General features: G+C 66.0%; 48 protein-coding genes and 1 pseudogene. 23 read left to right on the top strand and 26 right to left on the bottom strand.

Annotation, left to right across the window (positions count from 1 at the left end):
• Positions 1–20 precede the first annotated feature (20 nt).
• The 5 genes from MHZ91_RS14520 (at position 21) to MHZ91_RS14500 (ending at position 9,800) form a co-directional block, all read left to right on the top strand.
• Complete coding sequence (locus MHZ91_RS14520) at positions 21–3,527, top strand: indolepyruvate ferredoxin oxidoreductase family protein (protein WP_239214267.1); 3,507 nt, start codon at positions 21–23, stop codon at positions 3,525–3,527.
• A 304-nt stretch (positions 3,528–3,831) separates the two neighbouring features.
• The gene (locus MHZ91_RS14515; RefSeq protein WP_175139128.1) at positions 3,832–6,762 is read left to right on the top strand and encodes a ribonucleoside-diphosphate reductase subunit alpha; all 2,931 of its coding nucleotides are present in this window, start codon (positions 3,832–3,834) and stop codon (positions 6,760–6,762) included.
• A gap of 20 nt (positions 6,763–6,782) precedes the next feature.
• Entirely contained in the window at positions 6,783–7,982 is a 1,200-nt protein-coding gene (locus tag MHZ91_RS14510) for a ribonucleotide-diphosphate reductase subunit beta (RefSeq protein ID WP_056564436.1), read from the top strand.
• Positions 7,983–8,332: 350 nt separating this feature from the next.
• Positions 8,333–9,049: a histone H1-like DNA-binding protein gene (locus tag MHZ91_RS14505; RefSeq protein ID WP_239214264.1), complete on the top strand. Its 717-nt coding sequence runs from the start codon at positions 8,333–8,335 to the stop codon at positions 9,047–9,049.
• A 190-nt stretch (positions 9,050–9,239) separates the two neighbouring features.
• On the top strand, positions 9,240–9,800 hold the full coding sequence (locus MHZ91_RS14500) for a YggT family protein (RefSeq protein ID WP_056566878.1): 561 nt from the start codon (positions 9,240–9,242) through the stop codon (positions 9,798–9,800).
• A 76-nt stretch (positions 9,801–9,876) separates the two neighbouring features.
• Here MHZ91_RS14500 and MHZ91_RS14495 read toward each other — a convergent pair whose 3' ends face one another.
• The 13 genes from MHZ91_RS14495 to MHZ91_RS14435 form a co-directional block, all read right to left on the bottom strand.
• Positions 9,877–11,325, bottom strand: coding sequence for a D-alanine--poly(phosphoribitol) ligase (locus tag MHZ91_RS14495; protein WP_239214261.1), 1,449 nt, complete (start codon positions 11,323–11,325; stop codon positions 9,877–9,879).
• A gap of 16 nt (positions 11,326–11,341) precedes the next feature.
• A complete protein-coding gene (locus MHZ91_RS14490) occupies positions 11,342–12,469 on the bottom strand; it encodes an MBOAT family O-acyltransferase (RefSeq protein ID WP_175126234.1) in 1,128 nt (375 codons plus the stop codon).
• 7 nt (positions 12,470–12,476) lie between these two features.
• The gene (locus MHZ91_RS14485) at positions 12,477–12,650 is read right to left on the bottom strand and encodes a hypothetical protein (protein ID WP_175126235.1); all 174 of its coding nucleotides are present in this window, start codon (positions 12,648–12,650) and stop codon (positions 12,477–12,479) included.
• On the bottom strand, positions 12,647–13,834 hold the full coding sequence (locus MHZ91_RS14480; RefSeq protein WP_175126236.1) for a D-alanyl-lipoteichoic acid biosynthesis protein DltD: 1,188 nt from the start codon (positions 13,832–13,834) through the stop codon (positions 12,647–12,649). Before MHZ91_RS14480 ends, MHZ91_RS14485 begins: the two co-directional genes overlap by 4 nt.
• Positions 13,812–14,051 carry an acyl carrier protein gene (locus MHZ91_RS14475; RefSeq protein ID WP_008159625.1) on the bottom strand — a complete coding sequence of 80 codons (240 nt, stop codon included), beginning with the start codon at positions 14,049–14,051 and terminating at the stop codon, positions 13,812–13,814. Before MHZ91_RS14475 ends, MHZ91_RS14480 begins: the two co-directional genes overlap by 23 nt.
• A 328-nt stretch (positions 14,052–14,379) precedes the next feature.
• The gene (locus tag MHZ91_RS14470; protein WP_175126237.1) at positions 14,380–14,883 is read right to left on the bottom strand and encodes a glycine zipper 2TM domain-containing protein; all 504 of its coding nucleotides are present in this window, start codon (positions 14,881–14,883) and stop codon (positions 14,380–14,382) included.
• 205 nt (positions 14,884–15,088) lie between these two features.
• Positions 15,089–16,030, bottom strand: coding sequence for a carbohydrate kinase family protein (locus tag MHZ91_RS14465; protein WP_175126238.1), 942 nt, complete (start codon positions 16,028–16,030; stop codon positions 15,089–15,091).
• A 12-nt stretch (positions 16,031–16,042) separates the two neighbouring features.
• On the bottom strand, positions 16,043–17,557 hold the full coding sequence (locus tag MHZ91_RS14460; protein WP_239214259.1) for a DUF3426 domain-containing protein: 1,515 nt from the start codon (positions 17,555–17,557) through the stop codon (positions 16,043–16,045).
• A gap of 24 nt (positions 17,558–17,581) precedes the next feature.
• Complete coding sequence (gene prmA, locus MHZ91_RS14455; RefSeq protein ID WP_175186482.1) at positions 17,582–18,511, bottom strand: 50S ribosomal protein L11 methyltransferase; 930 nt, start codon at positions 18,509–18,511, stop codon at positions 17,582–17,584.
• Positions 18,512–18,621: 110 nt separating this feature from the next.
• Positions 18,622–19,968, bottom strand: a complete 1,347-nt coding sequence (gene accC / locus MHZ91_RS14450) for an acetyl-CoA carboxylase biotin carboxylase subunit (protein ID WP_175126241.1) — start codon at positions 19,966–19,968, stop codon at positions 18,622–18,624.
• A 9-nt stretch (positions 19,969–19,977) separates the two neighbouring features.
• Complete coding sequence (accB, locus tag MHZ91_RS14445; protein ID WP_191578217.1) at positions 19,978–20,433, bottom strand: acetyl-CoA carboxylase biotin carboxyl carrier protein; 456 nt, start codon at positions 20,431–20,433, stop codon at positions 19,978–19,980.
• An 88-nt stretch (positions 20,434–20,521) separates the two neighbouring features.
• On the bottom strand, positions 20,522–20,956 hold the full coding sequence (gene aroQ, locus MHZ91_RS14440) for a type II 3-dehydroquinate dehydratase (RefSeq protein WP_239214257.1): 435 nt from the start codon (positions 20,954–20,956) through the stop codon (positions 20,522–20,524).
• Between the two features lie 89 nt (positions 20,957–21,045).
• Complete coding sequence (locus MHZ91_RS14435; protein WP_175186480.1) at positions 21,046–21,579, bottom strand: TlpA disulfide reductase family protein; 534 nt, start codon at positions 21,577–21,579, stop codon at positions 21,046–21,048.
• 97 nt (positions 21,580–21,676) lie between these two features.
• Here MHZ91_RS14435 and mpl point away from each other — a divergent pair, with 97 nt between their 5' ends.
• The 13 genes from mpl to MHZ91_RS14370 all read left to right on the top strand — a co-directional run bounded on the left by mpl (position 21,677) and on the right by MHZ91_RS14370 (position 39,219).
• A complete protein-coding gene (gene mpl / locus MHZ91_RS14430) occupies positions 21,677–23,047 on the top strand; it encodes a UDP-N-acetylmuramate:L-alanyl-gamma-D-glutamyl-meso-diaminopimelate ligase (protein ID WP_239214255.1) in 1,371 nt (456 codons plus the stop codon).
• Positions 23,048–23,179: 132 nt separating this feature from the next.
• On the top strand, positions 23,180–23,779 hold the full coding sequence (locus MHZ91_RS14425) for a YqiA/YcfP family alpha/beta fold hydrolase (RefSeq protein WP_175186478.1): 600 nt from the start codon (positions 23,180–23,182) through the stop codon (positions 23,777–23,779).
• 75 nt (positions 23,780–23,854) lie between these two features.
• Positions 23,855–25,756 carry a ribonuclease catalytic domain-containing protein gene (locus tag MHZ91_RS14420; protein ID WP_218342191.1) on the top strand — a complete coding sequence of 634 codons (1,902 nt, stop codon included), beginning with the start codon at positions 23,855–23,857 and terminating at the stop codon, positions 25,754–25,756.
• Positions 25,757–27,013: 1,257 nt separating this feature from the next.
• Positions 27,014–27,685: a response regulator transcription factor gene (locus MHZ91_RS14415; RefSeq protein ID WP_239214253.1), complete on the top strand. Its 672-nt coding sequence runs from the start codon at positions 27,014–27,016 to the stop codon at positions 27,683–27,685.
• On the top strand, positions 27,672–30,242 hold the full coding sequence (locus tag MHZ91_RS14410) for an extracellular solute-binding protein (RefSeq protein ID WP_239214250.1): 2,571 nt from the start codon (positions 27,672–27,674) through the stop codon (positions 30,240–30,242). The genes MHZ91_RS14415 and MHZ91_RS14410 overlap by 14 nt, the downstream gene beginning before the upstream one ends.
• Positions 30,243–30,442: 200 nt before the next feature.
• Positions 30,443–31,540 (top strand): ABC transporter substrate-binding protein, encoded by a 1,098-nt coding sequence (locus MHZ91_RS14405; RefSeq protein WP_217467873.1) that lies wholly within the window; start codon positions 30,443–30,445, stop codon positions 31,538–31,540.
• A gap of 136 nt (positions 31,541–31,676) precedes the next feature.
• A complete protein-coding gene (locus MHZ91_RS14400) occupies positions 31,677–33,455 on the top strand; it encodes an iron ABC transporter permease (protein WP_175126245.1) in 1,779 nt (592 codons plus the stop codon).
• Positions 33,448–34,536 (top strand): ABC transporter ATP-binding protein, encoded by a 1,089-nt coding sequence (locus MHZ91_RS14395; protein ID WP_175126246.1) that lies wholly within the window; start codon positions 33,448–33,450, stop codon positions 34,534–34,536. Before MHZ91_RS14400 ends, MHZ91_RS14395 begins: the two co-directional genes overlap by 8 nt.
• An 81-nt stretch (positions 34,537–34,617) precedes the next feature.
• Positions 34,618–35,517 carry a TonB family protein gene (locus MHZ91_RS14390; RefSeq protein WP_175126253.1) on the top strand — a complete coding sequence of 300 codons (900 nt, stop codon included), beginning with the start codon at positions 34,618–34,620 and terminating at the stop codon, positions 35,515–35,517.
• Positions 35,514–36,377, top strand: a complete 864-nt coding sequence (aroE, locus tag MHZ91_RS14385; protein ID WP_239214248.1) for a shikimate dehydrogenase — start codon at positions 35,514–35,516, stop codon at positions 36,375–36,377. Before MHZ91_RS14390 ends, aroE begins: the two co-directional genes overlap by 4 nt.
• Before the next feature lie 5 nt (positions 36,378–36,382).
• Entirely contained in the window at positions 36,383–37,117 is a 735-nt protein-coding gene (mtgA, locus tag MHZ91_RS14380; protein WP_218342198.1) for a monofunctional biosynthetic peptidoglycan transglycosylase, read from the top strand.
• Between the two features lie 93 nt (positions 37,118–37,210).
• The gene (lptG, locus tag MHZ91_RS14375; RefSeq protein WP_175126249.1) at positions 37,211–38,389 is read left to right on the top strand and encodes an LPS export ABC transporter permease LptG; all 1,179 of its coding nucleotides are present in this window, start codon (positions 37,211–37,213) and stop codon (positions 38,387–38,389) included.
• Positions 38,386–39,219, top strand: coding sequence for a symmetrical bis(5'-nucleosyl)-tetraphosphatase (locus MHZ91_RS14370; RefSeq protein ID WP_175126250.1), 834 nt, complete (start codon positions 38,386–38,388; stop codon positions 39,217–39,219). The genes lptG and MHZ91_RS14370 overlap by 4 nt, the downstream gene beginning before the upstream one ends.
• Positions 39,220–40,260: 1,041 nt before the next feature.
• Here the strand turns inward: MHZ91_RS14370 and MHZ91_RS14365 are convergent.
• The 6 genes from MHZ91_RS14365 to MHZ91_RS14340 all read right to left on the bottom strand — a co-directional run bounded on the left by MHZ91_RS14365 (position 40,261) and on the right by MHZ91_RS14340 (position 44,518).
• Complete coding sequence (locus MHZ91_RS14365; protein ID WP_175125917.1) at positions 40,261–41,001, bottom strand: 1-acyl-sn-glycerol-3-phosphate acyltransferase; 741 nt, start codon at positions 40,999–41,001, stop codon at positions 40,261–40,263.
• On the bottom strand, positions 40,998–42,287 hold the full coding sequence (locus MHZ91_RS14360; protein WP_239214246.1) for a dihydroorotase: 1,290 nt from the start codon (positions 42,285–42,287) through the stop codon (positions 40,998–41,000). Before MHZ91_RS14360 ends, MHZ91_RS14365 begins: the two co-directional genes overlap by 4 nt.
• A complete protein-coding gene (locus MHZ91_RS14355) occupies positions 42,284–43,204 on the bottom strand; it encodes an aspartate carbamoyltransferase (RefSeq protein WP_239214244.1) in 921 nt (306 codons plus the stop codon). Before MHZ91_RS14355 ends, MHZ91_RS14360 begins: the two co-directional genes overlap by 4 nt.
• A gap of 21 nt (positions 43,205–43,225) precedes the next feature.
• Entirely contained in the window at positions 43,226–43,627 is a 402-nt protein-coding gene (gene ruvX, locus MHZ91_RS14350) for a Holliday junction resolvase RuvX (protein WP_175125920.1), read from the bottom strand.
• Entirely contained in the window at positions 43,620–44,207 is a 588-nt protein-coding gene (locus MHZ91_RS14345) for a YqgE/AlgH family protein (RefSeq protein ID WP_175125921.1), read from the bottom strand. Before MHZ91_RS14345 ends, ruvX begins: the two co-directional genes overlap by 8 nt.
• Before the next feature lie 146 nt (positions 44,208–44,353).
• Positions 44,354–44,518: a rubredoxin gene (locus MHZ91_RS14340; RefSeq protein ID WP_003814980.1), complete on the bottom strand. Its 165-nt coding sequence runs from the start codon at positions 44,516–44,518 to the stop codon at positions 44,354–44,356.
• A 139-nt stretch (positions 44,519–44,657) separates the two neighbouring features.
• Here MHZ91_RS14340 and MHZ91_RS14335 point away from each other — a divergent pair, with 139 nt between their 5' ends.
• Genes MHZ91_RS14335 through hemL form a run of 3 tightly spaced genes read left to right on the top strand, consistent with a single transcriptional unit; the run spans position 44,658 to position 47,427 of the window.
• A complete protein-coding gene (locus MHZ91_RS14335; RefSeq protein WP_349677776.1) occupies positions 44,658–45,482 on the top strand; it encodes a hydroxymethylpyrimidine/phosphomethylpyrimidine kinase in 825 nt (274 codons plus the stop codon).
• Positions 45,479–46,144, top strand: a complete 666-nt coding sequence (thiE, locus tag MHZ91_RS14330; RefSeq protein ID WP_175125923.1) for a thiamine phosphate synthase — start codon at positions 45,479–45,481, stop codon at positions 46,142–46,144. The genes MHZ91_RS14335 and thiE overlap by 4 nt, the downstream gene beginning before the upstream one ends.
• Positions 46,145–46,149: 5 nt before the next feature.
• A complete protein-coding gene (hemL, locus tag MHZ91_RS14325; RefSeq protein ID WP_191578232.1) occupies positions 46,150–47,427 on the top strand; it encodes a glutamate-1-semialdehyde 2,1-aminomutase in 1,278 nt (425 codons plus the stop codon).
• Positions 47,428–47,462: 35 nt separating this feature from the next.
• Here the strand turns inward: hemL and MHZ91_RS14320 are convergent, their stop codons facing one another.
• The gene (locus tag MHZ91_RS14320) at positions 47,463–48,206 is read right to left on the bottom strand and encodes a lytic transglycosylase domain-containing protein (RefSeq protein WP_239214242.1); all 744 of its coding nucleotides are present in this window, start codon (positions 48,204–48,206) and stop codon (positions 47,463–47,465) included.
• Positions 48,207–48,477: 271 nt separating this feature from the next.
• On the opposite strand from MHZ91_RS14320, the gene MHZ91_RS14315 reads away from it, so the two are divergent.
• Positions 48,478–50,268: a DUF342 domain-containing protein gene (locus MHZ91_RS14315; protein WP_370647814.1), complete on the top strand. Its 1,791-nt coding sequence runs from the start codon at positions 48,478–48,480 to the stop codon at positions 50,266–50,268.
• Positions 50,269–50,398: 130 nt separating this feature from the next.
• On the opposite strand, the gene MHZ91_RS14310 is transcribed toward MHZ91_RS14315, so the two are convergent.
• From MHZ91_RS14310 to MHZ91_RS14285, 6 genes are read right to left on the bottom strand one after another with little or no spacing between them, the layout of a single operon-like run.
• Positions 50,399–51,217: an SDR family oxidoreductase gene (locus MHZ91_RS14310; RefSeq protein WP_175139626.1), complete on the bottom strand. Its 819-nt coding sequence runs from the start codon at positions 51,215–51,217 to the stop codon at positions 50,399–50,401.
• Positions 51,218–51,229: 12 nt separating this feature from the next.
• A complete protein-coding gene (locus MHZ91_RS14305) occupies positions 51,230–51,838 on the bottom strand; it encodes a cysteine hydrolase family protein (RefSeq protein WP_175139627.1) in 609 nt (202 codons plus the stop codon).
• On the bottom strand, positions 51,838–52,371 hold the full coding sequence (locus MHZ91_RS14300) for an aromatic-ring-hydroxylating dioxygenase subunit beta (RefSeq protein ID WP_218342206.1): 534 nt from the start codon (positions 52,369–52,371) through the stop codon (positions 51,838–51,840). Before MHZ91_RS14300 ends, MHZ91_RS14305 begins: the two co-directional genes overlap by 1 nt.
• Entirely contained in the window at positions 52,362–53,711 is a 1,350-nt protein-coding gene (locus tag MHZ91_RS14295; RefSeq protein ID WP_239214240.1) for an aromatic ring-hydroxylating dioxygenase subunit alpha, read from the bottom strand. Before MHZ91_RS14295 ends, MHZ91_RS14300 begins: the two co-directional genes overlap by 10 nt.
• 9 nt (positions 53,712–53,720) lie before the next feature.
• Positions 53,721–54,965, bottom strand: coding sequence for a dienelactone hydrolase family protein (locus MHZ91_RS14290; protein WP_239214239.1), 1,245 nt, complete (start codon positions 54,963–54,965; stop codon positions 53,721–53,723).
• A 32-nt stretch (positions 54,966–54,997) separates the two neighbouring features.
• Positions 54,998–56,188: an ABC transporter substrate-binding protein gene (locus tag MHZ91_RS14285; protein ID WP_175125931.1), complete on the bottom strand. Its 1,191-nt coding sequence runs from the start codon at positions 56,186–56,188 to the stop codon at positions 54,998–55,000.
• A gap of 289 nt (positions 56,189–56,477) precedes the next feature.
• Between MHZ91_RS14285 and MHZ91_RS14280 the strand changes: the two are divergent.
• A pseudogene (locus MHZ91_RS14280) lies at positions 56,478–56,936 on the top strand (AraC family transcriptional regulator); the annotation flags it as partial.

Here is a 56,936-nt window from a genome sequence, read left to right as displayed (position 1 = left end):
AAATACGAGGAGCATTGACTATGGACGGTACCCCCGCCGCCGCACCCGAGCTGGACCTTGAGTATCAGCTCGCCGACAACCTGACGCGCGAGTCCGGCCGCATCTTCCTGACCGGCACGCAGGCCCTGGTGCGCATGATGCTCACGCAGCGCCGGGTGGACCGCGAGCGCGGCTTGAACACGGCCGGTTTCGTGTCGGGGTACCGCGGATCGCCGCTGGGCGGCGTGGACATGGCCATGTGGAAGGCGCAGAAGGCGCTGGACGCCAACCAGATCACCTTCTTGCCGGGCATCAACGAAGACATGGCCGCCACCGCGGTGATGGGGACGCAGCAGGCCGGCGTGCGCGACGACCGCAATGTCGATGGCGTGTTTGCCATGTGGTACGGCAAGGGCCCGGGCGTGGATCGCGCCGGCGACGCGCTGCATCATGGCAATGCCGCGGGCGCCTCGCGCAACGGCGGCGTGCTGGTGGTGGTGGGCGACGACCACACCGCTGTGTCCTCCTCGATCCCGCACGCCAGCGAGGCCTCGCTGATCGGCTGGCAGATGCCCATCGTGCATCCGACGTCCATTGACGAATACGAGACCTTCGCGCTGTGGGGCTGGGCGCTGTCGCGTTATGCCGGCACCTGGGTCGCCTTCAAGGCGGTGTCCGAGACCATCGAAAGCGGCCACTCCTTCACCCCTGCCCCGATTCAGACCTACGACATGCCCGCGGATCCGGACATGCCGTCCGGATCGCTTGAGTATTCGGCGCGCGACTTTCTGTCCCTGGCGGTCGAGACGCGCATGAACCAGCGCATGAAGGCGGTCGCCGCCTTCGCGCGCCGCCACAGCCTGGACAAGCTGACCTGTCCGGCGCCCAAGGCAACGGTGGGCATCGTCACCGTGGGCAAGGCGCACCTGGACACCATGGAAGCGCTGGCGCGACTGGGCGTGGATACGGTGACGGCGAACGCGCCCGTACGCATCTACAAGCCGGGTCTCACCTGGCCGATGGACGAGGGCCGTCTGCTCGAATTCGCGCGCGGCCTGTCGCACATCCTGGTCGTCGAAGAAAAAGGCGCGGTGGTCGAAAGCCAGATCAAGGACATGCTGTTCAACCTGCCCGAGCGCCCCACGGTCGTGGGCAAGAAGGGTCTGGACGGCGAGCCGATGGTGACGTCGGCCGGCCAATTGCGCCCGTCGCTGCTGGCCGCGCCGCTGGCCGGCTGGCTGTCGCGCGCCGCAGGACTTCCGGTGAACCGCGACCTGTCGGCATTCGAATGCCAGGCCCCGCTGTCCAACGACGCGGACGGGATGCGCCGCCGCCCTTACTTCTGCTCGGGCTGTCCGCACAGCACGTCGACCAAGGTGCCCGAGGGCAGCCAGGCGCTGTCCGGCGTGGGCTGCCACTACATGGCTGCATGGATGGACCGCGACACGGGTGGCCTGACGCAGATGGGCGGCGAAGGCGTCGACTGGATCGGCCTGTCCCGCTACACGAAGATGCCGCACATCTTCCAGAACATGGGCGAAGGCACGTACTACCACTCGGGTTACCTGGCCATCCGCCAGGCCGTCGCGGCGCGCGCCAACATCACCTACAAGATCCTGTTCAACGATGCCGTGGCGATGACGGGCGGGCAGCCGGTCGACGGCCCGATCTCGGTCCCGCAGATCTGCCAGCAGTTGCGGGGCGAGAACGTGGCGCGCATCGTGGTCACCACGGACGAGCCGGAAAAGTACCAGGGCGTGGACCTGGGCCCCGGCATCAAGGTCCACCACCGCCGCGAGCTGGACGCGCTGCAGCGCGAGCTGCGCGAAATCCCCGGCGTGACTGTGCTGATCCATGACCAGACCTGCGCTGCCGAAAAGCGCCGCCGCCGCAAGAAGAACCAGTTCCCGGATCCGGCGCGCCGCATGCTGATCAACAGCGCGGTGTGCGAAGGCTGCGGCGACTGCGGCGTGAAGTCGAACTGCCTGTCGGTCGTTCCGCTGGAAACGCCTTATGGCCGCAAGCGTGCGATCGATCAATCCAGCTGCAACAAGGACTATTCCTGCGCGGAGGGCTTCTGCCCCAGCTTCGTGTCCGTGATGGGCGGCAAGCCCAGAAAGAGCGCGGCGCCGAAGGCCGACCAGGAACGCCTGCAAGGCCTGATCGCCGGCCTGCCGCTGCCCGACATCCACGCGCTGGAGCATCCCTATCGCCTGCTGGTCGCCGGCATGGGCGGCACGGGCGTCATCACCATAGGCGCCATCGTGTCGATGGCCGCGCACCTGGAAGGACTGTCCGCGGCGGTGCTGGACCTGACCGGGCTGGCGCAGAAAGGCGGCACCGTCGTCAGTCACATCCGTCTTGCACCCGCCGGCGCAACCGCCGGCCCCGTGCGCCTGGACTGGCAGCAGGCCGACGCGGCCATCCTGTGCGATCCGGTCGCCGCCGTCGCGCCCGATTCGCTGGGCGCCCTGCGCCGCGGCCACACCAAGGTCACGGTGAACACCTACGTGGCGCCGGTCTCCGACTTCACGCGCAATCCCGACGCCGCGATGCGCCCCGAAGCGCTGCTCGCCAAGATCCGTCACGCGGCCGGCGACACGCACACCGCGGCGATCGACGCGCACGAAGCGGCCCTCGCGCTCTTCGGCGACAGCATCCTGTCGAACATGTTCATGCTGGGCTATGCCTGGCAACGCGGCGGCGTGCCGCTGTCGCAGGCCGCCATCTACCGCGCGATCGAACTGAACGGCGTGGCGGTCGCGGCCAATCGCGCCGCCTTCGACAACGGCCGGCTCGCAGCGCATCAACCTGACGCGCTGCAAGGCGCCTTGCGTCCCCGGGCCCAGGTCGTGCAGCTTCACGTGCCCGAAACGTTCGAACGTGCCGTGGCGCGCCGGGTCGAAGACCTGACGGCTTATCAGGACGCCGCGTATGCCCGCACCTATCAGCAGGTCGTCGACGCCGTCGCGGCACGCGAGCGGGAGCTGGCGCCGGACGCCAAGTCGCCGCGCCTGGCGATGGCGGTGGCGCGCGGCCTGTACAAGCTCATGGCCTACAAAGACGAATACGAAGTGGCGCGCCTTTATACCGGCGACGCGTTCAAGGCGCAGCTGGAGGGTCAGTTCGAAGGCGACTACAGCCTGCGCTTTCACATGGCCCCGCCGATCTTCGCGCGCAAGGATCCGCGCACCGGCGTGCCGCGCAAGATGACGCTGGGTCCGCGCACGATGTCGGCACTGAAATTGCTGACGCGTCTGAAGGGCCTGCGCGGCACGTGGTTCGATCCGTTCGGCCACACGGCCGAGCGCAAGATGGAACGGGCGCTGGTGAAGGAGTACCGCCAGACCATAGACCAGCTCGTTGCAGGGTTGACCTCGGACAACCTCGCGCAAGCGGCTACAATCGCCGCCCTGGCAGAAAACATTCGCGGTTTCGGCCACGTGAAGGCCGCGAATGTCGACAAGTATCGGACCGATCTGGCCCGACTCATGCAGAGCTATACAGCACCGGCCTCACACGCCGTCCCCTTGCGGAAAACCGCATAAACAGCCGGTCTGAGTGGTCACTGACCTGGGCGCGCCTTACGGGGCGCGCCTAGTGCATTTGGTTACAATCTTTTGTGGGATTCGTCTTATCTTCTTCTTGTCCCTGTAAACGTCGATCACTAGAATTAGTGGCCAACGAGGGGTGCTACACTACATCTTGTGGTCGCCCAAGCGCGGATTCCCGCCGGCCACGCCTTACGGACTAGCCCGTCCGGACGTTGCGACCCCCATTACAAGATCCAATTTTGACCCGACATGACGCCGTCATGCCGTTATCTACGCGCTTTTACGCACAGGAGCTTCCATGCAGACTACGATCGCCTCTGTGACCCGGCCTTCGGCCGTGCCGCCCTCCCAAACCGACTCCCCCGCCGACGCCAATAGCGGCAAATGGGCCAGCTACAACATCATCCGCCGCAATGGCTCGGTGGTTGGCTTTGAGCCCAGCAAGATTGCCATCGCCATGACCAAGGCCTTCCTGGCCGTCAATGGTGGCCAAGGCGCCGCATCCGCCCGTGTGCGCGAACTCGTCGAAACGCTGACCGGCCAAGCCGTCAACGCGCTGGTTCGCAACCGCCCCAACGGCGGCACCTTCCATATTGAAGACATCCAGGACCAGGTCGAACTGGCGCTGATGCGCTCTGGCGAGCATGACGTCGCGCGCGCCTATGTCCTGTACCGCGAAAAGCGCACGCAGGAACGCGCCGCCGCTGCTGCCGCCGAAGGCCAGCAGAAGGCCGCCGCCGCGCCGCAGGAACACGTGCTGAACGTCACCGACGGCGGCGTGCGCCGTCCGCTGGACGTCGCCGAACTGCGCGCGACCATCGTCGCCGCCGGCGAAGGCCTGTCTGAATTCATCGACGCCGAAGCCATCCTGAAGGAAACGGTCAAGAACCTGTACGACGGCATTCCCGTCGACGAAGTCTTCAAGTCCGCCATCCTGTCCGCGCGCGCGCTGGTCGAAAAGGATCCGGCCTACAGCCAGGTCACCGCCCGTCTGCTGCTGCACACGATCCGCAAGGAAGTGCTGGGCGAGGAAGTCTCGCAAGACGGCATGGGCGCGCGTTACGCCGAATACTTCCCCACGTTCATTGCCCGCGGCATCGAAGGCGGCCTGCTGTCGCCCGAACTGGCCAACTATGACCTGACCAAGCTGGGCAAGGCGCTGAACGCCAAGCGCGACCTGCAGTTCGGCTACCTCGGCCTGCAGACCCTGTACGACCGCTACTTCCTGCACATCCGCGGCACCCGCATCGAACTGCCGCAGGTCTTCTTCATGCGCGTCGCCATGGGCCTGGCGCTGCGCGAGACCGACCGCGAAACGCGCGCCATCGAGTTCTACGAGATCCTGTCCTCGTTCGACTTCATGAGCTCCACGCCCACGCTGTTCAACTCGGGCACGCTGCACTCGCAGCTGTCGTCGTGCTACCTGACCACCGTCTCGGACGACCTGGAAGGCATCTACGACGCCATCAAGGAAAACGCGCTGCTGGCCAAGTACGCCGGCGGCCTGGGCAACGACTGGACCCCGGTCCGCGCGCTGCGCAGCCACATCAAGGGCACCAACGGCGAAAGCCAGGGCGTCGTGCCGTTCCTGAAGGTCGTCAACGACACGGCCGTCGCCGTGAACCAGGGTGGCAAGCGCAAGGGTGCGGTCTGCACGTACCTCGAGTCGTGGCACCTGGACATCGAAGAATTCCTGGAACTGCGCAAGAACACCGGCGACGAACGCCGCCGCACGCACGACATGAACACGGCGAACTGGATTCCCGACCTGTTCATGAAGCGCGTCATGGAAGGCGGTGAGTGGACGCTGTTCTCGCCGTCCGACTGCCCCGACCTGCACGACAAGTATGGCCGCGCGTTCGAAGAAGCCTACGTGGGCTACGAAGCCCGCGTCGCCAGCGGCGAACTGAAGCTGTTCAAGAAGATGCCGGCGCTGACGCTGTGGCGCAAGATGCTGTCGATGCTGTTCGAAACCGGCCACCCGTGGATCACGTTCAAGGATCCGTGCAACATCCGTTCGCCGCAGCAGCACGTGGGCGTCGTCCACAGCTCGAACCTGTGCACCGAGATCACGCTGAACACCAACGAATCCGAAATCGCGGTTTGCAATCTGGGTTCCGTGAACCTGGTCGCACACATGAAGCCGGCTGCCGGCGGCGGTTTCGAACTGGACCACGACAAGATCAAGCGCACGGTCAGCATCGCCATGCGCATGCTCGACAACGTGATCGACATCAACTACTACGCCGTCGACAAGGCCCGCAATTCCAACGCGCGCCATCGTCCGGTGGGCATGGGCATCATGGGCTTCCAGGATTGCCTGCAGATGATGCGCGTGCCGTACGCATCGCAAGCCGCTGTTGAATTCGCGGACCGTTCGATGGAAGCGGTGTGCTATCACGCGTACTTCGCGTCGAGCCTGCTCGCTGAAGAACGCGGCCGCTATCAATCGTATGAAGGCTCGCTGTGGTCGCGTGGCATCTTGCCGCAAGACACGTTGAAGATGCTGCGTGATGAACGTGGTGGTCACGTTGAGGTTGATGAATCGAGCACGCTCGATTGGGATACGTTGCGCACGCGCATCAAAGAACACGGCATGCGCAACTCCAATTGCATCGCAATCGCCCCAACCGCCACTATTTCCAATATCATTGGCGTATCTGCGTGCATCGAACCCACTTTCCAGAACTTGTACGTCAAATCGAATCTCTCCGGCGAGTTCACGGTCGTTAACGATTACCTCGTGCGTGACCTGAAGAAACTCGGTCTCTGGGACGAAGTCATGGTCGCCGACCTCAAGTACTTCGACGGCAGCCTGTCCCGCATCGATCGCGTTCCTTCCGAACTCCGCGAACTCTACGCCACCGCGTTCGAAGTCGAACCGAGCTGGCTGGTTGAATGCGCGTCGCGCCGTCAGAAGTGGATCGATCAAGCCCAGTCGCTGAACATCTACATGGCCGGCGCATCGGGCAAGAAACTGGACGACACCTACAAGCTGGCATGGACGCGTGGCCTGAAGACCACGTACTACCTGCGCACCCTTGGCGCCACCAGCGCCGAGAAGTCCACCGGACGCGGCGGCGAACTGAACGCCGTCAGCGCAGGCAATCCGTCCACTGCTTCCGCCGTTGCCGCAGCACCTGTTTTGCCGGAACCCGAAGTTCTCGGGGCGGTTTGCACCATGCGGCCGGGCGACCCCGGCTTCGAAGAGTGCGAAGCCTGCCAATAACCGCCTCCGGAGAATGAATCATGATTAATTGGGACGACGACACCACCGCCACGCAACCTGCACAACCTGCCGCGCCCGCGGCGGGCGGTCAGGCTGCCCCGGAAGTCCGGGCGGCGACGGGTGTTTTCGGCGACACCGCCATGCCCACGCCGGCCGCGCCTGAACACGCTGCCGGCCTGGCCGCCAGCGGCTCGGCCACCTCGCAGCGCGTGAAGGTTGCCGACAAGCGCATCATCAATGGCCAGACCGACGTCAACCAGCTTGTGCCTTTCAAGTACAAGTGGGCGTGGGAAAAGTACCTGGCCACTTGCGCCAACCATTGGATGCCGCAAGAGATCAACATGTCGCGCGACATCGCCCTCTGGAAGAACCCGAACGGGCTCACCGAGGACGAGCGCCGCATCGTCAAGCGCAACCTCGGCTTCTTCGTGACCGCCGACTCGCTGGCCGCCAACAACATCGTGCTGGGCACCTACCGCCACATCACGGCTCCCGAATGCCGCCAGTTCCTGCTGCGCCAGGCCTTCGAAGAAGCCATCCACACGCACGCCTATCAATACATCGTCGAAAGCCTGGATCTGGACGAAGCCGAGATCTTCAACGCTTATAACGAAGTGCCGTCCATCCGGGCAAAAGACGAGTTCCTGATCCCGTTCATCGACGCGATCGCTGATCCCAACTTCAAGACGGGCACGCCCGAAGCCGACCAGACGCTGCTGAAGTCGCTGATCGTTTTCGCTTGCCTCATGGAAGGCCTGTTCTTCTACGTTGGCTTCACGCAGATCCTGGCGCTTGGCCGCCAGAACAAGATGACCGGCGCTGCCGAGCAGTACATGTACATCCTTCGCGATGAATCCATGCACTGCAACTTCGGCATCGATCTGATCAACACCGTCAAACTGGAAAATCCGCATCTCTGGACGCCGGAATTCCGCGAAGAAATTCGAGAACTCTTCCGCAAAGCGGTCGAACTCGAATACGCTTACGCCGAAGACACGATGCCGCGCGGCGTGTTGGGCTTGAACGCACCCATGTTCAAATCCTACCTGCGCTTCATCGCCAACCGTCGTTGCCAGCAGATCGGTATCGAACCTCTGTACCCCCAGGAAGAAAATCCCTTCCCGTGGATGGCGGAAATGATCGACCTTAAAAAGGAACGCAACTTTTTTGAAACTCGCGTGATCGAATACCAAACCGGTGGCACGCTGAGCTGGGAGTAACGCAGTACGCCATCGAGCCCGGCGCGGGCACGCCCTCTTCTCGTTGATGGGCGTCGCGTTCGCGACAGGCTTGATGGCAATCTCCTTGGTCAGGGTGTCTTCGAACACGTAGAACAAGCGGTCGGCGGCCTGTGGACAGGCTGCCTGCCGGCGCCATTTGAAATGGCTCGCGCCAAAGGAGCGGGGGCCATATCAAATGGCTGTGCCGAATTCATTAGCGCAAACCGTAGTAGCTGTTGCTCGCACAGAACAGCGGCATGCGCCGATGAATAGCCCGGGCACGGTCCGCCAATTGGCGGGTCGGGGCACGGGTTTAAGTTCTGGGACCCCTGAACCTAAGGAGCATGACCATGGCAACAGCCAAGAAAGCCGTCAAGAATGCAGCGGTGAAAAAACCCGCCGCCAAGAAGGCAGCAGCAAAGAAGGCCGCTCCGGCCAAGAAAGCTGCCGTCAAGAAAGTCGCAGTGAAGAAAGTCGCAGCCGCCAAGAAGCCGGCCGTGAAGAAGGTTGCCGCCAAGAAGGCGCCGGCCGCCAAGAAGGCCGTTGCCAAGAAGGCAGTCGCCAAGAAGGCCGTAGCAAAGAAGGCTCCGGCCGCCAAGAAGGCCGTTGCCAAGAAGGCAGTTGCCAAGAAAGCCGTCGCAAAGAAGGCCGTAGCCAAGAAGGCTGTCGCCAAGAAGGCGGTTGCCAAGAAAGCTGTAGCCAAGAAGGCCCCGGCCGCCAAGAAGGCTGTTGCCAAGAAGGCTGTCGCCAAGAAGGCCCCGGCCGCCAAGAAAGCCGTAGCCAAGAAGGCTGCTGCCAAGAAGGCCCCGGCCGCCAAGAAAGCGGTTGCCAAGAAGGCCGTAGCCAAGAAGGCCCCGGCTGCCAAGAAGGCTCCCGCTGCCAAGAAGGCTCCCGCTTCCAAGCCGGCTGTCGCCGCAAAGAAGCCCGCCGCCGCCAAGAAGCCCGCTGCGAAGAAAGCCGCTCCGAAGAAGCCCGCCACGCCGCCCACCACGGCTGCTGCCCCGGGCGCGAAGACCGCGCTGAACCCCGCCGCGTCGTGGCCGTTCCCGACGGGTGGCCGTCCCTAATCCGGACGCGCCGAAGCGTTAGCTTCATCAGAGCCGCCTGGTATTTACCGGGCGGCTTTTTTGTCGTCCCCGCGTCAATGCCATGCAAATGGCTGCCCCTTTGCACTAGGCCTGAAGCACTAGGACCGTACGCAATTTTTACGTCTGGCCGTGCGACAATTGACTCCTCTTTTTTGGGGTGATCGCGTCCATGCTCGGTGAAATCTTCCGCTTCCTTCTCGAAATCGTGTTCACGCTGTTTGGCGCGGCACTGATTGCCCGCGCCTGGATGCACGCGATACGGCTGCATCCCTTCAACCCGCTGGCGCGCGCGATCTACGGCGCCACCAACTGGCTCGTGATGCCGCTGCGCAAGATCATTCCCGCCGGCAACAAGATCGACTGGACCAGCCTCGTGTGCGCATGGCTGTCGGCGCTGGTCTATCTGGTGCTGCTGTGGCTGGTGGCCATCGGCGCGCTGATTCCCGCCGCACTGCTGCCCGCCGCCATGGGTTCGGCGCTCATCATGACCGCGAAATGGGCGCTGAATCTGGTGGTCTGGTTGACGCTGATCCAAGCCGTGCTGTCGTGGGTCAACCCGATGGCGCCCATGATGCCGCTGCTGCAGTCGCTGACCGCGCCGTTGCTCGATCCCATCCGCCGCATCCTGCCGCGCACCTCGATCGACTTCTCGCCGCTGATCCTGCTGGTGGCCGCGCAGATCCTCTTGATGGTCCTGGCTCGCCTGAGCTACGGCATGATGGGCGTGTAATCGCCCGCTGCACCATTGCTTTGCACAGCGCCCCCATCAGCGGGGCGCTGGTCCAGCCGGCCGGCGGCGTCTTGCGCTAGACCGGAATGGCGCTGTAGATCTCGATCAGCTTCTTGCGATCGATCTTGTGGTTGTTCGACATCGGCAGCGCCGGGCAGGCAACCAGCTCTGACGGCACCATGTACGGCGGCAGGCGCTCGGCCAGCCGCTCCTTCCAGCCGGACAAGGTCTCCGGCGCAAGCAGCGACGCCTCCTGCCCCGCACCGTCCAGCCCAGTCACGAAGCCGATCAACCGCACCGCGGTGCCGTCGGGACGGCGCAGCACCGCGCAGGCGCTTCCTTCCACCCCCGGCAGGCCGTGCAAAGCCTCGTCGATCTCGGCCAGCTCGATACGATAGCCGTTCAGCTTGATCTGATCGTCCATCCGGCCGCGGCAAAACAGCAGCCCGCCCTCTTCCATCAGACCCAGGTCGCCCGTGCGGAACGCGCGGCGGCCATCGTCATAGGTGTAGAGCTTGGCCGCGTTCAGGTCGGCGCGGTTCAGGTAGCCCCGCATGACGTGGTCTCCCACGATGCAGATCTCGCCCTCGTCCACGAGCAGCACGCTGTCGGGCTTGGCGTGTCCGACCGGCAACGGATCGTGCGCCGCCAGCACCGCATCGGTAACTTCGATCCAGGTGGTGGCCACCGTGGCTTCGGTCGGGCCGTAGGTGTTCAGGATGGATGCGTCGGGAAAACGCTGGCGCAGCTTCTTGGCCAGCGCCGCCGGCAGCGGCTCGCCGCAGAAGAGGAACGTGCGCAGCGTCGGCAGCGTGGCGGGCGAGAAGTCGCGGTTGGCCAATTGCTGATGGGCGAACGACGGCGTGGACACCCACACCGTGATGCCGTGGCCGGCCAGCCGTTCCATCCACGGGCCGGGCGCGGCGATCTGTTCGCGCGCGTTGAGCACGCAGCTGCCGCCGGACGCCAGCGTGGCGAAGACCTCGTACATGGACAGGTCGAAACTGAACGGCGCCTGGTTCATGAAGACGGGCGCCTCGCCCAGGCCAAAGCTGCCGAGCATCCAGTCGCCGAGCAGGCCGACGCTTTCGCGGCCGATCTGCACGCCCTTCGGATCGCCCGTGCTGCCCGACGTGAACATCACGTAGGCCAGGCCACGCTCTTGCAGCACTTCGCCCTCGCCCGCCGTGAAGGTGCCGGCCGCGGCATCGAAGACGGCGGCGGCGCGCACGATCTCGACGATGCGGCGCAGGCGCTCAGCAGGGTAGATGGTGTCCACCGGAACGAACGGCGCGCCGATGAGCAGCGCGCCGACCATCGCGACGAAGAACGCGGCTTCCTTGTGACCGTAGATGGCCACCGGCACGTCGCGCGCCACGCCGTGCTGGCGGGCGGCGTCGGCCCAGGCCTCGGCCTCAGTGCGCAACTGCGTCCAGGTCAGGCTGCGGTCGGCGGCGGCAACGGCCAGCGCGTCGGGCGCGCGGCCGTCGTCGGCGAACTGGAAGGACTTCAAGTCGAAACGCATGCCGAAGCTCCCGGCGTTAGATGGGACTGCGGCCGCTGAACACGTACAGCGCCAGCGCGGCCAGAATCAGGGTGAGCACGCGCCCCAGAAAGCGCATGACGGGCTTGGCCAGCAGCGCCTGCAGACCGGGCCGCGTGCGCGCGGCGTTGATCAGCAGGTTGTGGCCCACTGAATACGCGCCGAACATCAGGCCGCTGACGATGTAGTGCAGCGACAGGCCGTTCCACACGCCCATCGCCAGCAGCGTCGCGAAGATGCCGATGTTCTGCGCCGCAAGGCGATGGCGGCCGAAGAAGCTGGTCTTGCTCAACGCCTTGTAAATCGGCATGAACACGACATCGCGCAGCCATTCGGACAGGCTGATGTGCCAGCGCCGCCAGAAATCCTGCGGGTTCAGCGTGGCCAGCGGATTGCGGAAGTTGATCGGCAGCGTGAAACCGAACAGCATGCCGATCCCGATCGCCATGGTCGAGTAGCCGGCAAAGTCGAAGAACAGGTAGGCGCTGTAGAGCGAGGCATTCAGCGCCACGCCGGTGAACGAATAGTCGTGCGCGTCCAGCGTGGCCAGCCCGTAACGCCAGATGAGCTCGGCAAGGCCAAACTTCTGGATCACGCCCACCATGATGAGTTCCAGCCCGGTCAGCCAGGTGTTCAGGTTGACGCCTTCGTAGCCGCGCTTCAGATCGGCCTGGAAGGCGCGCCAGCGGTACATGGGACCGGCCAGCAGCGTCAGCGGGAAGAACAGGTAGATGAAGTAATCCAGCGGCGAGACGCGCTCGTTGCGCGGCGCGAACAGCAGCACGTCGATGGCGCGGAAGGTGGCGAAGGACAACCCGAGCATGGCGCCCAGGTGCGATACGCCGGTTTTGACCAGCAGCAACGGCGTCATCGTGATGATCACCGCCAGCCAGGTCGGGATGTAGTTGCGGCGCATGGCCCACAGCGCGGCGCCGGAGATGGCGAAGAGCGCGATGGGCTGGTACGGCCGCGCCCAGAACACCGCCATCCAGACGCCCAGGCAGATGACGCCGATGATGTGGCGATAGCCAATGCGCAGCGGCATGCCGGACGATCGGTAGGCGACCAGGCCGAGGCCGCCGAACAGGGCGCCGCCGAAGAAGCTCAAGCTTGCGAAGAGTTCCATGGTGCGCTCAGAACTGCTGGTATTGGAATTCGACCTTGATCGGTCCGCCGCTGCCCGTCGTGGGCTGCGCCTGCAGCACGAACACGAGGATCACGCCCACGTACAAGCACAGGTGCCAGAAGAAGCGGCGCGCCCAGGCCACGCCCGCATTACGGGCTTCGTCTTTACGAAAGAGTTTCATCGGGAAAAATACTCCGCAATGCCTTGATCGGCCATGGCCCAGCCAAGTTCGGCCAGGTGCATGTCATCGCGCAGCATGCCCGGCTCGAAAGGAATGCTGTAAAGATCCAGGCACCCCATTTGGTACCGCGTGCACATGCCGGTGATGGCGGCCACCACGGGGTCGAATCGTTCGACGTCCAGGATGAGCTTGGGGTTGAACGGCTGGATGACGAAGTACGCCTTGACCTTGCGCTTTTGCAGCAGCGCCATCACACGTGAGAGGTCGCCCAGCTCGGTGCGGGTGATGGGATCGACGTCCGCGAATTCATTGCGCGCGGGCGAGTACAGCGGCGCGAGGTACTGCTGGTAGTAGTCGTCGCGCACATCGTAGGGGTTGTTGCCGCCCAGGTTGTGTTCGACGACGCGCGCTTCGTGCGTGATCCGCGACCACTGTCCGGCATTCAGGCGGGCGGACATCGGCCAGGACACGTAGCGGTGCGCGGGCACGGACAGCTTGGTGCGCGGCTTGTCGGGCGCCGGTTCCTGGCGCGCATGCCACCACAGCGCCAGCTTGTCTTTCAGCTCGGACACCTGACCATTGGCGATGAGCCACAGCAACCCCCAGTTCGCGTTGTCGCTGATCCAGTTCTGCATCTGCTCGCGCGTACTGGGCTGGTCCCACAACCGGTCCCAGACCGGTCCCGTGACGTGCTCGGCAAACGCGCTGCGCGGCAGCTGCCCGCCCGACGCGAACCAGGCCGGCGACAGCATGATGACCAGGCGCGTGTTGGGCGTGAGCGAATCAGATACCGATTCCAGCACGCTGACGATGCCATACGACTGGAACATCGCGTGGCCGTATGCGAGCGTCGGCACCTTCAGCTCTTCGGGAAAGAAGCGGTAGGGAACGAAGCGCAGGTCGTGGCTGGACAGCTCGGAAGAGCCCAGCACCACCAGCGTGCCGTCGCTGAGTGCGTTGCCCAGACGGTTCAGGTTGACGTGCTGGGTGCCCCAGTCCGGCCCGAGGTTGGGCAGGTAGTTGCTCTTGTCGGCCGCGATGGCCGAGGGCGATGACGACGGATTGACGACGCGGCTGAGCAGATCGTCCGCCCCGCAATACGCCCCTACCGCCAACGCTACCGCCGTCGCTGCCGCCGCGACGTGCGACAGGAACCGGGTATTACGAAGTATGGGCAGCGACATAGCCGGCAAGCACGCGGACCGACTGAAGGTGCTCTGCGATTTCGGGAGCCGGGATACTGCAGCCGTACTCGGACTCGACCGCCAGCGTGATGTCCACGGCGGCGAGCGAATCGACCAGGCCGGTGGCAATCAGTTGCGTGTCGGGGGTGACTTTCTTCATGACGATCGACTCGACGATCTCGCCGATCTTGGTGTGGAGTTCTTGCTCGGTATGCATAGGTATTGCAGCGTAACGTTGCCTGTTCGGCAAACCATCCCCCGCCCCGGGATTCAGGCGACGAGGATACAGAAAACAGCTGAAACCAAACTGAAAAATTCCAGCCAGCAAGCGGGGCTTCCGGAAGCACGTGGTTACATTAAATCCGGACTGCCGCGCCGTCGCAATCATTGCACTTCGGCCGTCGAATCGCCATGAAACTTATGGAGGAAATGGCGAGAAAACGCTTGGAAAGGTAACGTTCGCGGGTAAATCCCGGGGGACTGCGTTGCGGGCGAGCGACAAAAAAGCCCGCTTGCGCGGGCTTTTTGATTGCGGGCTGGGCCGATTACATCGGCGTGACGCGGGTCGGACCGGCGCCGCTGATCACCTGGACGCGCTGGCCCACGCTGATGGGCACGTCGGCTTCCTGGGCGACCACGCGGGTCTCGCCGTTATCCAGGCGCACCGTGATCTCCAGGCCGGAGTTCTTCTGTGCGCGGTTTTCGACGGCGTTGCCCGCCAGCGCGCCAAGGATGACGCCGCCGACCGTGGCGATAGTGCGGCCCGTGCCGCCACCGATCGCGTTGCCGGCCACGCCGCCCAATGCACCGCCGGCCACCATGCCGACGCCGCTGGACTTGTCGTTCTGGATGACGATCGGACGCACGCCGGTGACCGTTCCGTTACGGACGATCTGTTCGCGCTGCGCTTGATCGTAGCTGTACACGCCGCTGGAGGCGCTGGGGTTTGCGCAACCGCCAAGCACTGCCATCGACGTCACCACAGCCGCGACAGCCAGCCAACGGCCGGTACGCGGCGTCACCAGGGAAAAAGACTTTATATGATTCATTTGGACTCCTCATTCGGGCACGACCGACGGTGACTGATGATACTCCGCCCGCAACGCCCGGCAAGCGCACCCGCAACAGACTGAAACGCTCCGCCAGAAGCTGCAAACTCAGGCGCGAAACAACGGGCTACAGCCCGTTGCCATTGAATATGCGCTGTCTTTCGACCTGTGTGCGAGGTGTCGGTTCCCGGGGAGTCCTGGCCGATCAGGCAGGCAGATGGATGCCGTAGGTGGCGTGCAGCACGGCGTCGATCTCGGCACGCGTCGGCACATGGTTCTGCGGGCCGCGCGAAGCGATCTTGATGGCGCCCATGACATTGCCCAGGCGGCAGCTGTCTTCCCAGCTCCAGCCGCTGGTCAGGCCATACAGCAGACCACCGCGCTGCGCGTCGCCGCAGCCGGTGGGATCCACCACCTGCGAGGCGCGCACGGGTTCGATCTGGATGGTCTTGCCTTCGGTGTGCAGGGTGGCGCCTTCGGCGCCACGCGTCACGACCACCGCCTGCAGCGTGCGCGCAATGTCCGCGACGCTGCGGCCGGTACGCTGCTCGACCACGCCGGCTTCGTAGTCGTTGACCGTGAGGGCCTGCGCCAGCTTGAGCATGCGCTCGAGGTCGGCGCCGTCAAACAGCGGCATTGCCTGGCCCAGGTCGAAGATGAAGGGGATGCCGCGCTTGTGCAGGCGTTCGGCGTGGGCAAACATGCCTTCTTTCGCGTCCGGTGCAACGATCGCCCAGGCGGCGTCGGCGTCGCTCAGGTCGTTTTGCGCGGCAAACGACATGGCGCCCGGGTGGAAGGCGGTGATCTGGTTGTCGTCCAGGTCGGTCGTGATGAAGCACTGTGCGGTGAACGTGTCGGGAATGACCTTGACGCGGCTGACGTCGATGCCCAGGCCCGACAGCCGCTGCATGTATTCGCCGGCGTCTTCACCGATGGTGGCCACCGGCACCGGCGCGCCGCCCAGCAGGTTCATGTTGTAGGCGATGTTGCCCGAGCAGCCGCCAAATTCCTTGCGCATGCTGGGCACCAGGAACGACACGCTCAGCGACTGGATGCGGTCGGCAAGAATGTGTTCCTTGAAGCGGCCTTCAAACACCGCGATGGTGTCGAATGCCATCGAACCGCAGACCAGAACAGGAGTTGCCATGCTTGTCATCCTTTACGGGAAAAACTTGTCGAGTTGGTAGCCATTGACCTGAACGCCGGTCACTTCAATGGGGACTGAAATCTTCAATGCACCCTGGGGACCGAACGGTCCCTTCAACTGCTCGGGCGTGAGGTAATTCTCGGGCATCAGCACCTTGCGCACGACCACCGTATCCGACAGGTCGTTCAGTTCAAGCACCAGCGCCGGCCAATGCTGCGGCTTGTCGTAGCGGTTGTGCAGCATCACGGTCAGCACCAGGCGGGTGCGGCCGTCATCGATGGCGGCGGCGCCCTTGGGCGGCTGCAACGACGACGACGAAATGCTGATGAGATCGCGGCGGCGCGCGTAGCCGACCGTGCAGTCCAGCGGTTTGCAGGCGGCCTCCAGGACCGGCCGCAGCGCCGGCACGGAATTGGCGATATCGGTGCGGTATGCGTAGAGCAGTTGCAGGGCAAGCACGATCAGGCCGATGAGGCAGGCGTAGGCCCACAGCTTGCGCACCAGGCCGCTGCGCTCGATCCGGTCCTGGTCCAGGAACTCGGGTGGCGCACGGCCCACGTCGGTGGCGCTGGAATAACGCGTGCGCGTGTCGCCCAGCACCGGTTCGTGGGCGGAGTGGTCGAGGTCGTCTTCGTCCTCGTATTCGTCGTCGCGCTCGATGTCGCGGACATCGTCGCGATGCTGGTCGCGAAAGTCGTCGGCGATGTCGTGGCGAGGATCTTGGCGGGGGCCTTGGCGCGGGTCGTGGCGAACATCATGGCGCGGATCACTGCGCACGTCGCTACGCGGCTGCCCGGCGCGCCAGTCCAGCGTTGGCTCGCCGGACCGGCTGGCGACGATGGGTTCGTTGCGAAACACGGGGGGCCGCGGCGCGGGCGCGGTGCGGGGCTCCGGCTCGCGCAGGAATGGTTCGCCGTCATCGTCGAGGTCGTCGTCTTCGGCGTGGTCATCCGGCATGGCCGCTTCCGACTCGGCGCGCTTGCGGATGTCGTCGCGGCCGCGCAGCACGGCGGGCGGAATCGAAGGCGCCGTCGGAATCGGAGGGGCGGGCGGCGCCTCGGGCTCGTCTTCCCAGGGCAGAATCACACGCGGCTCAACCGGCACGGCGGGCGTTGCGCGGGGCGGCACGATGGCGGGCGGCGGCACATGCGGCGGCACATGCGGCGGAACCGCCGCCGGACGCACCGGGGTGAAGGCGGGGGCAGGCGCCGGAGTGACCGCCGGTGCAGGCGCCGGGGCCGGTGTCGACACCGGCGTAAAGGCCGGTTCCGGAAACGGTGCGGCGGGCGGATGCGGCTCGGGCGCGGCGAGCACGGGCGCGGCCACGGCCGCGGCGGACGATGGCAGCGGCGCCGCGGCCGGCGGTGTGATCGCGACAGGCGCACCCGGCGCGGACACCAGGCACGCACGGCCATCGAAAACGGTCGAGCAGGCGCCGCAACGCACCAGGCCATTGCGGACCCGAAGCTGATCAGGCACCACCTTGAACGAGGTGCCGCACTGCGGGCAGCGGGTGGTCAGAGCCATGAGGCGTGCTCCTGCTGCCGGGACTCAGGGCTTCTTGCCGTGCAGGCAGACCCAGCCGTCGCGCGCACGCCAGACCGACATGGCCAGCCAGGGCGCATAGGCGGCCGCGACCTCCTCGGCCTGGCGTTCCAGCACGCCCGACAGCACCAGGTGGCCACCCGCGGCAACGCGGCCAGCCAGCATGGGGGCCAGCACCTTCAGGGGGTTGGACAGAATGTTGGCGACCACGACTTCGAACGTGCCGTCCGCCAGTCCGTCGGGCAGCATGGCCTGCAGCTCGACCTTGTTGACTTCGGCGTTGAACACCGTGCTCTGCACCGCCTGCGCGTCGATATCGACCGCCTGCGTGGGGCCGGCGCCCAGCTTGCGCGCCGCGATGGCCAGGATGCCGGATCCGCAGCCGTAGTCCAGCAGGGTCGCGCCGGCGGGAAGCTCGGCTTCGAGCCACGCCAGGCACAGGTGTGTCGTCGGGTGGCTGCCGGTGCCGAACGCCAGGCCCGGGTCGAGTTCGATATGAATGGCGCCGTCCTGGTCGGGCAAGGCCGTGTCCAGGCCGGGCACATCGGGATTGTCGCGGTGCCAGCTGGGCACGATCCAGAGACGTTCGGCGATGTGGATCGGGCCGAACTGCGATTGCGTCAGGCGCACCCAGTCGGCGTCCGGCACGTCGCGCAGGCTCCAGCCGTCGAACACCGATGCATCGAGCTCCCCGGTTTGGGCGGCTTCTTCCATGATCTGCGCGGGATCGGCGCCGTCGGGCAGCAAGGCGACGACGAGATTGCGGTCCCATGCCTGGACGTCGGGCTCGGTGCCGGGCTCGCCGAACAACGGGCGCTCGACTTCGGTGCCGAAGTCGGCATCTTCGACGGAGACCGACAGCACGCCGGCTTCGAGCAAGGCGTCCGACAGGGCTTCGGCCTGCGTCTCCGAGCAATGGAGCACGAGTTCACGCATGATTTTTCTCTTCCATCTGGTCAACGGGCCGCGGCATCCGCCGCGGCCCGATCAACCTTAAAACATCAACAAGGTAAAACGCAAAAGGGGCCGTGAGGCCCCAGAGTCGGTCAGGGACGCTGCGCCAACTTGTGTTCCAGATAATGGATGCTGGTGCCGCCTTCGATGAAGCGGGCGTCCTGCAGCATTTCGCGGTGCAGCGGGATGTTGGTGGAAATGCCTTCCACCACCATTTCCGACAGCGCGATGCGCATGCGCGCCAGCGCCTGGTCACGCGTGTCGCCGTACGTGATGACCTTGGCGATCATCGAATCGTAGTTGGGCGGCACGAAGTAGCCATTGAACGCGTGCGAGTCGATACGCACGCCAGGGCCGCCAGGCGTATGCCAGTTCGTGATACGGCCCGGGCTGGGCACGAAACGGAACGGATCTTCGGCGTTGATGCGGCATTCGATCGCATGGCCGCTGAACGTGATGTCACGCTGACGCAGCGTGAACTTCTCGCCGGCGGCGATCAGGATCTGCTGCTGCACCAGATCGATGCCGGTGATCAGCTCGGTGACCGGGTGTTCGACCTGGATGCGGGTGTTCATTTCGATGAAATAGAACTCGCCGTTTTCGTACAGGAACTCGAACGTGCCGGCGCCGCGATAGCCCATCTTGCGGCAGGCGTCGGCACAGCGGTCGCCAATGCGCTCGATCAGGCGGCGGGCAATGCCGGGCGCCGGCGCTTCCTCGATGACCTTCTGGTGGCGGCGCTGCATGGAGCAATCGCGCTCGCCCAGCCAGACCGCGTTGCGGCCGCCGTCGGCCAGCACCTGGATTTCGATATGGCGCGGGTTCTCGAGGAACTTCTCCATATAGACTTCCGGGTTGTTGAACGCGGCGCCTGCTTCGGAACGCGTCATCGTGACGGCATTGAGCAGCGCGGCCTCGGTGTACACCACGCGCATGCCGCGGCCACCGCCGCCGCCTGCTGCCTTGATGATGACCGGATAGCCGACTTCGCGCGCCGTACGCAGGATTTCCTGCGGATCGTCGGGCAACGCGCCTTCCGAGCCCGGCACCACCGGCACGCCGGCTTCGATCATGGCGCGCTTGGCGCTGACCTTGTCGCCCATCAGGCGGATCGTGTCCGGGCGGGGGCCGATGAACACGAAACCGCTCTTCTCGACGCGATCGGCGAAGTCGGCATTTTCGGACAAGAACCCGTAACCCGGGTGGATTGCCTCGGAATCCGTGACTTCGGCGGCCGAGATGATGGCCGGCATGTTCAGGTAGCTTTCACGCGACGGCGCGGGCCCGATGCACACGGATTCATCGGCAAGGCGCACGTACTTGGCTTCGCGGTCGGCCTCGGAGTGCACGACGACGGTCTTGATGCCCAGCTCGCGGCAGGCGCGCTGAATGCGCAGGGCGATTTCGCCCCGATTGGCGATCAGGATTTTTTCGAACATGTTCAGCTATCAGCCAATGACGAACAGGGGTTGACCGTACTCGACGGGCTCACCGTTTTCGACCAGGATTTCTTTGATGACGCCGGCCTTGTCGGCTTCGATTTCATTGAGCAGCTTCATGGCTTCAATGATGCACAGCGGGTCGCCTTCCTTGACGGTGGCGCCCACGTCGATGAACGGGGCGGCGCCCGGGTTCGGCGAACGGTAGAACGTGCCGACCATCGGGGCCTTCACGACGTGGCCTTGAATGACCGGGGCAGCGGGCGCGGCCGGCGCAGCGGCGGGCGCGGCGGCGGCGACGGGCGCGGCGGGCACGCCGGCTTCGGGCTGGTGGTAGGCCACCGGCTGCAGCGTCTGCGAGAACTTGACGATTCTGACCTTGCCTTCGCCTTCGGTGATTTCCAGCTCGGCGATGCCCGATTCAGCCACCAGGTCGATCAGGGTTTTGAGTTTTCGAAGATCCATAGAAGCTGCTTCCCGAGATAGTGTCGGCGTCGTCCCAGCGTCGGGGTTCGCGCCGTATAAGATGTAAAAGCGTTGAATTGATGCGAGATCAGTGCCGCACTGCGTAACGCAGCGCGGCCTCGTAGCCGTCCGCGCCCAGGCCGCTGATCAGGCCCTGCGCCAAGTCGGACAGATAAGAGTGATGCCTGAACGGCTCTCGCTTATACAGATTGGACAAATGTACTTCAATAAATGGGATCGCGACCCCGGCCAGCGCGTCGCGAAGCGCGACACTGGTGTGCGTGTATGCCGCTGCGTTGATGATGATGAAGTCCGTGCCGTCCTGCCGTGCCGCCTGAATGCGGTCAACCAGCGCACCTTCGTGATTGCTTTGCCACGCAGTCAGCGTGGCGCCCAATTCGCCCGCGAGCAGCTCGAGACGCTCATTGATCTGGGTCAGAGTAAGACTGCCGTAGATATGAGGTTCCCGGGTGCCAAGCAGGTTCAGGTTCGGGCCATGCAATACCAGTATGTTTTGCGCCATGCGCGTGCCAAATTGTGGATTGCCAATTGTTGGCAAAACAGCCGATAAACCAGCTTTTTACGCCAATTCCTACTATTTGTCCAACAGACTTACGCCTTCAAACCCGAAAGGGTGCGATCCAGATCGTCGGGTTGGACTTCACCCAATATCTTCCGGTTAATGCTGCCATCTGCGTTGAAAACGATAGTAAAAGGCAGGCCACCGCTAGGATTACCCAGCTTTCGCAGCGTATCGATGGCGCCGGCGCCGATCACCCACAGCGGGTATGAAACCTGTACTTTCTCGGCAAACTTCTGCATGTTAGCGGCAGAATCAACGCCGATGCCAACAAAGCGTACTTGCGGGTATTTTTTCTGCAAAGCGTCGAGCGCGGGCATCTCTTTGACGCACGGCGCGCACCAGGTTGCCCAGAAATTGACCACGATCGGCTGGCCCTTCCAGCCAGCCAGCGAATGCGAGGCGCCATTCAGATCCGGAAGCTGCATCTGCATGAGTCCCGCGACCGGATCGCCCGCGTCAGCCGGCGCGGCATCGTTCTTGGGCTTGCGGCCCATCAGCGTATAGCCGCCCGCGACAGTCGCGGCCACCGCCACGGCGGCGGAAAGAAGTAGGCGTCGATTCATGGCGCGATGATAACCGTTGCGGCCGTTTTACGCCGCAGGCGCGAGGCGCCGGCTTGTCGGGCCGCTATATATACAATGCGGGGCAGGAGATTTATCAATGCACCTGCACATTCTTGGCATCTGCGGCACCTTCATGGGCGGACTGGCGCTGATCGCGCGCGCAGCCGGCCACAAAGTCACGGGTTGCGACGCGGGCGTGTACCCGCCGATGAGCACCCAGCTTTCCGAACAGGGTATCGAACTGATCGAAGGCTTTGGCGCCGAGCAACTGGCGCTCAAGCCTGACCTGTACGTCATCGGCAACGTGGTCAGCCGCGGCAACCCGCTGATGGAAGCCATTCTGGAATCCGGGGCGCGCTATGTGTCCGGACCGCAATGGCTGGGCGACAACATCCTGCCGGGCGCGCACGTGTTGGCAGTGGCAGGCACGCACGGCAAGACCACCACAAGCTCGATGCTGGCGTGGGTGCTGGAAGCCGCAGGCATGGCCCCGAACTTCCTGATCGGCGGCGTGGCGCAGGACCTGCACGTATCTGCCCGCTACGACCCGGCGCGCCGCCCCTTCGTCATCGAAGCGGACGAATACGACACGGCGTTCTTCGACAAGCGCTCCAAATTCGTTCACTACCGCCCGCGCACCGCCATCCTGAACAACCTGGAATACGATCACGCCGACATCTTCCCCGATCTGACGGCGATCGAAACGCAGTTCCACCATCTGGTTCGCACGATCCCCGGCTCGGGCCGTATCGTCCGACCGACGCAATCGGACGCGCTGGACCGCGTGATTGCACGGGGATGCTGGTCGGATACCGTCACGTTCGGTCCGGAAGGGCTGTGGCAGGCGTCGCCACCGGACGCTGACGGCGCGTTCGAGGTCACGCGCGCGGGCGTCCACGCCGGCACCGTCCGCTGGTCGCTCTCCGGCGAACACAACCGCATGAACGCGCTGGCCGCCCTGGCTGCCGCTGAACACGTTGGCGTGCCCGCAGAACAGGGCATCGACGCCCTCACCCGCTTCGGCGGCGTCAAGCGCCGCATGGAGCTGCGCGGCACGGTCAACGGCATCAAGGTCTACGACGACTTCGCTCACCATCCCACCGCCATCGCCACCACGCTGGAAGGTCTGCGCCGTCAGGTTGGATCGGCGCGAATCCTGGCCGTGCTGGAGCCGCGCTCCAACACCATGAAGCTGGGCACCATGGCCGCCAGGCTGCCCGAGGCGCTGGCCGACGCTGACCTGGTGTTCTGCTTTGGCGCCAGCGAGGGCAAGCATGCGCTGGGCTGGAACCCGGCCGAAGTGCTGGCGCCCCTGGGCGGGCGGGCTTCCAGCTACGATGACATCGGCGCGCTCATCGACGCCGTTGCTGGCGCCGCCCGGCCGGGCGACCAGGTGCTGGTGATGAGCAATGGCGGCTTCGGCGGCATCCATGGCAAGCTGCTGGATGCGCTGCAGGCGCGCGGCTGATTCCGCCCGCTTGGCCGTACCCGGCAAAGCGCGCCCTGCCGGACATGCCGGGCTGGCCCTGCCAGACCCGCATGTCCGGAATTCAAGCCCTCAGCCGGCCGCCTCCCGCAACGCACACGGAAACAGCAAACAATGATCCTCTATCTACACGGTTTCCGATCGTCGCCCGATTCATTCAAGGCCCGCCTGATGGCGGACGCCATGGCCGCGCGCGGCCTGACCGATGCGTGGGCCTGCCCGCAACTGCCCGCCAGCCCGCGCCAAGCCATCGACCTGGCGCTGGGCATGGCGCGCGACCGGCTGGCGGACGCCGATTCGCCGCGCGAACTGACTGTCATCGGCTCGTCGCTGGGCGGTTTCTACGCCACCTGGATCGCCGAGCAGCTGGGCTGCAAGGCCGTGCTGCTGAATCCCGCCGTCCACGCCGCGCGCGACCTTGCCACCCAGGTCGGCGAGCACCACATGTATCATTCCGGCGCGCCGTTCGTTTTTTTGCCCGAATATGTGGACGAACTGGCCGCCATCCATGCGCCGCGCATCACGCAGCCCGACCGGTATTTCCTGGTGGCCGCGACCGGCGACGAAGTGCTGGATTGGCGCGAGATGCGCGACCGATACGCCGGCTGCCGCCAGCGCATCGTGCAAGGCAGCGACCACGGCCTGTCCGATTTCGCGGATTGGATGCCCGAAGTGCTTGAATTCGCCCTAGGCGGCAAGCCGGTACGCACCTGATAATCAATATCGACTCTCAACACCCACAAAGCTGCGCAAGGCGGCGCGAGGCCGCCGCCCAGGACGATCCCCACCATGTATGTGTTTTACGAAGATGACGGCAGCTTCAAGGCCGGCAATATCCTGTCCGAGACCGACGCCAGCCTGCAGGTGGAGTCGGAGTCGGGCAAGCGCAGCAAAATCAAGCGCGCCAATACCCTGTTCAACTTCGCCTCGCCGGATCCGGCAGCCCTGATGACCCAGGCGGCCGCCACGGCCGAGACGCTGGATCTGCAATTCCTGTGGGAATGCGCGCCGCAAGAGGAATTCGACTCGCCCGCCCTGGCCGCCGACTACTTCGGCCACGCCCCCACGCCCGTCGAGCAGGCCGCGCTGCTGATGCGCCTGCACGGCGCGCCGGCGTACTTCCACCGCCGCGGCAAGGGCCGCTACCGCCCCGCCCCGCCGGACATCCTGGCCGCCGCGCTCGCCGCGCTGGAAAAGAAGCAGCGCCAGGCCGAACAGCAGCAGGAATGGGTCGACGAAATGGCCGCGGGCCGCCTGCCCGAACCCATCGCGCAGGCCGCCGAATCGCTCCTGATCCGTCCGGACAAGAACTCGCAGCAATGGAAGGCCCTGGACGCCGCGTGCGCCAAGCTGGGCAAGACGCCTGACCGCCTGCTGCTGGAACTGGGCGCCTGGCCGCACGCACTCGCGCTGCACAAGCGCCGCTTCCTGGCCGTCAACTTCCCGCGCGGCCTGGCCTTCCCCGACGTGGAACTGCCGCCCATCGACCGCGAACTGCCGCTGGCCGACGCCGAAATCTATTCCGTGGACGATGTCACCACCACGGAAATCGACGACGCGCTCTCCGTCTCCACGCTGCCCGACGGCCGCGTGCGCGTCGGCGTCCACGTCGCCGCGCCCGGCCTGTCGGTCACCCGCGACAGCGAGCTGGACAAACTGGCCCGCGCCCGCCTGTCCACCGTCTACATGCCCGGCGACAAGATCCCGATGCAGCCGGACAGCGTCATCCAGGCGTTCTCCCTGGACGCCGGCCGCGAAGTGCCCGCGCTATCGCTGTACGTCACCGCCAATCCCGAAACCGGCGAAGTCATCGAATCGGAAACCCGCCTGGAACGCATCGTCGTGCGCGAGAACCTGCGTCACAACATGCTGGACAGCCAGGTCACCGAGGCAAGCCTGTCCGATCCGGACGCCGACCTCCCCTACGGCCACTGGCTGCGCCCGCTCTGGAAGCTGGCGCAGGCCCTGTCCGCGCAACGCGAAAACGTGCGCGGCAAGCCGGAAAACAATTCCCGGGTGGAGTACAGCTTCTACCTGGACGGCAACCCCGACGATCCCGACACGCCCGTGCGCCTCGTCCCGCGCCAGCGCAACGCGCCGCTGGATCGCATGGTGGCCGAATACATGATCCTGGCCAACAACCTGTGGGGCGGCCTCTTGAACCAGCACGGCGTGCCGGGCATCTACCGCTCGCAGCAAGCTGGCCGCGTGCGCATGAGCACGCAGGCGCTGCCCCACGAGGCCATCGGCGTTCCCCAATACGCGTGGAGCACGTCGCCGCTGCGCCGCTACGTCGACCTGGTCAACCAATGGCAACTGATCGCCGCGGTGGAACACGGCGTCTCGGCCCGCCTGATCGCCCCCTTCAAGCCGCGCGACGCAGACCTGTTCGCCATCATCGGCGCCTTCGACGCGCAATACGCGGCCTGGGCCGAGTTCCAGAGCGCAATGGAACGCTACTGGTGCCTGCGCTGGCTGAAGCAGAACGGCGTGACGCGGACGGTGGCGCATGTGCTCCGGGACGATCTGGTGCGGTTTGCGAATGCGCCGTTGGTGACTCGGGTGGGGGGGATGCCGGAGTTTGAACGCGGGACTGCGGTTGAGGTGGATATTCTGGGGATGGATGAGTTGTCTCTGGAGTTGGATTGTCGATTTGTGGGCGAAGTTAAGGGGGAGGCTGCGGCTTCGTAGGTCGCATTCTTCCGATCTTCGTCGGTCGCTTTCTTCGGTTCTTCGTAGGTCGCTTTCTTCAGTTCTTCGTAGGTCGCCCGACGCCGCGGTCACCGGGGAGGCGATCGCCCACGATTGCGGTCCGGAGCCTTCGCTCCGGACTGCCCCGTCGTCATCTTCGTTGTCGCCTTCGGCGACTGCCTTCAGATTCCCTCGGGCGCATCGACGGCGCTCGCCTCCCCGGTGACCGCGACGCCGTGCTGCCAGGGTCTTTGGTTTGCGCGCTACAAGACCCGTGGTCAGGGAAGGAGATCTGCGGGGCCGCCGGGTTGCTGCCGCCCGGACGGCGGCAACCCGGCATCGGGTCCGTGGGGAGTCGTGGCGTGTGCGCTGCGCGCTGGCGGGGATTGGTTTGCTAATGGTTCGCCTCACGGGGGGTGGGGCGGTGATGGGCGGCGCCGCGACGATTCGCCACAACCTGCCGACCTGTTCGCGCCGCCCATCGGGCACTTGAGTTCAAGTGTCGATTAGCAGCGAGCCGTGCTCGCACGAAGGTGTCAGACACCGGAACCAGTCCTACGAATCTGCTGGTGTCTGACACCCGAACCAGTCTTACAAGTCCGCGGGTGTCGGGCACCCGCACAAGCTAGCGCCTTCGCCAAGGGATGGAGTCTGAAACCTGGGAGCGCACTTCGAGCCTGTAGCCAGTCTTCGCTGGTGTCAAAAACCCAAGCGTTACCTACTCGCGAAGCGTCATCATTTCAACGCAAGACGCCGCGTAAGTCTCCGGAGGCCGCCCGCGCGGCCGAACGGAGACGGGCATCGCAAGATGCTTCTGGCCCGAAATGCTCTGCGCAAAAATGCCAAGAAAACTGACCGTCCCGGCGACTAGAAGACTTGAATTGCCAGAGTCCGGTGCGGTGGCGTCCCGGGGTGCGCGGGGCGTCGATAAGCCCGAGGGAATCTGAAGGGAAGGCCGTAGGCCTGGACGAAGATGACGACGGGGCAGTCCGGAGCGAAGGCTCCGGACCGCAATCGTGGCCCCGCGCGCCCCGGGACGCCACCGTGCCGGACGTCTTAAGAACCGAATCCACCGCCGTGCCAGACACCTCAAGAACCGAATCCACCGCCGTGCCAGACACCTCAAGAACCAAAGCCGCCAAAATTCAAGAACCAGCACGCGCCCAAGTCGCAAAACCCCAAACCCGAATCCCAACGCAACGCTAACGATCTCCCCGTTAAACTCCCAACAAAAAAGCAAACGGAGGAGAAGACATCATGCGCATTCTGCTGGTCGAGGACAATCTCGATCTTGGCGATGCCGTTGAGAGCAAGCTGCGTTCGGCAGGTCATAGCGTGCAGTGGGCGCACGACGGCGTGCAGGCCTCGCGATGGGCGCTGGACGAGACCTGGGACGCGCTCGTGCTGGACATCAACTTGCCCGGCAAGGATGGCTTCACGCTCATCCGTGAATTGCGTGCCGCCGGGCTCGACGCGCCCGTGCTCGTCATGACCGCGCGCGCCGAGATCGAGGACAAGATCGACATGCTGGATCTTGGCGCCGATGATTACCTCGTCAAACCCTTTGACCTGCGCGAACTCGAAGCACGGCTGCGTGCCCTGTTGCGGCGGCCTGCGGGGCAGACCACCAGTGTTGCGCATTACGGCAATCTCAGTCTGGACCTGGCAAACAGGCATGTCGAACTGGCCGGCGCCCCGCTCGAACTCGGCCGGCGTGAATTCCGATTGCTTGAGATTCTGGTCGGAAAGCTGGGTCAGACCGTCGCCAAAGAACGCCTCATGAATCAGATCTTCGACCTGGACGACGGCTCGCTCAATGCGCTTGAGTTGCTGATCTCGCGGCTGAGAAAGAAACTGGCCGGCGCGTCCGTGGACATCGTCACCGTGCGGGGCGTCGGGTATCAGGCCCGCAGCCATGAAAATCCCTGAAAGCTTCTCCATCCGGCAACGCGTCTTCACGCTGGGCGCCGTGTTGCTTGCGTGCGCGCTCATCGGGCTGGTGTTCTTCCTGCGCGGCTACGCCCAGCGTGCTGCGGAACAGGCGTTCGATCGCCTGCTCGCCGCCTCCGCGTTGACCATCGCCGGATCGGTTCAGATCGAAGACAACGAAGTCACCGTCGAGCCGCCAGTCTCGTCGCTTGCCATGCTGTCCGGCGGCGAGCGCGTGTTCTACGAGGCGCGCACCTCCAACGGCAGGCTCATCACCGGGTACGGCGACCTTGCGCCCGGCCTGCCGCTCGCGCAGTCCGCCACGCCCGTCTTCACGTACTTGCGGTATCACGACGAACCCATCCGCGTTGCGACCGTCGGCCGCCTCGTGTCCGCCAGCCAGCACGCCGGCTGGGTCACCTTGCGCGTCGCCGAGACGTTGGGGTCGCGCGAGGCGCTGGCCGGTGAAATTCTGCAGCGCAGCGTGTTGCCGCTGCTTGCCGTATCGCTGGTCGCGCTCGGCCTCTTGTGGTTTGGCGTCCAGCGCGCCTTTGCGCCGCTTGCCGTCGTCGAACGCGAATTGCGGCGTCGGGCGCCCGATGATCTGGAGCCGCTGTCCAAGCCCGTGCCGCGCGAGGTGCGGCGGCTCATCGAAGCGCTCAATGGCTTCATGCAGCGCCTGTCCGGCGCCATGGACAGCCTCAACACCCTGGTGGCCGACGCTGCGCACCAAGTTCGCACACCGCTGGCGTCGCTACGCGCGCAGGCCGAGGTCGCCCTGGACGAGACCGATCCGCAGCGATTGCACGCGCGGCTTGAACGCATCCATCTGAACGCCACCCACGCCAGCCAGCTCATCAACCAGTTGCTCATGGACGCCACCATCACCCACCGCATGGGCAAGGGCGCCCGCGCGCTTGTCGGCGTGGCGGAGACTGTCAATGAAACGCGCCGGCGCATTGGACCTCTGGATGCACAGCGGCTGCGCATCGCCATTGCGCCTGAAGTGCGCCGCGCGCGCATCGCAGGGGATCGTGTCGCATTGCGCGAAATGCTGCGCAACCTGGTGGACAACGCCTTGCGTTACGCGCCGGATGGACCCGTTGAGATCCAGGCCATGCCAGTTGCCGGATATCGTGTCGCGCTGACCGTCTCGGATCGTGGGCCTGGCGTGGCCGACGATGAAAAGGAAACCGTACAGCAGCGGTTTTCGCGCGGCCGTGCGGGGGAATCGCTGCCCGGGTCCGGATTGGGACTGGCCATCGTGCGGTCCGTGGCCGTCGCGCATGGCGGCTCGTTGTGGCTGCTCGACCGGCCCGGCGGCGGCCTCACGGCTCGCGTCGTGCTGCCCTTGGCGCGCGGCGGCGCCGGGCGCGCGCTGACCACAGCCGCAGCGGCGTTCTGCACCGCATGCCTGCTGCTCGCTGCGCCGTCCGCTGAGGTCCGCGCGGCAGGCGCGGCTGAGCCGGCGCGGGTCACGTCAGATCCGGTTGCCGCTCCCGCCGCTGCCAAAACTGCCGACACCCTCCGCCCCTCGCAAATCCCAGAAATCATCACCCGCTACCCCGCGCCCCAACCTTCCTCCCGCGTCCTCACCATCGCCGGTCCGACCGACACGCCCGTCGTCGCACCGCTCATCCAGGGCTTCCAGTCCCACCGCCCCGACGTCAGCGTCGTCTACCGCGAAATGGGTAGCCGCGAGCTTTACGAGGCCGCCATCGAAGGGAGTTTGCAGGACGTGGACGTGCTGATGAGTTCGGCATCCGACCTGCAGATCCGGCTGGCCAACGACGGGTACGCGCAAAGCTATGCCTCGCCCTACGCCGCGCGGCTGCCGTCCTGGGCCATCTGGCGGCACGAGGTCTACGGGTTCACGTTCGAGCCCGCGGTCATCGTCTATAACCCCAAGCGTTTTGCCGAGGCGGCCGTGCCGCGCTCGCGCCAGGACCTGCTGCGGCTGCTGGAACAGGACCCCCTGCGTCTGCGCGGACGCATCGGCACCTACGACATTGCCGCCAGCAGCCTGGGCTATCTGCTGGCCGAACAGGACGAACTGGTCTCGTCCAACTTCTGGGGGCTGGCCAACGCCATGGGTCAGGCCGGCGTGCGGCTGGCCGCCACCAGCGCCGAGATCCTGGACGCCATCGAGCGCGACGAACTGGACATCGGCTACAACATCCTCGGCTCGTACGCATTGTCGCGCCAGGCCGCGGGCCGGCCCATCGGCGTGGTGTTTCCGCAGGACTACGTGCTCGTGCTGGCGCGCTCGGTGCTGATCGCGCGTACCGCCCCCAATCCCGATCTGGGACGTGCGCTGGTCGACTGGCTGCTGTCGCCCGCCGGGCAGCAGGTCGCATCCAGCCATGCCGCGCTCGGCTCCATCATGGAAGACACGCCGGGGCGCTGGACCTCCGAAGCGGTGCTCGCGCGGTCGCAGGGCATCGTGCAGCCGGTGGTATTGAGTCCGGCGTTGCTCGTGGGACTGGATCAGCGGCGCCATTCGCGCTTCGTGCAGAACTGGATACGGCTCGTCACCGATACGCCGCAGCGGCCGTAATAGAAACGTGGACCGACCACGAACATAAAAAACGTGGGCGGACCACGGACACGCCCAAGACGTCCCCGCCGCCATGCCCAGGGATTTCCCCTAGACGCTGCCTGCCGCCATGACAGGACGACGACAGACGCGCACTCCTAAGATGGCTGCACGCGGACCCCAGAGTCCGCAACAAGCCAAATCAATCGGAGACATCCCCCATGCTTGCCAAGTCCAAACTGGCGGCCGCCTGCGCCGCCGCATTCGCCATCGCCTCCGGCAGCGCCTTTGCGCAGGCAGTGCCCGCGGGCTACCCGGCCGACTACCAGAAGATCCTGGACGGCGCCAAGAAGGAAGGCAAGGTCGTCATCTATTCGACCACCGACACCAAGGCCGCCGGCCCCATCATCAAGGGCTTCGAAGCCATGTATCCGGGCGTCAAGGTCGAATACAACGACATGAACAGCACCGAGCTCTACAACCGCTACATCAGCGAACAGGCGGCGGGCGGTGGCAGCGGCGACATCGTCTGGAGTTCGTCGATGGACTCGGCCCTGAAGCTGGCCACCGATTACGCGCTGAAGTACCAGTCGCCCGAGGCAGGCAAGCTGCCGGCTTGGGCCAACTGGAAGGATTCGGCCTACGGCACCACCTACGAGCCGGCCGTCTTCATCTACAACAAGCGCCTCATTCCCGCGAATGAAGTGCCCACGACGCACGGCGCGCTGGCCAAGCTGATCGCCAGCCAGCCCGACAAGTTCAAGAACAAGGTCACCACCTACGACATCGAGAAGTCCGCCGTCGGCTTCATGCTGGCCGTGCAGGACAAGGCCAACGATCCCAAGTATTTCGACACCCTCAAGGACATCGCCAAGGGCGGCCTGATCGTGCAGTCGTCCACCGGCACGATGATGGAACGCGTGTCCTCGGGCGAAAACCTGATCGGCTACAACATCCTGGGCTCCTACGCCGAAACGCGCGCCAAGAATGATCCGTCGCTGGGCGTGGCCTATCCCACGGACTACGCGCTGGTGCTGTCGCGCGTCGCGTTCATCAGCAAGAAGGCCAAGAACCGCAACGCCGCCAAGCTGTGGATGGACTACCTGCTGTCGCAGAAGGGCCAGGAGATCATGGCCAATCAGGCTGACCTGGCGTCCGTGCGTGATGACATCGAAGGCGACAACGACGTGGACGGCATGACCAAGAAGCTGGGCGCCTCGCTCAAGCCGATTCCGGTCAACGAAACGCTGCTGGACTACCTGGAGCAGAACAAGCGCCTGGAATTCATCAAGCAATGGCGGGCGGCAGCGGGCAAGTGATGCCCGGGCTCCGGACGGTCACCCGGCCCGGAGCCGCCGCCAACGCAGCGGACGGCGCGCCGTCCGCCTGACCCTGCCCCGGGGCCATCGCCCCGGCGGCGCGGCCACCGCGTCATTTCCGAACACAGGATTTCCCATGCAGTCATTGCGCAGAAAATGGCAGTCCCTGCCACGCGGCGTGGTGGTGCTGATCACGGCGCTCGCCATCTACGTGCCGCTGTCGTTCATCATCATCCAGAGTTTTCTCTCGGCGCCCTTCTTTGCCCCGTCCAAGAGCTGGAGCCTGGACGCCTTCCGCTTCATCTTCGCGGATCCCGATTTCTACAAGGCGCTACGTAGCGGCTTCATCCTGGCATTCGGCCTGGCCGCCATCGCCATTCCGCTGGGCGGCATGCTGGCGTTCCTGATGATCCGCACCGACCTGCCCGGCCGCCGCTGGATCGAGCCGCTGATCCTGGTGCCGGTGTTCGTGTCTCCCATGGTGCTGGGCTTCGGCTACGTCGTCGCGGCCGGTCCGGTCGGCTTCTTCTCGACCTGGGTGCAGAACATTCTTGGCTTCGTGCCCTGGAACGTCTATTCGCTGACCAGCATCGTCATCATCGCCGGCCTGACCCACGTGCCGCACGCCTACCTGTACATCTCGTCGGCGCTGCGCAGCATGGGGTCCGACGTGGAGGAAGCCGCCCGCGTGGCCGGCGCGTCGCCGCTGCGCGTGATGGTGTCGGTCAGCCTGCCCATGGTGCGGCCGGCCATGCTGTACGCCACGGTACTGCTCTTCTTCCTGGGCCTGGAAGTGTTCGGCCTGGTGCTGGTGTTGGGGGACCCGGAAGGCAACCTCGTGCTGGCGACGTATCTGTACAAGCTGACCAACAAGCTGGGCATCCCGTCCTATCACCTGATGGCCGCCGTGGCCGTGGTGCTGATCTGCATGACCATTCCGCTGGTGATGCTGCAGCGCCGCCTGATGCGCACCGCCAACCGCTTCGTCACCGTCAAGGGCAAGGCCTCGCGTGCGCGTCCGCTGCCGCTGGGCAAGTGGCGCTGGGTCGCGGGTGCGGTGGTGGCGTTCTGGTTGTTCGTCACCATCATCGTGCCGCTGACCGGCGTGCTGCTGCGCGCGTTCGTGTCCAACTGGGGGCTGGGCGTCTCGCTCTTTGACGTGCTGTCGCTCGACGCCTTCCGCACCGTGTTCTCGCAGCCCAACCTGATGCGCGCCATCGTCAACTCGGTCGCCATCGGCGTCTTCGGCGGCGCGCTGGCGGTGATGTGCTACATGTTCGTGGGCCTGGCCATGCACCGCAAGCCGGACAACGTCACGCGCTTCATGGACTACAGCGTGCTGGTGCCGCGCGCCGTGCCGGGCCTCCTGGCCGGTCTGGCGTTTTTGTGGGTGTTCCTGTTCGTGCCGATGTGGCTGGACAACGCGCTGGACGTGGACGAAAACGGCTGGCTGTCGGCCCTGCCCTTCGCCGAATGGCTGCGCGAGAACTTCGTCGAATGGCTGCGCGCCCTGCGCAGCACCATCTTCAGCGTGTGGCTCGCCTACACCGTCGTGTGGATGGCCTATGGCCTGCGCCTGATTTCCTCGACCCTGCTGCAAGTGGGGCCCGAACTGGAAGAAGCCGCCCGCACCGCCGGCGCGCGCCGCGGCCAGGTCACCCGTCACGTCACGGTGCCGCTGGCCAAGTACGGCCTGATCGGCTCGTGGCTGCTGATGTTCCTGATCTTCGAGCGCGAATACTCCACCGGCGTCTACCTCCTGTCGCCCGGCACCGAGACCATCGGGTCCATGCTGGTGTCGCTGTGGGCGTCCGGCGCCATCGACATCGTGGCCGCGCTTTCCTTCATCAATATCGTTCTGGTCGTGATCGGCCTGGGCATCGCCCTGCGATTCGGAGTCAAACTTCATGATTGAGCTTTCTGTAGAAGACCTGCACCTGGACTACGGTGACAACCCGGTGCTCAAGGGCGTGTCGATGCAGCTGCGCCAGGGCGAAGTGGTGTCGCTGCTGGGCCCGTCGGGCAGCGGCAAGACCACCCTACTGCGCGCCGTGGCCGGCCTGGAAGGCCCCAAGCGCGGGCGCATCACCATCGGCGAGAACGTCGTCTACGACGGCGCGGCCCGTGCCGAGATCCCGGCCGAAGAGCGCAACCTGGGACTGGTGTTCCAGTCGTACGCGCTGTGGCCGCATAAAACGGTATTCGAGAACGTCGCCTATCCGCTCAAGCTGCGCAAGACCCCGGGCGCCGAGGTGCGCGAACGCGTGCAGGCCGTGCTGGACCAGCTTGGACTGGGCAAGCTGGGCCAGCGCCATCCGCACGCGCTGTCTGGCGGCCAGCAGCAGCGCGTGGCCATCGGCCGGGCGCTGGTCTACAGCCCGCCCGTCATCCTGCTGGACGAGCCGCTGTCCAACCTGGACGCCAAGCTGCGCGAAGAGGCGCGCGCCTTCCTGCGCGAACTCATCATCCGCCTGGGCCTGTCCGCGCTGATGGTGACGCACGACCAGAGCGAAGCCATGGCGATCTCCGACCGCATCCTCCTGCTGAACAACGGCAAGATCGAGCAGCAGGGCACGCCGCAGGAGATGTACGGATCGCCGTCCACCCTGTTCACGGCCGAATTCATGGGCAGCAACAACCGGCTGGACGGCAAGGTCACCGAACTGCGCGACGGCCAGGCCCGGATCGAGGGCGCCGGCTGGTCGCTATGGGGCAAGGCCGGCGCGGGTGTCGCCGCGGGCCAGGACGCCACCGCCGTCATTCGCGTGGAGCAGGTCCGTCTGGCCGATGACCCGCACGGCAACCACGTCGACATGCCGCTTCTGACCAGCATGTATCTGGGCGACCGCTGGGAGTACCTGTTCCGCACGCCAGACGCCGATCCGGCCCGCAGCCTCGCCCTGCGCGCCTACGGTCCCGAAGGCCGCGAGCCCGGCCCCTGCCGCCTCGCGCTGCCCGCCGACAAGGTCTGGATCTTCCCGCGGGCGTCCGCCTGACGGGGTCTAGGCCGTCCGTCCGAGGGTGAATACCGCCTTCGGACGGACCGCGCGGCGGGTGCGGACTCGCCTTACAATGCGCTGGTGCAACGCGCTGATTCCCCCTCCATGCTGAGCCGTTACCTCTGGTGGCTGGGCGCCCCCGCCCAGCACTACCTGCGTATCGGCATCGCGATATCGCTGTTGGTGCACGCCGGCGCGCTGGCGTGGCGTTTCAGCGCGCCCACGCAGACGCGCCCGCCCGTGACCAGCCTGGAAGTCGTGCTGCTCAATGCCCGCAGCGAGACGCCGCCGGAAACCCCGCGCACCGTCGCGCAGAACCAGATGACGGGCGGCGGCAATGCCGACCGCGGCGTGTCCACCACGCCCCTTCCCCAGACCGGCAGCTCGGCCGAGACCATCGTCCTGGAAGCCATGCGCCAGCGCCAGGTGCAGCTGGAGGCCGAACAGGCTCGCCTAATGACCCAGCTGCGCTCGCCGCACAACGCCGGCCCCGAGCGCCAGGCCGTCAACCCGTGGCCCGACGGCGCCGACGTCGGCCAGGACGCCCAGGACCAGGCCAGCGTCATCCAGAACGCCCAGGTGGCGGCGCTGGCGGCGCGGGTCCAGCAGTACAGCGCCGAGCCGCGCAAACAGTTCATCGCCCCCTCTGCCGAGGCGTCCCGCTACGCCGGCTACCTGGATGCCTGGCGCACCCGGATCGAAACGGTCGGCACCCAGCATTACCCAGACGAGGCGCGCGGCCGCATTTACGGATCGCTGCGCATCACGGTGTCGGTGCGCGCCGATGGCAGCATCGCCGAGGTCGAGATCGACCAGCCCTCGCCGCACGCGGTCCTGAACCAGGCGGCGCGCCGCATCGTCCAGCTGGCAGCGCCCTTTCCCCCCTTTCCTCCCGATATCGCCCGCGATACAGACGTGCTGGTCATCACCCGCACCTGGCATTTCGTCAACGACACTCTGGAAACACAGGCCCCATGACCGAGGCGATTCCTCAAGCCCGCTACGCCGTCATCGGCAATCCCATCGCGCATAGCCGCTCGCCTCAGATCCACGCCATGTTTTCGCAGCAGACCGGCAAGCCGTTGCGCTACGAGCGCCTGCTTGCCCCGGTGGACGGCTTTGCCGACGCCGTCGCCGCCTTCGTGGCGGACGGCGGCCTGGGCCTGAATGTCACGGTGCCGTTCAAGCTGGACGCCTATGCGCTGGCGGCGGACCATCTGTCGAATCGCGCGCGGCTGGCGGGCGCGGTCAACACCCTGTCGTGGCGCGATGGCGTCTGGCACGGCTGCAACACCGACGGCGTGGGCCTGGTCAACGACCTGCTGCGCCTGGGCGTACGCCTGCCGGGCGCCGCCGTGCTGCTGGTCGGCGCCGGCGGCGCGGCGCGCGGCGTGCTGCAACCCCTGGCCGAGGCCGGCTGCGCGCGCATCCACATCGTGAACCGCACCGCCGCCCGCGCCGAGGAACTGGCCGCCGCGTGGGCCGCGAGCGGCGTGTCGCCGCAAACCCAGGTGACCGCGGGCGCACTGGCCACCGCCGCCGTGCCCGGCGGCTGGAACCTGGTCATCAACGCCACCGCCAGCGGCCTGCAGAACGCTGCGCCCGACCTGCCGCCCGGCCTGTACGCCGACGGCGCCGCCGCCTACGACATGATGTACGGCGCGCAGCCCACCGCGTTCATGCGGCAGGCCCGGACCGACGGCGCCGCCCTGACGGCCGACGGGCTGGGCATGCTGGTCGGCCAGGCCGCCGAAAGCTTCTTCATCTGGCACGGCGTCCGCCCCGATGCCGCGCCCGTCCTGGCAGCGCTGCGCGAGGCGCTGGCCGCCGGAAGCTGAACGGCATGGCGACGCGCACGGGCCGCAGCGGCGGCCGCAATTGGTTCCGGATCACCACCGGCTTGGTGATGGCGCTGGTGTGCGCGATCCTGCTGTACCAATTCTGGCTGTTCGCCCAGGTGGTCTGGTACAACTACCGCGACCCGGGCAGCAGCGCGATGATGCGCGAAGAGCTGTCGCGCCTGCGCAAGGAAGACCCAGGCATCGAACTGAAATACGAATGGGTGCCGTATGACAAGATCAACCGGTCGCTCAAGCGCGCGGTGATCGCGTCCGAGGACTCCAATTTCACGGGTCACGATGGGGTTGAATGGGACGCCATCCGCAAGGCCTGGGAATACAACCAGAAACAGGAAGAGGCCGGACGCTCCAAGATGCGCGGCGGCTCCACCATCACCCAGCAGCTAGCCAAGAACCTGTTCCTGTCAGGTTCTCGCAGCTACCTGCGCAAGGGCCAGGAACTGGTCCTGGCTTACATGATCGAACACGTCATGAGCAAGGAACGGATCCTGGAGCTCTACCTGAACGTCGCCGAGTGGGGCGTGGGCGTGTTCGGCGCCCAGGCCGCCGCCAAGCATTATTTCAATACCACCGCCGCCAACCTGGGCAACAGCCAGTCGGCCCGGCTGGCGGCCATGCTGCCTAACCCGCGCTTCTATGACAGTCATCGCAAGTCCAACTATCTGAATTCCCGGGTCGGCGTGCTGACGCGCCGGATGCAGATGGTCGACATCCCCTGAAAGGGGAACCGGACAAATCAGTCCTGCCGGCCGTCTTCCCGCTGCGGGATTTGTTAAGCTTTCACGTTTACGCGCTCCACTCCTTTTTCCTTCATGCGTACTGCACGTCGCTACCTGGCCCGAGAGGTCTATCGCTCTTGCGCAGTGGTCCTTCTGGCCCTGCTCGGCCTTTTCACGTTCTTCGCACTGGTGGACGACCTGGACAACGTGGGCGACAAGTTCTCCATGATGGCCCTGCTGTACATGCAGGCGCTGGCGATCCCCACCCGTCTCTATGACCTGCTGCCCATCGGGCTCCTGATCGGGGCCATCCTGGCGCTGGCGGGCCTGGCCCAGCGCAACGAACTCGTCATCCTGCGGGTCTCCGGGGTCAGCGGCATGAAGCTGCTGCGGATGCTCTGGATCGTCACGATCCCCCTGATGATCGGCGCGGGCCTGCTGTCCGAATACGTGACGCCGTGGGCCGAGGTCAAGACCGGCGAAGCCAACCTGATGTTCCGCGGCAAGGCCGGCGGCGACCGCCTCAAGAGCGGCTACTGGTTCAAGGAACCCACCGCCAATGGCGGCACCCGCATCATCAACATCGCCGAACTGAAGGGTGACGGCCAGGTGGCGGGCGTGACCCTCTACGAATTCAAGAAAGACCTGACGCTGTCCGCGCTGTCCACCGCCCCCACGGGCTCGTTCACGCGCGGCGACCTGGTGCTCAAGGACGTCTCCGAAACCCGCCTGGACGCCGAAGCCGCCGAGGCGCTCGCCAACGCCCGCCCGCCCAAGAACCCGCCGGCCACCGTCATCAAGCTGCCCGAACGCTCCATCGACACCACCCTCAGCGCCGAACGCCTGCTGGCGCGCGTGCTGACGCCAGAACGCATGTCGATCGTCACGCTGCTCGACTACGTGGAATACCTGAGGGACAACCAGCTTCAATACGACCGCCAGGTCGTCGCCCTGTGGCGCAAACTGGCCTACCCCTTCACCCTGCTGGTAATGATCACCATCGCCGCCCCCATCGGCCTCATGCAAACCCGCCGCGGCGGCGTCGGCGCCAAGGTCTTCGTGGGCATCCTGCTGGGCGTGGGCTTCTTCATGCTGAACCAGCTTGCGCTGAACGTCGGCATGCTGGGCAAGTGGCCGCCCTGGCTGACCGCCCTGGGCCCGAACCTGGGCGCCATGGCGCTGGCGCTGGGCGCCATGAGCTACATGGAATACCGCCACACCATCACCCGTCTCGTCCAACAACGTTGGCCCTGGAGCAAGAGTCCCGCATGAACGGCAGTATCTGGATGATCGGCGACGTGCAGGGCTGCTGCTCGCCGCTGGATCGCTTGCTGTCCCACCCCGACCTGGTCGGCGACCCCAAGTCGCGCTTCTGGTTCGCTGGCGACCTGGTCAACCGCGGCCCGCAGTCGCTCGAAACCCTGCGCCGCATCATCGACCTCGGTGATCGCGCGACGGTCGTCCTGGGCAACCACGACCTGCACCTGCTGGCCGCGGCCGCGGGCGTGCGCAAACCGTCCAAATCGGACACGCTGGAATCCATCCTGCGGGCGCCGGACGCCACTGACCTGCTCAACTGGCTGCGTTTCCGGCCGCTGGCGCATTTCGAGCAGAACCATCTGCTGGTCCATGCTGGCACGCTGGCCAAGTGGGACGTGGCCAAGACGCTGGCCCTGGCCGGCGAAGTCCAGGACGCGCTGCGCGGCCCGAACTGGCAGAAGGCGCTTCAAAAGATGTACGGCAACGAGCCGGCCACCTGGAAGGAAGACCACAAGGGCGGCAAGCGGATGCGGGTGATCATCAACGCGCTGACGCGGATCCGCTTGTGCACGCCGAACGGGCACATGGAGTTTGCAACGAAGGTGACGCCGGGGGCTTGGCCGCCGGGGCTGGTGCCTTGGTTCGATGTGCCTAATCGGGCGACGCGTAATGTCACGACGGTGTTTGGACATTGGTCGACGCTGGGGTTGTTGCAGCGGCCGGACGTGATCTGCCTGGATACCGGGTGCGTGTGGGGTGGGTCGCTGACTGCGTTGCGGTTGCAGGATCGGAAGCTCGTGCAGGTTAAGTGTTCGCAGTTTCAGGATCCTTTGGCGGAGTGAAGCGTCGGGGTTCTGCTTTGGCGGCTTCGTCGGGCGTTTTCTTTAGGTCTTCGTAGGTCGCTTTCTTTCGTTCTTCGTAGGTCGCCCGACGCCGCGGTCCCCGTGGGCACGATCGCCCACGATTGCGGTCCGGAGCCTTCGCTCCGGACTGCCCCGTCGTCATCTTCGTCCGCCTTCGGCTCCCTTCAGATTCCCTCGGGCGCATCGACGGCGCTCGCGCCCACGGGGACCGCGACGCCGTGCTACGAGGGTCTTTGGTTTGCGCGCTACAAGACCTGTGGTCAGGGAAGGAGATCTGCGGGGCCGCCGGATTGCTGCCGCCCGGGCGGCGGCAACCCGGCATCGGGTCTGTGGGACGTCGTAGCGGGGTGCGCTTCGCGCTGGCGGGGATTGGTTTGCTAATGGGTCGCCTCACGGGGGGTGGGGCGGTGATGGGCGGCGCGGCGACGATCCGCCACAACCTGCCGACCTGTTCGCGCCGCCCATCGGGCACTTGAGTTCAAGTGACGATTAGCAGCGAGCCGTGCTCGCACGAAGGTGTCAGACACCCAAGCGCCGCCTACTCGCGAAGCGTCATCACCACTACGCAAGACGCCGCGTAAGTCTCCGGAGGCCGCCCGCGCGGCCGAACGGAGACGGGCACCGCAAGATGCTTCTGGCCCGAAATGCTCTGCGCAAGAATGCCAAGCACGCCGACCGCCCCAGCGGCCTGAAGACACGAATTGCTAGAGTCCGGCGCGGTGGCGTCCCGGGGTGCGCGGGGCGTCGATAAGCCCGAGGGAATCTGAAGGGAGCCGAAGGCGGACGAAGATGACGACGGGGAAGTCCGGAGCGAAGGCTCCGGACCGCAATCGTGGCCCCGCGCGCCCCGGGACGCCACCGTGCCGGACGCCTCAAGAACGATACTCGCCACCGCACCGGACGTCTCAAAACCCGAACCACGTCACCGTGCAGGACACGTCAAGAACGAACACCGCATCACCAGCAAGCAACGGACAAAGACCTACGGTGCTAGGTCAAAGCCAGCCAGAATCACGCAAATCAAAGCACCCGAGCAATCGCATCCCGAGCCTGATGCGACAGTTCCAACCGCGTCGGCAGACTCCCGTCCGGATGACGCGCAGCCAGCGGCGGCAGAAATACCACTTCGACGGATAAACCCGTCACGCCCAGCACCCGCCAAAGGTTACCCACCAAAGACTCCTCCCCCACAAACGCCGCATATCCGCTGCGCTTGCCGTGCTGCATGAACCGCAACGCCACGGGTTGGATTTCAACCGCCGCCGCGCGGGCGGGTTCGAAGAGGCTGGCGTGGAAAGGGAGGAGCTCGAAGCCTTCGGTCGTCGTGCCTTCCGGAAACAGGCCGACCGCGTCGCCCTGTTTGAAGCGCGCCTGCATCGACTCGCCCATCGCGTGCACCGCGTGGCGCTGGCCGCGTTCAATGAACAGCGTGCCTGCGCCGGCGACCAGCCAGCCGATCACCGGCCAGGCGCGGATCTCGCTCTTTGCCACGAAAGACGTCGCGCGGGCCGAGTTCAGGACGAAGATGTCGACCCACGACACGTGGTTGGCCACCAGCAGCACCGGTCCTTCCAGGCGTGGTTCGCCCTTGAGGATGACCTTGATGCCACAGGCTGCCATCAGCCAGCGCGACCACCGGCGGTTCAGCCGGGCGCGGGCTGCGGGGCGCATCAGGGGGTAGGCCAGGCCCACGCTCAGCAGGCCGAAAATGATCAGGGGCAGGACAAGGCTCAGCCGTAGGACAAAGCGCAGCAGCTTCAAACTGGAGTCTCCCAGGCCGGTTGGCCACCGACCACGGTGGCTCGTACTCGACCGGGCAGCATCATACCTGCGAAAGGTGTCTGGGCGCTGCGGCTTTGCAGTGCTGCCGGCATCACCATCCATTCGGTGTCCAGGTCCACCAGACACAGGTCTGCCGGCGCATCCACACCCAGATTGCCGCATGGACCCAGGTGCGGCGCGACGGCGGACAGCACGGTGGCCGGGCCCGACGTCACGCGTGCCAACGCGTCGGCGACTGAACGGCGGCTGTCGCGCGCCCACTTCAGAGCCAGCGACAGCAGCAGTTCAAGACCGGTTGCGCCCGGTGTGGCGGCCGCGAACGGGGCGGCCTTGCCTCGTGCGTCCACCGGCGTGTGATCCGAGCACAGCGCGTCGATCACGCCCTCCGCCAGCGCCGACTGAAGCGCGTCGCGGTCACGCTGGCCGCGCAGCGGCGGCGACAGGCGATGATTCGTGTCGAAGAAGCCGATGTCCACGTCCGTCAGCAGCAGGTTGTTCACGGACACATCCGCCGTGACCGGCAGGCCTTCCCGGCGGGCCGCGCGCAACAGATCCACGCCGGCCGCCGTCGACAGCCGCGACAGATGCACGCGCGCGCCGGTCGCGCGCTGCAATTCGAAGATCGTCTGCAGCGCCACCGTCTCTGCCTGCGCCGGCATGCCTTCCAGGCCCAGGCGTTCCGCGTACGCGCCGCTGGCGGCCGAGGCGCCCCGTGCGAGCCAGGGGTCTTGCGCACGCAGCCATAGCGTCTGGCCCAGACCGCTTGCGTAACGCATTGCGCCCCAAAGCACCCGCGTGTCCGCCACGAGCGACTCGCCCTGTGCGAACGCGATGCTGCCTGCCCGCGCCAGCAGCGCCATTTCGGTCAGTGTTTCGCCGGCCAGGCCCACGGTCATCGCGCCCAGCGGGTGAACTGCGCACTGCCCCGCCTGCGTGTGGCGCAGCAGCGCCTCGAGCTTGGTCGGTTCGTCCGGCGGATTATCGGCATCGGGCGGCAGCACCAGGCGCGTCACGCCACCGGCCAAGGCAGCGCGCAGTTCGCCGGGCGCAAATCCCGCGTTGCCCGGCTGCGTCACGCGCGCCGACAGATCGATCAGGCCCGGCAACACGGCCAGGCCCGTTGCATCAATACGCCGATCCGCCTGGAAGGCGTCGGGCGCCGCGCCAACCGCGACGATGCGGCCCGCGGCAATGTAGAGATCGTGCTGACCATCCACGCCGTTTGCGGGATCGATCAGCCGGCCGTTGGCTATGTGCAGTCTCATGGCGCCGCTCCGGCCAGCACGCGCAGCACCGCCGTGCGCAGGGGTTGTTCAAGCGCCGCGACGCGCGCTTCGGTGGGTTCGAGGGCGGCGGCGATGTCGCCATCCACTTCCACGCCCGGCACCAGCCCGCCCGCGGGCAGCAGCAGCACATCCGGCTTGGCAAACGCCAGCGCCGCGAGCGTGATGCCGTGGGTGCAGGCGTATTCGCGCGCCGACGGAAGCTGCGCGCCGCTGATTTCTTCGACATTCAGCGGCAGCGCGATCACCACGTCTGCATCGCTCAGGCTTTCCTGCAGCGTTGCGCACGCGCGCACACCCAGTTGGGCCAGGCCGTCAGGCAGCAGCGTGCGCGGCGCGGCGACCCGCACTTCGGGCACGCCCAGTGTGGTCAGCAGATGGATGACGGAACGCGCCACACCGGAATGGCGGATGTCGCCCACCAGCGTCACGACGAGGCTGGTGAGGTCGGGTTTGATCTCGATGATGGCCTGTACCAGCGCCAACGCGGGGACGGGATCGGCATGCCGGCCGTCGCCCGCATTGAGCAGGTGCAGGCCAGGCGCGGCATGGGCCGCGGCGCAATGGGCCGCGCCGCTCTGGCCGTGGCGCAGGATCAGCACGCCAGGCGCCAACGCAGCGGCCGTTTCCGCAAGGGCCTCAATGGCTTGCGCTTCCAGCGGCACCGGCAGCATCGACAGGCTGGCCGCGGCAGCGGCGTAGGCGTCGCGGGCCGCAGTGTCCGTGTCGGGCAGACACAGAAATACCGGCATATCCGGCGCGATGGACGGCGGCGAATCGTCGGACGCCGACGGCGCGCGCGCCATCTCGAGCAGGCGCTCGACGTGCCGGCGCGGCAGCCCTTCGGTAGTCAGCAGATGCGTGAGTTCGCCGCGGCGGTCGAGTTGCGGATTGAGCATGGGCAAGACAGGCCACGGCCGTCAGACCGCGGGCAAGGCGTCCAGATAGCGTTGCAGGATAACCGCCGCCGCCATCGCGTCGTCCGCGGCATGTGTGCCGAGCAGGCGTTGCGCCTCCATGCTGGAGCCGCGTTCGTCCACCAGTTCCACGGCGATGCCGAAACGGCCATTCAGTTGGTTGGCAAAGCGGCGGCAGCGTGCCGTGGCGGGTTGTTCGCCGCCTTCGGCGTCCAGCGCCAGACCGACGACGACGCGGTGCGGCTGCCATTCCTGCAGCAGCGCCGCGATGCGGCCGAAGCGCGCGTCGCGGACTTCACTGAAGATGATTTCGAGCGGACGCGCCTGGCGCGTCAGCGTATTGCCGATGGCAATGCCGATCTTCTTTTCGCCGAAATCGAAGGCAAGCAGGGTTTCTTCAGGCATGGCCAGCGTCGCCCGCCAGCATGACCGGGTCGATGCCCAGCAGCTTCAGCGCGGCGGGGTAGCGTTCCTCGGGCGGCACGTCGAAGATGATGTGCGCGTCCGCGCTCACGCTGAGCCAGGCGTTCTGGCCCATTTCGCTTTCGAGCTGGCCTGCGCCCCAGCCGGCGTAGCCCAGCGTGACCAGCATGCGTGCCGGCCCGTTGCCATCGGCCACCGCCTGCAGCACATCGCGCGAGGTGGTCAGCGCCATGTCGCCCAGCTTGATGCTGGAACTGTAGTCGCCGGCGGGCGCGTGCAGCACAAAGCCGCGATCCGTCTGGACCGGTCCGCCAAAGAAGACGAATGTGTCCTTGACGGGTCCGATCTCGAGCGTCAGGTCGATGCGTTCGAACAGCGTGCCCAGCGTGAGATCGGTGGGACGGTTGATGACCAGTCCCAGCGCGCCGCGGTCAGTGTGCTCGCACACGTAGATGACGGAACCCGCCAGGCTTCCTTCGACCATGCCCGGCATGGCGATCAGGAACTGGTTGGCGAAGTTGGCCGCCTCGGTGCTGGCGTTTTCGTGGTGTTTTTCCGTCATGGCAACCCCTTCATGGGTAGTCTGAGAAAACCGTTGGGAGTGATTGCGCAGACGCAAACGTCATGCCTGGCGGCAGTCCGGCGGTTACGAAGAATGGGGTGTGCCCCATCTTACGAGCCCTGGCGGAAGTTGTCGGCGTGACGGTTTCAGATTTCCATCAGTTCGAAGTCCTCTTTGCGGGCGCCGCATTCGGGACAGACCCAGTTTGGCGGCACGTCTTCCCAGCGGGTGCCGGGTGCAATGCCTTCGTCGGGCAGGCCGGCCTCTTCGTCATAGACCCAGCCGCAAATCAGACACATCCAAGTACGCATAGTTCTCTCTTACATCAAAACCCCACCGGCGTCCCCGCGGTGGGGCAAAGGTGAGGGGCTTCCATTAGAATGGGGACAATCTTACCGAAACCCAATAGGGGTTCCCCTGATTCATGCCAAATGAGCCGGGGCGCCCTCAATCAAGCACTGTCACGTGGCCCCCGTTACTCCCCCTCTCGTTTTGGTCTTCGGCCCGCTCGATCCCTCGGGATCAGACGGTTTGCCCGCGGATGCCGTCACCTGCGCCCGTCTGGGCTGTCATGGCCTGGCGGCCGTGACCGCCCTGACCGTGCAGGACACTGCCGGCATCGAAGAAATCCACCCCGTTTCCCCCGATCTGCTGGACGACCAGGCGCGTTGCCTGCTCGAAGACATGTCGGTTCAGGCCATCAAGGTGGGCGGACTATACACCGCGGAAACGGCAAGCGTGGCGGCGCAGGTTGCCGCCGACTACAGCCAGGTCCCGCTGGTGCTGCACCTGGGCCAGCGCGCGCAGGTGCCCGCCAATGCCGCCGACGAGGACGAAGCCGACGACCTGCTGGCCGCGACCCTCGAACTGGTGCTGCCGCAGACCGACCTGCTGGTCATTGAACACCTGCGCCTCGCCCAGTGGCACGCCGACGGCGACATCGATATCGGGGACGCACCTACGCCCATGCACGCCCTCGTGGCGGCCGGCGCGGCGTGGGTGCTGGTGCTGGGTAGCCCCCAGCGCCCCGGCCACTTCGCCAACGTACTGCTCGGACCCGGCGGCCAGACCCATACGTGGCCCTGGCAGGCGCCCCCCGACCGCAACGGCGATGCCGGCGGCCTGGCCGCCACCGCAATCACCGCCATGCTGGCGCAGGGCCTGGAAATGCCGGAGGCCGTGCGCCAGGGTCTTGTCCACGCCGACGCCGCCGTGGCCGCCAGCTTCCTGCCGGGCATGGGCCGGCGCATTCCCAACCGGATCCTGCCCCAATGAAATCGCTGCGTTTTCCCACCGGCCTGTATGGCGTGACGCCTGAATGGGACGACACCGACCGCCTGCTGAAGGCCGTGCGTGACGCGGCCGCGGGCGGCATGCGTTCGCTGCAGTTGCGCCGCAAGAACGTGCCCGACGCCGTGCGCGCCGCGCAGGCCCGCGCCCTGGCGCCGCTGTGCCGCGAACTGGGTGTGGTGTTTCTCATCAATGACGACTGGCGCCTGGCGCTGGACGTCGGCGCAGACGGCGCGCACGTGGGGCGCGACGACGAAAGCCTGGCGCACATCCGCCGCGAAGCCGGCCCCGATTTGATCCTGGGCGGCTCCAGCTACGACGACCTGACGCGGGCACGTGAATTGCTCGACGCGGGCGCAGACTACATCGCGTTCGGCGCCATGTTCGCGTCCACCGTCAAACCCGACACGGTGCGCGCGCCGCTGTCCGTCCTGACCGAAGCCCGCCGCCTTGCCGACGAGCGCGACGCGCCCCGGCCCGCGGTGGTCGCCATCGGGGGCATCACGCCCGCCAATGCGCCGCTCGTGGCCCAGGCCGGCGCCGACGCCATCGCCGTCATCACGGCGCTGTTCGAGGCGCCCAGCGTCCGGGCCGCCGCCGCGGCCTGCTCCGCGCCCTATTCCGCCAACTCCAACCGTAAGCCTTGATCGCCATGTCCAGTAACGCTCAGCTCTTCGACCGCGCCTGCCGCAGCATTCCCGGCGGCGTCAACTCGCCCGTTCGCGCTTTCCGCTCTGTGGGCGGCACGCCGCGCTTTATCAAGCGCGCGCAAGGCCCGTACGTGTGGGATGCGGAAGACAAGCAGTACATCGACTACGTCGGTTCGTGGGGCCCGGCCATTCTGGGCCACTCGCACCCGGAAGTGGTGCGCGCGGTGCAGGAAGCGGCCGTCAACGGCCTGTCGTTCGGCGCGCCGACTGAAGCGGAAATCGAGCTGGCCGAAGTGCTGATCTCGCGCCTGCCGTCGCTGGAACAGGTGCGGCTGGTCAGCTCGGGCACCGAAGCCACCATGACGGCGATCCGTCTGGCACGTGGCGCCACCGGCCGCGCCAAGATCGTCAAGTTCGAAGGCTGCTATCACGGCCATTCGGACAGCCTGCTGGTCAAGGCCGGATCGGGGCTGCTGACTTTCGGCAACCCCAGCTCGGCAGGCGTGCCGCCGGAATTCGTGTCGCACACGCTGACCCTGGAATACAACAATCTGGATGCCGTGCGCGAAGCCTTTGCGCAGCACGGCGCCGACATCGCCTGCATCATCGTGGAGCCGGTCGCCGGCAACATGAACCTCATCAAGCCGGCGCCCGGCTTCCTGGAAGGTCTGCGCGAGGTCTGCACGCAGCACGGCGCGCTGCTGATTTTCGACGAAGTCATGACGGGCTTTCGCGTGGGACCGCAAGGCGTGCAGGGCCTGACGGGCGTCAAGCCCGACATCACCACGCTGGCCAAGGTGATCGGCGGCGGCATGCCGGTGGGCGCCTTCGGCGGCAGCGCTGAAGTCATGAAGCACATCGCCCCGCTGGGCGGCGTCTACCAGGCCGGCACGCTGTCCGGCAATCCGGTGGCCGTGGCAGCGGGTCTGGCCACGCTGCGACTGATCGGCGCGCCGGGCTTCTACGAGAATCTGTCGGCGCAGACCGCCAAGCTGGCGCAAGGCTTGCAGGAACGCGCGCGCAAGGCCGGCCTGCCCTTCTCGGCGGACTCGGTGGGCGGCATGTTTGGCATCTACTTCAGCGACAGCATCCCGGCCTCGTTCGCGCAGGTCTCGGCCTGCGACACGGCGGCATTCAACCGCTTCTTCCATGCCATGCTGGACAACGGCGTGCACTTCGCGCCGTCCGCGTTCGAAGCGGGCTTCGTGTCGGCCACGCACGACGACACCGTCATCCAGGCCACGCTGGATATCGCGGACAAGGTCTTCGCAGGGCTTTAAGCGGTTGTCCGGAGCGGGCCTCGCGCCCGCTTGCTTCATGGCGCCTTGTACTGCTCGTACAGCGCCGTCACATTCTTCACATAGGCCTGGGTTTCCGCGTACGGCGGCACTGCGTCGTACTTGCGCACCGCGCCCTCGCCCGCGTTGTACGCGGCCAGCGCAAGATCCAGGCGGCCCGGATACCGGTCGATCAGCCGGCGCAGGTGGCGCGATCCGGCCTGCACATTGGTCGCCGGATCCACCAGCGCGCGTTCCACGTCATCCACCGACAGCAACGGCGCCGCCGTGGCCGGCATCAATTGCATCAGGCCCAGCGCACCCTTGGGCGAGCGGGCATCGCTGCGAAAGCCCGATTCGATGGCGATGACGGCCGTCAGCAACGCCTGGTCGACTCCCGAATCCAACGCAGCGCGGGCGATCAGGTTGTCGTGCTTGGTCGTGGGTTTGACGGTGCTCCAGCGCAACGCCGATTCGGCGGGCGCGCGAGTCACGCGGCGGGCGCCGTCACCGGCTTCCGGCTCACAGGTCAGGCACAATTTCTCGGCGCCGCCGCGCAGCGCGGTTCTTGCTTGCGCGCGCTTGTAGTATTTACCGGTGCCGGTTGGCACCTTCATCGTGCGCCAGACGCCGAACGGATCCTTGTAGCGGTAGGTGTCGGCGGCCTGCACGGGCGCGGCGGCCGCCAGCGCCAGAGCACCCGTCGCCAGCGCCGCCATCCCGCCGGCGCGCGCCAGGATGGCGCGCGTGGCCGAAAGAATGGAGGAAGGTGGTTGGGACATGGGACGGGGCTCCGGCGGCGTCCTGAGACGCGTTGGCGAGCCCTTATGCTGCTTGCGCCATCCCGGTCCTGTCTTTCCTGCCGATGATCTAGATCGCGATGGCGCGCACGTTTCCCAGAGAAAATCGGGGACGCGACTAGGCCATGCGGCCGATAAATTTTGGCTGTTACCGCCGGTAAAGATCGTCCCGGCAAAGAATATGACGTAATATTTCGTTCAATTACCAAATGATTGAACCGGCCGCTCGTGCCGGAATCGGAGAGAGGGTGAAATGGGCGCAGAAAACTTGCTCCAGTTGATACTGGATGCCGACACCAACGTCCTGACGGCGGTGTATACGCCGCCACCTCGTCCCGAATCCGCCGTCGCCGACGGCGCACCCGGCACAGCGAAAGCGGAAGGCGGCGACCCTGCCGATGCACCGGCTGGTTCACCGTCCGCCTCCCAGGCCGATGCCCAGACGGCCGACGAGGATACCGACGTTGCGGTTGCCGACGAAGCCGACGCCCTGCCGGTCAACACCGACCTTCCGACGTGGGACGTGCTGGTCGCCGCCGCGGCCGCGCAAGGCTGGGGCCCCGATGCGCTCGACAATCACGCCATCGTCGCCTTCATCGACCTGTGCCGCACGGCCACCGAGCCCGTCCAGAGTCCCGTCGGCAAGGTCGTGGACGGCAGCTTCGACATCGAGCTGAACGCCACCCTCATGGCGGCAACGCTGACGCTGCACCCGCCCAAGGGCGGCAAGCCCATCACGCTGGAAGCGGTGCGCCAGGCCCTGGCGGATCAGGGCATCGTGCATGGCGTGCTGGACGGCGCGCTGGCCGAGGCCGTGGCGTTGGGACGCGCCGAGACCATCCTGGCCGCGCAGGGCACGCCGCCCACGCGCGGCACGCCCACCCGCTTTGAAAGCCTGCTGGACCGCCTGAAGCCTCGCGCCGAGGACATCGACGAATTGGCCCAGGTGGACTACCGCGATCTCGGCAGCCTGCTGCTTGTGTCGCCCGGCACGCCGCTCATGCGCCGCTTTCCGCCGCTGCCCGGCGTGGACGGCACCAACGTGCTGGGCGAGGCCGTGCTGCCCGACGAGTTGCCGGACACCCCGTTTTCCAAGGAACTGTCCGGCGTCGAGATCGATCCGGAAGATCCGCTGCTGCTGCGCGCGGCCATTTCCGGCACGCCGACGCTCATCACCCACGGCGTGCAGGTCAACCCCATGGTGGAGGTGGACGCCGTCAACCTGTCCACCGGCAACATCAACTTCGAAGGCTCCCTGCAGGTGCGCGGCGACATCGCCGCCACCATGGAAGTGCGCGTGACCGGTGACGTTGTCGTCAACGGCACGATCGAAGCCGCGCTGGTCGAGGCCGGCGGCAGCGTCACCGTCAAAGGCGGCATCATCGGCATGGCCGAAACCGTGCACGACGCCTCGGGAACGCCGCGCACCGCGCACATCGTCTGCGGCGGCACGCTGCGGGCCAAGTTCATCGAGAACGCCGTCATCAGCGCGGGCCAGGACATCGACGTCGAACGTGAAATCCGCCAGTGCAGCATCGCCGCCGGCGGCAGCGTGAACGTCGGCCCGCCCAACACGCAGCAAAGCGCCATCACGGGCGGCGAGACCCGCGCGCTGCTGGCGGTGCGCGCCGGCACCATCGGCTCACCCGCAGGCATTCCGACGCTGGTGCAGGCAGGCCTGGACCCGCACGCCGACATCAAACGCTCGGCGCTCACGCGCAAGCGCCTGAAGATGAACGAGGAAAAGGCCAAGCTGGAACAACTGCTGATGTTCCTGCAGGCGAACCCGCAACGGGCCACGGGCGACGTGGTCGAACGCGCGCGCAACACGCACACCAAGCTCATCGGCGACCTGGCCGGGCTGGAAACCGAGGAAGCGCAACTGGCCCGCGACCTGCTGCCCCAGCAGAACGCCACCATCGCCGCCACGCGGCGGTTCTGTAGCGGCACCAAGATTCAGCTGGGCAACAAGATGCAGGAGTTCCTAGAAGACCAGGTGGGCGGCAAGGCTGGCCTGGAAGAAGGCGAGATCGTGATTCGCTGATGGGCGCGCGAGGGCGTTGGCAGCCGCGCAGCCCTCGTGCGGAACGGACATAGCACCCAATCGGGGGGCTGCCCCCCTGCGGCTTTCCCCTCCGACCGGCTTAGGACTAAGTCAGGTGTCTGACACCCTCTCAGGCGCCGACGTCCGGCATCAATTCCTTGAACCACACGCGCGGCGAGATGCCGCGGTCCGGGCCCAGGATCGAGAAGCCGCCGTCCACGGGAATGTCGACGCCCGTCATCCACGATGCCGCGTCGGAGCACGCAAAGCACACAGCAGCCGCGATCTCCTCGCCGGAACCCACGCGGCCCAGCGGATGAAAATGCGCGCCCACCGCATCGGCTGCCTGGCGCGATCCGCCCGACAGCTGATCCACCGACGGCGACCAGGTCCACGCCGGCGACACGGCCAGCACACGCACACCGGCCGGCGCCAATTCCACCGCGAAATTCTTCGTGATCTGCAGCAGCGCCGCCTTGGATGCCGGATACAGCGCGCGTCCGGCCGCGCCGAACTTGCCGCCCGTGCTGCCCAGATTCACGACAACACCGCCGCGGGGCAGATGCGCAGCCGCCAGCTGCGTGAAGATCGCCGCCGACACGAGGTTCGTGTCCAGCGTCCGATGCCATTCCTCCCGCGACGATGCCAGCCCGCGGTCCGCATACTGGCAGGCGTTGTTGACCAGGAAATCCAGCCGGCCAAAGCGCGCCAGCGCGGCGTCGATGCAGGCCTGGATCTGGGCGTCCTCACCGATATCGGTTTCGCAGAACAGCGCGCGTTCGCCCAACGCCTTGGCCAGCGCCTCGCCTGCCTCGGCGTTTCGGCCGACCAGCACGACGTTGGCGCCCGCCGCCGCCAGGCCCCGCGCGATATCCGCGCCCAGGCCTTGCGTACTGCCGGTGACGATGGCGGTCTTGCCCGCCAGGCCGGGAAAGCCGGAGAAATCCATGTGTATTCCTTGTCAGTTTGGCGCGGCGGCCCAGCGTACCGCGTCGTGCACCGAGCCCGTCTGCGCGATCAGCCGCATGCTGGCCAGCGACGCCTCGTGCACCGCCGGATCGGCCGACGCGCAGGCATCTTCGGCCACCATCACCGAGAAGCCGATATCCGCGGCATGGCGCACCGTGCCCTCAACCACCGAATGCGTCGCCACGCCCGCCACTACCAGCCGCCGCGCGCCCAGCAGCCGTAGGGTTTCCTCAAGCGGCGTGCCGTAGAACGCGCTGATGCGCGTGTGCTTGACGACGAACTCGCGCGCGCTGCCCGCCAGCGGATGCAGGCCATCGTAGAACGCGCTGCCCCACTGCCCTTCCGGCACCGCGCCGATCGTGGCCACGTTGCGGAAGATCTCGCAATTGGGCAGCAGGTCTGCGTAGTCAGGACGAAACGCGATGCGCACGTGCACGATGGGCAGCGCGTGCGACCGCGCGCCCTCGAGCAATGCCGCGGCGTTGTCCAGCAGGCGCTGGCGCGCTCCGCTGTCGGCATCCAGCCCGACGCGGATCTTGCCATCCGGATGCAGCACATCGTTCTGATAGTGCAACGCCAGCACCGCCACGTCCGCGTTCATCACACAAACACCTCGAACGCGTCGTGCGCATCGTCGCAGTTCACGAGGTCCACGCGCTTCATCCGGATGCGCCAGCCACCGCCCTCGGCGGCCAGCTTGTGCGTATAACGGCCTGCAAGCTGGCGCGGCTGCCGCTTGCGCCATTCGGTCATCTGAAAGACCGAGTGCACCACCAGGTTGCCGGCCGCATCCACACCCTCGACCTGCACGCCGCCCACCAGCCGCACACTGCGCGTCGGCGGTTGCTGCGACCAGTTGCGCGGATGCTCCAGGCGCCGGATGCGCACGTCGCGCAGCATGCGGTCTTCCCAGAAGATCGAGATGAAGTCGTACGGACTTTCCTGGCCATGCTTGCGCGGCATCCAGTACATGCCGTCCTCGGTCCACAACGCCTGCCACTCGTCATAGCGCCGTTCGTCCAGCAACCGCGCCTCGCGGTACAGGAACTGCGCGATGCGATGGTAGGCGTCGGCGGGCACGTCGGCCGGCGCAAGATTCGCGGTGCCGACGTCGAAATCCAGATCTAGCAGCATGCGCCGTCTCCCTTGGCCGTGGCGTCTGCGCTGGTCCCGGCGCCCGCCTCCATGTAAGCCTTCCACGCGCGGAACTGATTGCGCATGGGCAATTCGCTGGTGCCGTTCACGGACACCATGCCGTCGGGCTCGACGCGGTCCGTGCCGTGATAGCGGTGCATGCTGACCCAGTCGCCGCCCCGCGTCGCGTTGCCTTCCTGGCAGCGGTTGTAGAGCTCGATGTCGTCCGGCATCACGTTGGACGACGGCGAATTGATGACGTTGGCGTACAGCATCGCGCGCTTGAACACGCCCTCCGGCGCGCCCTTGCAGCGAAACGTCTGGATCTCGATCAAGGTGCGATCCACCGCCACCGGACGGATCACGCGGAACTGCTGGAACACCGTGTGGGGCGAGCCGCTGCCGTAGATCACCGTGTTGTGGCGGTTCATCCCCAGGATCTCGCGAGCGCGCTGCTCGCCATAAGCCCCGGTCAGCGACTCGAAGTGCGCGCGCGACACCGGATCGCGTTCGGCGGCGCCCGGATTGAAGATGCCTTCCATGTAGCCGTGGCCGTTGTCGTAGGCGCGCAGCTCCAGCTTCTCCCAGAACTCGTAGGGCTCGCCGTTGCCGTCCATGATGTGCAGCTCGAGCGGCATCTCGCCCATTTCCTTGGCCTCGTCGCGCGCCGCGGCATACGACGATTCATGCGTCACGCGCGCATGCATCGTGTCATGCAGGTTCTCGTAGAACACCTTCCAATTCGACCGCTGCATCACGCGGAAGATGCCGCCCGCGACTTCCACCTCGCCCACGGGCGAACGGTCGCACAGGTTGTCGATGGACGAGCGCACGCCGCCCAGAAAATCCACAAGCGGCAGCCCTTCAGCGGATTGGCTCGCGAACACGAAGCCGCGGTAGCTCTCGACGCGCGGCAACCGCCGCATCGAGAACGACGGATCCGTGGGATCGTACGACGTGCCTTCCAGCCCTTGCTTGAGCGGCACCCCCAGATGGCTGCCGTCCAGCTTGAACGTCCAAGCGTGGTACGGACAACGGAAAAACTTGCCCGCACAGCCTTCGCCGTCGGCCACCACCTTCGCCCCTTTGTGCGGACAGCGGTTGTACAGCACGTGCACGCGCCCATCGGCCGCGCGCACCATCAGCACGTCCTGATCGCCGAGGCGCGTCGTGTGATAGTCGCCCGTCTTGGGCACCTGGCTTTCGTGGCCCACGTAGATCCACGCGCGGCCGTAGATGCGCTGCATCTCAAGGTCGAAGATCGCCGGATCGGTGTACAGGGCCCGGTGCACGCTGTCGCCGCGCACCAGCCCCGCCAGTTGTTCGTCGGTATATGGCATGTCGTCTCCCTACTTGTTCGCGCTGTCCTTCCAGCGCGCCATCAGCGTGTTGGAAGGCAGGGTTTCGTCCAGCAGCTTGGCCGCCGTCTCGCGGCCTGCGGTGGGCAGGCCGGCCGGATCCAGCAGGCCCACCTGAACCAGCACGCTCGCCTGATCCCAATAGATGTGCTCGTGATAAAGCTTGTCGCCGCGGAACTTCACGATGGCCACCAGCGGGATCTCCACATACTTGCCCGTCGGCGCGACGCCGGGCAGCATCCAGTCGATCTCGGTCGTGTGGGTAAAGCAGAACAGCAGCTCGTCCACGATCTGCGTCGCGCCCACCGTGCGCGACAGCGGCACCAGCCGCGTGTCCGGCGGGTTGCTGTTCACGAAATGATGCTGATAGAAGCGCGACAGCTCCTTGTAGCCCACCCCGCCCGTCATCGTCGGGATGTGGTTGACGTAAGGCTCGGCCACCATCGTCGCCATCGTCGCCGCCACGTCGCGCGTGCCGAATTCATATTCGCAGTGCTTGTCCCACAGATACGAATAATCGAACTCCGGCCCGATCGTGCGCTGCAGCGCCGCCATGCTGCGCTGGTGCGCCATCAACGCCGACGGCTTGTCGTAGTGATCGCCGCCCGTGCGTGCAAACGCATGGTCCACGCCGGGATACACGTACAGCTCCACGCCCGGCTTGCCGCCCAGCGCTTCCAGGATGCGCTTGCGCGCCTCGGGCGGACAGAACCCGTCCTGCTCGGCAATGTGCAGCACCAGGCGGCCACGCAGATTGCCGGCTTCCTCAAGGCTGTCCTCGATGCCCACGCCGTAATATCCCACCGCCACATCCGCGTCCGTGAGGCACGCCGCCAGATAAGCCAGCTTGCCGCCCAGGCAATAGCCCAGCACGCCAGCGCCGCCTTCCTGTTCGGGCAGTTCGCGCAGCACCGCCAGCGTCGACGCAATGTCCTTGATGCCCAGATCCACGTCAAAGCCCTTGTACAGCTCGAACGCGCGCGGCATGTCTGCCGGCCCGTCCGTCAGCTGGATGCCCGGCTGCTGACGCCAGAACAGATCCGGCACCAGCACCACATAGCCTTCCTCGGCCAGCAGTTGCGCGCTGCGCCGCATGAAATCGTTGACGCCAAAGATCTCCTGGCACAACACCAGGCCCGGGCCGCGGCCCGAGGCCGGCACCGCCAGATAGGCGCCGAAGGACTTGCCATCGTGCGAGGCGATCGTCACCTCGCGCGTCGTAATGCGTTCAGTCATGCATATCTCCTGTTTTGCAAAGCTGCGGCGGCCTACTTCATCTGGCACGCGGCGGCGAAGGGATCCTGGTATTGCGTCAGCACCGTGCCCGACAGCTTGTTCGACAGCTTGCCGCTGGCGTCCGCCTCGACCACGCGCAGGTAATAGTTCTGCACCGGGTACTGATTGCGGTTGAACTTGAAATCGCCACGCACCGACTTGAAGTCCGCACGCCGCAACGCCGGACGCAGCGCCTCGGCATCCAGCTTGCCGCCCGTCTGGCGCACCGCGCTGTCCAGCAGCATCGCCGCGTCATAACCCTGCGACGCATACAGCGACGGGCTGCGGTTGTAGGTCTTCTTGAAATCCTCGACGAACTTGCGGTTGGCCGGGTTGTCGAGTTCGGCCGCCCATTGCGCCGTATTGCGCAGGCCCTTGATCGGCGCGCCCACTGCCGCGATCGTGTCTTCATCCCCGGAAAATCCCGGCGCCAGCAGCGCGATGTCCTTCGACAGCCCCGCGCCGTTGAACTGCTTGATGAAATTCACGCCCATGCCGCCCGGCAAAAAGAAAAACACCGCATCCGGCTTGCTGGCGCGCAGCTGCGTGATCTCCACGCCATAGTCCAGCTGGCCGAGCTGCGTGTAGATCTCCTCGGCCACGCCACCCTTGTACAGACGCTTGAAGCCGTTCAGCGACTCGCGCCCGCCCGGGTAATCCGGCGCGATCAACGCCACGCGCTTGTACCCCTGATCGGCCGCGTACTTGCCCATCGCCGCCGGAATGTCCTCGTTCTGCCAGGCCACCGCAAAGAAATTCGGATTACAGCCCGCGCCCGCATAGTTTTCCGGGCCCGTATTGGTGCTGAGATAAATCGTGTCCGACTGCAGAATCGCCGGCATCACAGGCAGCAGCACATTCGAAAACACGATGCCCGTCATCACGTTCACGCGGTCACGCTTAAGAAGACGTTCCACCGCCTGACGCCCGGTATCCGCCTTCTGCTGGTCATCGGCCACCACCACTTCCGCCGCCAACCCGCCCAGCTTGCCGCCCGTATGCTGCAGCGCCAGATTGAAGCCGTCCCGGATCTCGTTGCCTAACGCCGCGCCCGGCCCCGACAGCGTCGTCAGCAGCCCCACCTTCACCTTGTCGGCCGCCGACGCCACACCCGGCGCGCCCACCGCAGCGCCCATGCAAACCAATGCCGCCAGCGCGCGCCGGCTCCATCCATTTCGATTCATGTGCCACCCCGTATTCGCCGCCAGTCACGCTGGCGGAAAGCTGACAGAACCCGTCTGCCGTCGGTACACGCATGCCGCCGATCCAAGTCGCCCAGCTTACGCGCCGCGGCGCCTCCATTCCAACAGGCCCGCCCACCGTGCACGCGCCTCCCGGCAAGATTAGGCCCGCGCCCACCCGCGCTCTATCCGAATTCCGCCAGGCTTATCCGGGATTCACTTAATTCCCAATGAAGCGCGATTCCATTACGCTGCCCGCAGATACGGGATCGGTCCCGTCCCGGAGGCTTCCATGCACGGCTGGTCCCGACTAGAGCTGGCGCCCTTGCTGAAACGGCGCGTCTTCAGCTCCACGCAACAGGATGAGACCCGCGCCCGCGTGTCCGAAGCCCTCAAGGACCACCGCCTCACCTGGAAAGGCGGCCGCGTCGACGCCGAACTGAACCGCGGCCGATTCGGCTCGCTGACGGTCTGTACGTTGCGCTACGGCGCCGAAGTCCACATCGAACCCGACCGCCTCCAGGACTTCATGCTGGTGCAGGTCCCCCTACGCGGCCGCGCCCGCATCGAATGCGGCGACGAAGGCGTCAACGCCGACCCCGACTGCGCCGCCGTCATCGCCCCCAACCGCCGCCTGCGGCTGCACTGGGAAGCCGGCTGCGAACAACTGCTGCTAAAGATCCCAAGAGGCAAACTGGAAGCCATGGGCCAACGCGCCTTCGGCGAAGCCGCCACCCGCCCCCTGGACTTC

Source organism: Achromobacter sp. ACRQX (assembly GCF_022346505.1).
GTDB lineage: Bacteria > Pseudomonadota > Gammaproteobacteria > Burkholderiales > Burkholderiaceae_B > Achromobacter > Achromobacter animicus.
The sequence above is the reverse complement of the archived record's forward strand: the minus strand, read 5'-3'. Positions and strand labels throughout refer to the sequence as shown.

What these genes read in the sequence shown, in the direction of transcription:
- MHZ91_RS14475 (WP_008159625.1), bottom strand. Translation starts at nt 14,051, where the DNA reads ATGCATACCGAGCAAGAACTCCACACCAAGATCGGCGAGATCGTCGAG.
- MHZ91_RS14490 (WP_175126234.1), bottom strand. Translation starts at nt 12,469, where the DNA reads ATGGAACTCTTCGCAAGCTTGAGCTTCTTCGGCGGCGCCCTGTTCGGC.
- mtgA (WP_218342198.1), top strand. Translation starts at nt 36,383, where the DNA reads ATGGCGACGCGCACGGGCCGCAGCGGCGGCCGCAATTGGTTCCGGATC.
- MHZ91_RS14290 (WP_239214239.1), bottom strand. Translation starts at nt 54,965, where the DNA reads ATGACTGAACGCATTACGACGCGCGAGGTGACGATCGCCTCGCACGAT.
- MHZ91_RS14480 (WP_175126236.1), bottom strand. Translation starts at nt 13,834, where the DNA reads ATGTCGCTGCCCATACTTCGTAATACCCGGTTCCTGTCGCACGTCGCG.
- lptG (WP_175126249.1), top strand. Translation starts at nt 37,211, where the DNA reads ATGCGTACTGCACGTCGCTACCTGGCCCGAGAGGTCTATCGCTCTTGC.
- MHZ91_RS14505 (WP_239214264.1), top strand. Translation starts at nt 8,333, where the DNA reads ATGGCAACAGCCAAGAAAGCCGTCAAGAATGCAGCGGTGAAAAAACCC.
- MHZ91_RS14460 (WP_239214259.1), bottom strand. Translation starts at nt 17,557, where the DNA reads ATGGCTCTGACCACCCGCTGCCCGCAGTGCGGCACCTCGTTCAAGGTG.
- MHZ91_RS14515 (WP_175139128.1), top strand. Translation starts at nt 3,832, where the DNA reads ATGCAGACTACGATCGCCTCTGTGACCCGGCCTTCGGCCGTGCCGCCC.
- MHZ91_RS14355 (WP_239214244.1), bottom strand. Translation starts at nt 43,204, where the DNA reads ATGCTCAATCCGCAACTCGACCGCCGCGGCGAACTCACGCATCTGCTG.
- MHZ91_RS14410 (WP_239214250.1), top strand. Translation starts at nt 27,672, where the DNA reads ATGAAAATCCCTGAAAGCTTCTCCATCCGGCAACGCGTCTTCACGCTG.
- MHZ91_RS14510 (WP_056564436.1), top strand. Translation starts at nt 6,783, where the DNA reads ATGATTAATTGGGACGACGACACCACCGCCACGCAACCTGCACAACCT.
- MHZ91_RS14310 (WP_175139626.1), bottom strand. Translation starts at nt 51,217, where the DNA reads ATGGATTTCTCCGGCTTTCCCGGCCTGGCGGGCAAGACCGCCATCGTC.
- thiE (WP_175125923.1), top strand. Translation starts at nt 45,479, where the DNA reads ATGAAATCGCTGCGTTTTCCCACCGGCCTGTATGGCGTGACGCCTGAA.
- MHZ91_RS14360 (WP_239214246.1), bottom strand. Translation starts at nt 42,287, where the DNA reads ATGAGACTGCACATAGCCAACGGCCGGCTGATCGATCCCGCAAACGGC.
- MHZ91_RS14495 (WP_239214261.1), bottom strand. Translation starts at nt 11,325, where the DNA reads ATGCGTTTCGACTTGAAGTCCTTCCAGTTCGCCGACGACGGCCGCGCG.
- MHZ91_RS14405 (WP_217467873.1), top strand. Translation starts at nt 30,443, where the DNA reads ATGCTTGCCAAGTCCAAACTGGCGGCCGCCTGCGCCGCCGCATTCGCC.
- aroE (WP_239214248.1), top strand. Translation starts at nt 35,514, where the DNA reads ATGACCGAGGCGATTCCTCAAGCCCGCTACGCCGTCATCGGCAATCCC.
- MHZ91_RS14305 (WP_175139627.1), bottom strand. Translation starts at nt 51,838, where the DNA reads ATGAACGCGGACGTGGCGGTGCTGGCGTTGCACTATCAGAACGATGTG.
- hemL (WP_191578232.1), top strand. Translation starts at nt 46,150, where the DNA reads ATGTCCAGTAACGCTCAGCTCTTCGACCGCGCCTGCCGCAGCATTCCC.
- MHZ91_RS14425 (WP_175186478.1), top strand. Translation starts at nt 23,180, where the DNA reads ATGATCCTCTATCTACACGGTTTCCGATCGTCGCCCGATTCATTCAAG.
- MHZ91_RS14285 (WP_175125931.1), bottom strand. Translation starts at nt 56,188, where the DNA reads ATGAATCGAAATGGATGGAGCCGGCGCGCGCTGGCGGCATTGGTTTGC.
- MHZ91_RS14300 (WP_218342206.1), bottom strand. Translation starts at nt 52,371, where the DNA reads ATGCTGCTAGATCTGGATTTCGACGTCGGCACCGCGAATCTTGCGCCG.
- MHZ91_RS14295 (WP_239214240.1), bottom strand. Translation starts at nt 53,711, where the DNA reads ATGCCATATACCGACGAACAACTGGCGGGGCTGGTGCGCGGCGACAGC.
- accB (WP_191578217.1), bottom strand. Translation starts at nt 20,433, where the DNA reads ATGGATCTTCGAAAACTCAAAACCCTGATCGACCTGGTGGCTGAATCG.
- MHZ91_RS14500 (WP_056566878.1), top strand. Translation starts at nt 9,240, where the DNA reads ATGCTCGGTGAAATCTTCCGCTTCCTTCTCGAAATCGTGTTCACGCTG.
- MHZ91_RS14340 (WP_003814980.1), bottom strand. Translation starts at nt 44,518, where the DNA reads ATGCGTACTTGGATGTGTCTGATTTGCGGCTGGGTCTATGACGAAGAG.
- prmA (WP_175186482.1), bottom strand. Translation starts at nt 18,511, where the DNA reads ATGCGTGAACTCGTGCTCCATTGCTCGGAGACGCAGGCCGAAGCCCTG.
- MHZ91_RS14420 (WP_218342191.1), top strand. Translation starts at nt 23,855, where the DNA reads ATGTATGTGTTTTACGAAGATGACGGCAGCTTCAAGGCCGGCAATATC.
- MHZ91_RS14485 (WP_175126235.1), bottom strand. Translation starts at nt 12,650, where the DNA reads ATGAAACTCTTTCGTAAAGACGAAGCCCGTAATGCGGGCGTGGCCTGG.
- MHZ91_RS14465 (WP_175126238.1), bottom strand. Translation starts at nt 16,030, where the DNA reads ATGGCAACTCCTGTTCTGGTCTGCGGTTCGATGGCATTCGACACCATC.
- ruvX (WP_175125920.1), bottom strand. Translation starts at nt 43,627, where the DNA reads ATGCCTGAAGAAACCCTGCTTGCCTTCGATTTCGGCGAAAAGAAGATC.
- MHZ91_RS14470 (WP_175126237.1), bottom strand. Translation starts at nt 14,883, where the DNA reads ATGAATCATATAAAGTCTTTTTCCCTGGTGACGCCGCGTACCGGCCGT.
- MHZ91_RS14370 (WP_175126250.1), top strand. Translation starts at nt 38,386, where the DNA reads ATGAACGGCAGTATCTGGATGATCGGCGACGTGCAGGGCTGCTGCTCG.
- mpl (WP_239214255.1), top strand. Translation starts at nt 21,677, where the DNA reads ATGCACCTGCACATTCTTGGCATCTGCGGCACCTTCATGGGCGGACTG.
- aroQ (WP_239214257.1), bottom strand. Translation starts at nt 20,956, where the DNA reads ATGGCGCAAAACATACTGGTATTGCATGGCCCGAACCTGAACCTGCTT.
- MHZ91_RS14435 (WP_175186480.1), bottom strand. Translation starts at nt 21,579, where the DNA reads ATGAATCGACGCCTACTTCTTTCCGCCGCCGTGGCGGTGGCCGCGACT.
- MHZ91_RS14345 (WP_175125921.1), bottom strand. Translation starts at nt 44,207, where the DNA reads ATGACGGAAAAACACCACGAAAACGCCAGCACCGAGGCGGCCAACTTC.
- MHZ91_RS14315 (WP_370647814.1), top strand. Translation starts at nt 48,478, where the DNA reads ATGGGCGCAGAAAACTTGCTCCAGTTGATACTGGATGCCGACACCAAC.
- MHZ91_RS14395 (WP_175126246.1), top strand. Translation starts at nt 33,448, where the DNA reads ATGATTGAGCTTTCTGTAGAAGACCTGCACCTGGACTACGGTGACAAC.
- MHZ91_RS14415 (WP_239214253.1), top strand. Translation starts at nt 27,014, where the DNA reads ATGCGCATTCTGCTGGTCGAGGACAATCTCGATCTTGGCGATGCCGTT.
- MHZ91_RS14320 (WP_239214242.1), bottom strand. Translation starts at nt 48,206, where the DNA reads ATGTCCCAACCACCTTCCTCCATTCTTTCGGCCACGCGCGCCATCCTG.
- MHZ91_RS14400 (WP_175126245.1), top strand. Translation starts at nt 31,677, where the DNA reads ATGCAGTCATTGCGCAGAAAATGGCAGTCCCTGCCACGCGGCGTGGTG.
- accC (WP_175126241.1), bottom strand. Translation starts at nt 19,968, where the DNA reads ATGTTCGAAAAAATCCTGATCGCCAATCGGGGCGAAATCGCCCTGCGC.
- MHZ91_RS14520 (WP_239214267.1), top strand. Translation starts at nt 21, where the DNA reads ATGGACGGTACCCCCGCCGCCGCACCCGAGCTGGACCTTGAGTATCAG.